70 protein-coding genes and 1 tRNA gene (1 of these 71 cut by a window edge) are annotated in these 53,569 nt (G+C 62.1%); 57 read left to right on the top strand and 14 right to left on the bottom strand.

The window, feature by feature from the left end; genetic code table 11:
- The 3 genes in view from rplT to infC are tightly spaced (at most 57 nt apart) and all read right to left on the bottom strand, a layout consistent with a single transcriptional unit that may run on beyond the window.
- Positions 1-64, bottom strand: partial view of a 50S ribosomal protein L20 gene (gene rplT, locus INF37_RS09745; protein ID WP_087259349.1) — the start only. It extends 293 nt beyond the left edge of the window; the window shows 64 of its 357 coding nt (coding positions 1-64); its start codon is at positions 62-64; the stop codon falls past the left edge of the window.
- A 37-nt stretch (positions 65-101) separates the two neighbouring features.
- Positions 102-305 carry a 50S ribosomal protein L35 gene (gene rpmI / locus INF37_RS09740; protein ID WP_101692753.1) on the bottom strand — a complete coding sequence of 68 codons (204 nt, stop codon included), beginning with the start codon at positions 303-305 and terminating at the stop codon, positions 102-104.
- A 57-nt stretch (positions 306-362) separates the two neighbouring features.
- A complete protein-coding gene (infC, locus tag INF37_RS09735; protein WP_207724933.1) occupies positions 363-923 on the bottom strand; it encodes a translation initiation factor IF-3 in 561 nt (186 codons plus the stop codon).
- Positions 924-1,209: 286 nt separating this feature from the next.
- Here infC and INF37_RS09730 point away from each other — a divergent pair, with 286 nt between their 5' ends.
- Both INF37_RS09730 and INF37_RS09725 read left to right on the top strand, forming a co-directional pair.
- On the top strand, positions 1,210-3,156 hold the full coding sequence (locus tag INF37_RS09730) for a bifunctional metallophosphatase/5'-nucleotidase (protein ID WP_193538027.1): 1,947 nt from the start codon (positions 1,210-1,212) through the stop codon (positions 3,154-3,156).
- Between the two features lie 45 nt (positions 3,157-3,201).
- Positions 3,202-3,933: a class I SAM-dependent methyltransferase gene (locus tag INF37_RS09725; protein ID WP_101692755.1), complete on the top strand. Its 732-nt coding sequence runs from the start codon at positions 3,202-3,204 to the stop codon at positions 3,931-3,933.
- 111 nt (positions 3,934-4,044) lie between these two features.
- On the opposite strand, the gene sigG is transcribed toward INF37_RS09725, so the two are convergent.
- Positions 4,045-4,815, bottom strand: coding sequence for an RNA polymerase sporulation sigma factor SigG (gene sigG / locus INF37_RS09720; RefSeq protein WP_193538025.1), 771 nt, complete (start codon positions 4,813-4,815; stop codon positions 4,045-4,047).
- A gap of 219 nt (positions 4,816-5,034) precedes the next feature.
- On the opposite strand from sigG, the gene INF37_RS09715 reads away from it, so the two are divergent.
- The 8 genes from INF37_RS09715 (at position 5,035) to cls (ending at position 14,820) form a co-directional block, all read left to right on the top strand.
- Positions 5,035-5,108 (top strand) — tRNA-Gly (locus INF37_RS09715).
- 322 nt (positions 5,109-5,430) lie between these two features.
- Complete coding sequence (murB, locus tag INF37_RS09710; RefSeq protein WP_193538023.1) at positions 5,431-6,345, top strand: UDP-N-acetylmuramate dehydrogenase; 915 nt, start codon at positions 5,431-5,433, stop codon at positions 6,343-6,345.
- Between the two features lie 31 nt (positions 6,346-6,376).
- Positions 6,377-7,237, top strand: a complete 861-nt coding sequence (gene rapZ / locus INF37_RS09705) for an RNase adapter RapZ (protein ID WP_101692758.1) — start codon at positions 6,377-6,379, stop codon at positions 7,235-7,237.
- A gap of 48 nt (positions 7,238-7,285) precedes the next feature.
- Entirely contained in the window at positions 7,286-8,299 is a 1,014-nt protein-coding gene (locus INF37_RS09700) for a gluconeogenesis factor YvcK family protein (protein WP_193538021.1), read from the top strand.
- A 13-nt stretch (positions 8,300-8,312) separates the two neighbouring features.
- Positions 8,313-9,209: a DNA-binding protein WhiA gene (gene whiA, locus INF37_RS09695; protein WP_101692760.1), complete on the top strand. Its 897-nt coding sequence runs from the start codon at positions 8,313-8,315 to the stop codon at positions 9,207-9,209.
- Positions 9,210-9,226: 17 nt separating this feature from the next.
- Entirely contained in the window at positions 9,227-9,508 is a 282-nt protein-coding gene (locus INF37_RS09690) for a hypothetical protein (protein ID WP_193538019.1), read from the top strand.
- Positions 9,509-9,751: 243 nt separating this feature from the next.
- Positions 9,752-13,288, top strand: a complete 3,537-nt coding sequence (locus tag INF37_RS09685) for a DNA polymerase III subunit alpha (RefSeq protein ID WP_193538017.1) — start codon at positions 9,752-9,754, stop codon at positions 13,286-13,288.
- A complete protein-coding gene (cls, locus tag INF37_RS09680; RefSeq protein ID WP_193538137.1) occupies positions 13,288-14,820 on the top strand; it encodes a cardiolipin synthase in 1,533 nt (510 codons plus the stop codon). Before INF37_RS09685 ends, cls begins: the two co-directional genes overlap by 1 nt.
- A 271-nt stretch (positions 14,821-15,091) precedes the next feature.
- On the opposite strand, the gene INF37_RS09675 is transcribed toward cls, so the two are convergent.
- Both INF37_RS09675 and INF37_RS09670 read right to left on the bottom strand, forming a co-directional pair.
- Positions 15,092-15,484 carry a DUF5655 domain-containing protein gene (locus INF37_RS09675; protein WP_193538015.1) on the bottom strand — a complete coding sequence of 131 codons (393 nt, stop codon included), beginning with the start codon at positions 15,482-15,484 and terminating at the stop codon, positions 15,092-15,094.
- A gap of 25 nt (positions 15,485-15,509) precedes the next feature.
- Positions 15,510-16,265: an EFR1 family ferrodoxin gene (locus tag INF37_RS09670; RefSeq protein ID WP_193538013.1), complete on the bottom strand. Its 756-nt coding sequence runs from the start codon at positions 16,263-16,265 to the stop codon at positions 15,510-15,512.
- Between the two features lie 146 nt (positions 16,266-16,411).
- Between INF37_RS09670 and INF37_RS09665 the strand changes: the two genes are divergently transcribed.
- Positions 16,412-16,888 carry a CYTH domain-containing protein gene (locus INF37_RS09665; RefSeq protein WP_193538011.1) on the top strand — a complete coding sequence of 159 codons (477 nt, stop codon included), beginning with the start codon at positions 16,412-16,414 and terminating at the stop codon, positions 16,886-16,888.
- Between the two features lie 705 nt (positions 16,889-17,593).
- On the opposite strand, the gene INF37_RS09660 is transcribed toward INF37_RS09665, so the two are convergent.
- From INF37_RS09660 to INF37_RS09640, 5 genes are all read right to left on the bottom strand, one after another.
- A complete protein-coding gene (locus INF37_RS09660; RefSeq protein ID WP_193538009.1) occupies positions 17,594-19,078 on the bottom strand; it encodes a recombinase family protein in 1,485 nt (494 codons plus the stop codon).
- Between the two features lie 100 nt (positions 19,079-19,178).
- Positions 19,179-19,706, bottom strand: coding sequence for a hypothetical protein (locus INF37_RS09655; protein WP_193538007.1), 528 nt, complete (start codon positions 19,704-19,706; stop codon positions 19,179-19,181).
- Positions 19,707-19,709: 3 nt separating this feature from the next.
- On the bottom strand, positions 19,710-20,909 hold the full coding sequence (locus tag INF37_RS09650) for an exonuclease domain-containing protein (protein WP_193538005.1): 1,200 nt from the start codon (positions 20,907-20,909) through the stop codon (positions 19,710-19,712).
- Positions 20,910-20,947: 38 nt separating this feature from the next.
- Positions 20,948-21,379 carry an ImmA/IrrE family metallo-endopeptidase gene (locus tag INF37_RS09645; RefSeq protein ID WP_193538003.1) on the bottom strand — a complete coding sequence of 144 codons (432 nt, stop codon included), beginning with the start codon at positions 21,377-21,379 and terminating at the stop codon, positions 20,948-20,950.
- On the bottom strand, positions 21,372-21,749 hold the full coding sequence (locus tag INF37_RS09640) for a helix-turn-helix domain-containing protein (RefSeq protein WP_193538001.1): 378 nt from the start codon (positions 21,747-21,749) through the stop codon (positions 21,372-21,374). The genes INF37_RS09645 and INF37_RS09640 overlap by 8 nt, the downstream gene beginning before the upstream one ends.
- Here INF37_RS09640 and INF37_RS15935 point away from each other — a divergent pair.
- Positions 21,748-22,119 (top strand): helix-turn-helix domain-containing protein, encoded by a 372-nt coding sequence (locus tag INF37_RS15935; protein ID WP_328821071.1) that lies wholly within the window; start codon positions 21,748-21,750, stop codon positions 22,117-22,119. The genes INF37_RS09640 and INF37_RS15935 overlap by 2 nt on opposite strands.
- 101 nt (positions 22,120-22,220) lie before the next feature.
- Here INF37_RS15935 and INF37_RS09630 read toward each other — a convergent pair whose 3' ends face one another.
- Positions 22,221-22,619, bottom strand: coding sequence for a hypothetical protein (locus INF37_RS09630; protein ID WP_193537999.1), 399 nt, complete (start codon positions 22,617-22,619; stop codon positions 22,221-22,223).
- 108 nt (positions 22,620-22,727) lie between these two features.
- On the opposite strand from INF37_RS09630, the gene INF37_RS09625 reads away from it, so the two are divergent.
- On the top strand, positions 22,728-22,928 hold the full coding sequence (locus INF37_RS09625; RefSeq protein ID WP_193537997.1) for a hypothetical protein: 201 nt from the start codon (positions 22,728-22,730) through the stop codon (positions 22,926-22,928).
- Here the strand turns inward: INF37_RS09625 and INF37_RS09620 are convergent.
- Positions 22,925-23,101 (bottom strand): hypothetical protein, encoded by a 177-nt coding sequence (locus INF37_RS09620; protein WP_193537995.1) that lies wholly within the window; start codon positions 23,099-23,101, stop codon positions 22,925-22,927. The genes INF37_RS09625 and INF37_RS09620 overlap by 4 nt on opposite strands.
- A gap of 102 nt (positions 23,102-23,203) precedes the next feature.
- Between INF37_RS09620 and INF37_RS09615 the strand changes: the two genes are divergently transcribed.
- The 32 genes from INF37_RS09615 (at position 23,204) to INF37_RS15875 (ending at position 43,328) form a co-directional block, all read left to right on the top strand.
- Positions 23,204-23,422: a helix-turn-helix domain-containing protein gene (locus INF37_RS09615; RefSeq protein WP_193537993.1), complete on the top strand. Its 219-nt coding sequence runs from the start codon at positions 23,204-23,206 to the stop codon at positions 23,420-23,422.
- A gap of 14 nt (positions 23,423-23,436) precedes the next feature.
- Positions 23,437-23,637: a hypothetical protein gene (locus tag INF37_RS09610; RefSeq protein WP_193537991.1), complete on the top strand. Its 201-nt coding sequence runs from the start codon at positions 23,437-23,439 to the stop codon at positions 23,635-23,637.
- Between the two features lie 32 nt (positions 23,638-23,669).
- Entirely contained in the window at positions 23,670-24,137 is a 468-nt protein-coding gene (locus INF37_RS09605) for a helix-turn-helix domain-containing protein (protein WP_193537989.1), read from the top strand.
- 268 nt (positions 24,138-24,405) lie between these two features.
- Entirely contained in the window at positions 24,406-24,720 is a 315-nt protein-coding gene (locus tag INF37_RS09600; RefSeq protein WP_101692824.1) for a hypothetical protein, read from the top strand.
- A gap of 39 nt (positions 24,721-24,759) precedes the next feature.
- A complete protein-coding gene (locus INF37_RS09595; RefSeq protein WP_193537987.1) occupies positions 24,760-25,581 on the top strand; it encodes a helix-turn-helix domain-containing protein in 822 nt (273 codons plus the stop codon).
- Positions 25,571-26,908 (top strand): replicative DNA helicase, encoded by a 1,338-nt coding sequence (locus INF37_RS09590; RefSeq protein WP_193537985.1) that lies wholly within the window; start codon positions 25,571-25,573, stop codon positions 26,906-26,908. Before INF37_RS09595 ends, INF37_RS09590 begins: the two co-directional genes overlap by 11 nt.
- On the top strand, positions 26,890-27,051 hold the full coding sequence (locus tag INF37_RS09585) for a hypothetical protein (protein WP_193536049.1): 162 nt from the start codon (positions 26,890-26,892) through the stop codon (positions 27,049-27,051). Before INF37_RS09590 ends, INF37_RS09585 begins: the two co-directional genes overlap by 19 nt.
- On the top strand, positions 27,038-27,238 hold the full coding sequence (locus INF37_RS09580) for a hypothetical protein (protein ID WP_193537983.1): 201 nt from the start codon (positions 27,038-27,040) through the stop codon (positions 27,236-27,238). Before INF37_RS09585 ends, INF37_RS09580 begins: the two co-directional genes overlap by 14 nt.
- Before the next feature lie 17 nt (positions 27,239-27,255).
- Positions 27,256-28,038 carry a ParA family protein gene (locus tag INF37_RS09575; RefSeq protein WP_193537981.1) on the top strand — a complete coding sequence of 261 codons (783 nt, stop codon included), beginning with the start codon at positions 27,256-27,258 and terminating at the stop codon, positions 28,036-28,038.
- Complete coding sequence (locus tag INF37_RS09570; protein WP_193537979.1) at positions 28,022-29,500, top strand: ParB/RepB/Spo0J family partition protein; 1,479 nt, start codon at positions 28,022-28,024, stop codon at positions 29,498-29,500. The genes INF37_RS09575 and INF37_RS09570 overlap by 17 nt, the downstream gene beginning before the upstream one ends.
- Before the next feature lie 2 nt (positions 29,501-29,502).
- Positions 29,503-29,760: a hypothetical protein gene (locus INF37_RS09565; protein WP_193537977.1), complete on the top strand. Its 258-nt coding sequence runs from the start codon at positions 29,503-29,505 to the stop codon at positions 29,758-29,760.
- A 137-nt stretch (positions 29,761-29,897) separates the two neighbouring features.
- Entirely contained in the window at positions 29,898-30,167 is a 270-nt protein-coding gene (locus INF37_RS09560; RefSeq protein WP_193537975.1) for a hypothetical protein, read from the top strand.
- On the top strand, positions 30,160-30,324 hold the full coding sequence (locus INF37_RS09555) for a hypothetical protein (protein ID WP_193537973.1): 165 nt from the start codon (positions 30,160-30,162) through the stop codon (positions 30,322-30,324). Before INF37_RS09560 ends, INF37_RS09555 begins: the two co-directional genes overlap by 8 nt.
- Before the next feature lie 18 nt (positions 30,325-30,342).
- Positions 30,343-31,011, top strand: coding sequence for a DUF551 domain-containing protein (locus INF37_RS09550; RefSeq protein WP_193537971.1), 669 nt, complete (start codon positions 30,343-30,345; stop codon positions 31,009-31,011).
- A gap of 296 nt (positions 31,012-31,307) precedes the next feature.
- Positions 31,308-32,066, top strand: coding sequence for a rolling circle replication-associated protein (locus INF37_RS09545; protein WP_193537969.1), 759 nt, complete (start codon positions 31,308-31,310; stop codon positions 32,064-32,066).
- A 64-nt stretch (positions 32,067-32,130) separates the two neighbouring features.
- The gene (locus INF37_RS09540; RefSeq protein WP_193537967.1) at positions 32,131-32,343 is read left to right on the top strand and encodes a cysteine-rich KTR domain-containing protein; all 213 of its coding nucleotides are present in this window, start codon (positions 32,131-32,133) and stop codon (positions 32,341-32,343) included.
- Between the two features lie 58 nt (positions 32,344-32,401).
- Positions 32,402-32,773, top strand: coding sequence for an HNH endonuclease signature motif containing protein (locus INF37_RS09535; RefSeq protein ID WP_193537965.1), 372 nt, complete (start codon positions 32,402-32,404; stop codon positions 32,771-32,773).
- 228 nt (positions 32,774-33,001) lie between these two features.
- A complete protein-coding gene (locus INF37_RS09530; protein WP_101692839.1) occupies positions 33,002-33,517 on the top strand; it encodes a P27 family phage terminase small subunit in 516 nt (171 codons plus the stop codon).
- Positions 33,507-35,318, top strand: coding sequence for a terminase large subunit (locus tag INF37_RS09525; protein WP_193537963.1), 1,812 nt, complete (start codon positions 33,507-33,509; stop codon positions 35,316-35,318). Before INF37_RS09530 ends, INF37_RS09525 begins: the two co-directional genes overlap by 11 nt.
- A gap of 1 nt (position 35,319) precedes the next feature.
- A complete protein-coding gene (locus tag INF37_RS09520) occupies positions 35,320-35,547 on the top strand; it encodes a hypothetical protein (protein ID WP_193537961.1) in 228 nt (75 codons plus the stop codon).
- Positions 35,544-36,767 carry a phage portal protein gene (locus tag INF37_RS09515; RefSeq protein ID WP_193537959.1) on the top strand — a complete coding sequence of 408 codons (1,224 nt, stop codon included), beginning with the start codon at positions 35,544-35,546 and terminating at the stop codon, positions 36,765-36,767. Before INF37_RS09520 ends, INF37_RS09515 begins: the two co-directional genes overlap by 4 nt.
- On the top strand, positions 36,760-37,464 hold the full coding sequence (locus INF37_RS09510) for a Clp protease ClpP (RefSeq protein WP_193537957.1): 705 nt from the start codon (positions 36,760-36,762) through the stop codon (positions 37,462-37,464). The genes INF37_RS09515 and INF37_RS09510 overlap by 8 nt, the downstream gene beginning before the upstream one ends.
- A gap of 18 nt (positions 37,465-37,482) precedes the next feature.
- On the top strand, positions 37,483-38,775 hold the full coding sequence (locus tag INF37_RS09505) for a phage major capsid protein (protein ID WP_193537955.1): 1,293 nt from the start codon (positions 37,483-37,485) through the stop codon (positions 38,773-38,775).
- Positions 38,776-38,787: 12 nt separating this feature from the next.
- Positions 38,788-39,201, top strand: coding sequence for a hypothetical protein (locus INF37_RS09500; RefSeq protein ID WP_193537953.1), 414 nt, complete (start codon positions 38,788-38,790; stop codon positions 39,199-39,201).
- On the top strand, positions 39,198-39,530 hold the full coding sequence (locus tag INF37_RS09495) for a head-tail connector protein (protein WP_235964288.1): 333 nt from the start codon (positions 39,198-39,200) through the stop codon (positions 39,528-39,530). Before INF37_RS09500 ends, INF37_RS09495 begins: the two co-directional genes overlap by 4 nt.
- Before the next feature lie 3 nt (positions 39,531-39,533).
- Entirely contained in the window at positions 39,534-40,100 is a 567-nt protein-coding gene (locus INF37_RS09490) for a head-tail adaptor protein (RefSeq protein WP_193537951.1), read from the top strand.
- Positions 40,100-40,678 carry a hypothetical protein gene (locus INF37_RS09485; RefSeq protein ID WP_193537950.1) on the top strand — a complete coding sequence of 193 codons (579 nt, stop codon included), beginning with the start codon at positions 40,100-40,102 and terminating at the stop codon, positions 40,676-40,678. Before INF37_RS09490 ends, INF37_RS09485 begins: the two co-directional genes overlap by 1 nt.
- Positions 40,679-40,689: 11 nt before the next feature.
- Complete coding sequence (locus INF37_RS09480) at positions 40,690-41,193, top strand: phage tail terminator family protein (protein WP_328821065.1); 504 nt, start codon at positions 40,690-40,692, stop codon at positions 41,191-41,193.
- Between the two features lie 18 nt (positions 41,194-41,211).
- Complete coding sequence (locus INF37_RS09475; protein ID WP_193537948.1) at positions 41,212-42,309, top strand: phage tail sheath C-terminal domain-containing protein; 1,098 nt, start codon at positions 41,212-41,214, stop codon at positions 42,307-42,309.
- 12 nt (positions 42,310-42,321) lie between these two features.
- Entirely contained in the window at positions 42,322-42,762 is a 441-nt protein-coding gene (locus INF37_RS09470) for a phage tail tube protein (RefSeq protein WP_193537946.1), read from the top strand.
- A gap of 12 nt (positions 42,763-42,774) precedes the next feature.
- Positions 42,775-43,167 (top strand): phage tail assembly chaperone, encoded by a 393-nt coding sequence (locus tag INF37_RS09465; protein ID WP_193537944.1) that lies wholly within the window; start codon positions 42,775-42,777, stop codon positions 43,165-43,167.
- A 29-nt stretch (positions 43,168-43,196) separates the two neighbouring features.
- Positions 43,197-43,328, top strand: a complete 132-nt coding sequence (locus INF37_RS15875) for a hypothetical protein (protein ID WP_268960708.1) — start codon at positions 43,197-43,199, stop codon at positions 43,326-43,328.
- 32 nt (positions 43,329-43,360) lie between these two features.
- Here the strand turns inward: INF37_RS15875 and INF37_RS09460 are convergent, their stop codons facing one another.
- Positions 43,361-43,762: a hypothetical protein gene (locus INF37_RS09460; RefSeq protein WP_193537942.1), complete on the bottom strand. Its 402-nt coding sequence runs from the start codon at positions 43,760-43,762 to the stop codon at positions 43,361-43,363.
- A gap of 67 nt (positions 43,763-43,829) precedes the next feature.
- On the opposite strand from INF37_RS09460, the gene INF37_RS09455 reads away from it, so the two are divergent.
- Genes INF37_RS09455 through INF37_RS09400 form a run of 12 tightly spaced genes read left to right on the top strand, consistent with a single transcriptional unit; the run spans position 43,830 to position 53,520 of the window.
- Positions 43,830-45,965: a tape measure protein gene (locus INF37_RS09455; protein WP_193537940.1), complete on the top strand. Its 2,136-nt coding sequence runs from the start codon at positions 43,830-43,832 to the stop codon at positions 45,963-45,965.
- Positions 45,962-46,702: a LysM peptidoglycan-binding domain-containing protein gene (locus INF37_RS09450; protein WP_193537938.1), complete on the top strand. Its 741-nt coding sequence runs from the start codon at positions 45,962-45,964 to the stop codon at positions 46,700-46,702. Before INF37_RS09455 ends, INF37_RS09450 begins: the two co-directional genes overlap by 4 nt.
- Before the next feature lie 34 nt (positions 46,703-46,736).
- Positions 46,737-47,717 carry an XkdQ/YqbQ family protein gene (locus INF37_RS09445; RefSeq protein WP_193537936.1) on the top strand — a complete coding sequence of 327 codons (981 nt, stop codon included), beginning with the start codon at positions 46,737-46,739 and terminating at the stop codon, positions 47,715-47,717.
- Positions 47,714-48,016 (top strand): hypothetical protein, encoded by a 303-nt coding sequence (locus INF37_RS09440; RefSeq protein WP_193537934.1) that lies wholly within the window; start codon positions 47,714-47,716, stop codon positions 48,014-48,016. The genes INF37_RS09445 and INF37_RS09440 overlap by 4 nt, the downstream gene beginning before the upstream one ends.
- The gene (locus INF37_RS09435) at positions 48,013-48,429 is read left to right on the top strand and encodes a DUF2634 domain-containing protein (RefSeq protein WP_193537932.1); all 417 of its coding nucleotides are present in this window, start codon (positions 48,013-48,015) and stop codon (positions 48,427-48,429) included. Before INF37_RS09440 ends, INF37_RS09435 begins: the two co-directional genes overlap by 4 nt.
- Positions 48,422-49,519 carry a baseplate J/gp47 family protein gene (locus INF37_RS09430; RefSeq protein ID WP_193537930.1) on the top strand — a complete coding sequence of 366 codons (1,098 nt, stop codon included), beginning with the start codon at positions 48,422-48,424 and terminating at the stop codon, positions 49,517-49,519. The genes INF37_RS09435 and INF37_RS09430 overlap by 8 nt, the downstream gene beginning before the upstream one ends.
- Entirely contained in the window at positions 49,519-50,064 is a 546-nt protein-coding gene (locus tag INF37_RS09425; RefSeq protein ID WP_193537928.1) for a putative phage tail protein, read from the top strand. Before INF37_RS09430 ends, INF37_RS09425 begins: the two co-directional genes overlap by 1 nt.
- The gene (locus INF37_RS09420; protein WP_193537926.1) at positions 50,061-51,092 is read left to right on the top strand and encodes a hypothetical protein; all 1,032 of its coding nucleotides are present in this window, start codon (positions 50,061-50,063) and stop codon (positions 51,090-51,092) included. Before INF37_RS09425 ends, INF37_RS09420 begins: the two co-directional genes overlap by 4 nt.
- A gap of 8 nt (positions 51,093-51,100) precedes the next feature.
- The gene (locus tag INF37_RS09415) at positions 51,101-51,445 is read left to right on the top strand and encodes a hypothetical protein (protein WP_193537924.1); all 345 of its coding nucleotides are present in this window, start codon (positions 51,101-51,103) and stop codon (positions 51,443-51,445) included.
- Positions 51,442-51,579 carry an XkdX family protein gene (locus tag INF37_RS09410; protein ID WP_193537922.1) on the top strand — a complete coding sequence of 46 codons (138 nt, stop codon included), beginning with the start codon at positions 51,442-51,444 and terminating at the stop codon, positions 51,577-51,579. Before INF37_RS09415 ends, INF37_RS09410 begins: the two co-directional genes overlap by 4 nt.
- Positions 51,576-53,051, top strand: a complete 1,476-nt coding sequence (locus tag INF37_RS09405) for an N-acetylmuramoyl-L-alanine amidase (RefSeq protein WP_193537920.1) — start codon at positions 51,576-51,578, stop codon at positions 53,049-53,051. Before INF37_RS09410 ends, INF37_RS09405 begins: the two co-directional genes overlap by 4 nt.
- A 1-nt stretch (position 53,052) precedes the next feature.
- Positions 53,053-53,520: a phage holin family protein gene (locus tag INF37_RS09400; RefSeq protein WP_193537918.1), complete on the top strand. Its 468-nt coding sequence runs from the start codon at positions 53,053-53,055 to the stop codon at positions 53,518-53,520.
- Positions 53,521-53,569: the final 49 nt, after the last annotated feature.

Below are 53,569 nucleotides of genomic sequence, written 5' to 3'. Positions count from 1 at the left end.
TCGCCAGCTTCAGGGTCTTATTTCTTCTCTTGCGCGTCATCATCGCGCCTTTAACTCTAGCCATTGTAGATTAGCCTCCTATATCAATGAGTAAAAAGTTCTTATTTATAAGGGATCAGACGCTTGATGGCGGGCTCGTTGGTCTTGTCCGCGTAAGCGCCGGCACGGAGGCCTCTCTTCAGCTTGGTGGTCTTGCCGTGACCGTTGAGCAGGTGACGCTTGTTGGCGTGGGCGCGCTTGACCTTGCCGGTCTTGGTGAGGTTGAATCTCTTCTTCGCGCCGCTGTGGGTTTTCAGCTTAGGCATGGTAGTGATCTCCTTTACTTTAACAATATCCAGGATACAGGTAAGAAGGAAGCCCTCTTACTTCTTGGTCTCCTTCGCGGTCTTGGGGGAGAGGAAGATGGACATGTGCCGTCCGTCCAGCTTGGGCTCCTTATCCAACGTGGCGACCTCGCCGCACTCCTCCGCGAATTTCACCAGCAGATTCTTGCCGATGTCCGTATGCGCCATCTCACGGCCGCGGAAGCGGACGGTGACCTTGACGCGGTTGCCCTCGCCCAGGAACTTCTGAGCGTTGCGCAGCTTGACGTTGAAGTCGTTCACGTCAATGCTGGGAGACATGCGGACTTCCTTGATCTCCACGACGCGCTGATTCTTCTTGGCTTCCTTCTCCCGCTTGGTCTGCTCGAACTTGAACTTACCGTAGTCCATGAGCTTGCAGACGGGGGGGACGGCGGTGGGGGAAATCTTCACCAGGTCCAGATCGGCCTCCATGGCCTTCTCCAGCGCCTCCCGGGCAGACATGATACCAAGCTGCTCGCCGGTGGCAGAGACCAGACGGACTTCCTTGTCGCGGATTTCTTCGTTGATTTGATGACCCTTGTTGCTGATACGACAGCACCTCCCATTCTCAATAAGCAAAACAAAAAAGCGGCTACCAGCCCGGTACCCGCAATCGCACGAAAAACACCGCCGGAATTCCGGCGTGTTCTGCAACGCTATCAACCTCTTCGCTCTGTGCTGGAGGTGAGGACGGGGACCGTTCTGCTTTATTGTGCCTGATCAGTATAGCAGGATTCAAGGCGCTTGTCAACGGGAAAATGCGAAAAGAGACTTCCCAAAGAGTGCGGGCCGGGGCCCTTCCCTTTTTGTGCAGATTATGGCATAATGAGACCAGGAAAGACAGAAAAAAGGGAGGATACTGGAAATGAGAGGAGTCCGGTGCATTCCGGTCCTGGTGCTGCTGGGCGCGGTGCTGGCAGGGAGCGCTGCCCCCGCCCAGGCCCAGGGGGAGCGCGATACCCTGCGCATCCTGTTTACCCACGACACCCACGACCACTGGTACCCCACCCAGGCGGAGGGGGGAGCATATGGGGGATACACCCGTCTGGCCACCCTGCTCCGGCAGGAGCGGGAGGCCTTTCCCAGCGGGGAGGGCCAGGCCCTGGTGACCCTGGACGCGGGGGACTTTTCCATGGGGTCCCTGCTCCAGACCATCTACTCCACCGACGCCCCCGAGCTGCGGGCCCTGGGGGAAATGCGGTATGACGCCACCACCTTTGGAAACCACGAGTTCGACTACCGCGCCGGAGGGCTTGCGGCCATGCTGAACGCGGCGGTGGAGAGCGGGGAGACCCTCCCCGCCATCGTGGAGGCCAACTACCGCCCCCCGGAGAGCGACACGGAGAGCTGGGCGGCCTGGGAGAACTACGGCGTCACCGACTATACCGTCATCGAGCGGGGCCGCTCCGCCGACGGGGACCCCCTGCGCATCGCGGTGTTCGGCGTGATGGGGGAGGAGGCCGACTCCAACGCGCCCATGTCCGGCATGGAGTTTGAGCCGGCGGCCCAGGCCGCCCAGCGGGTGGTGCAGGAGATCCAGGCCAGGGAGGAGGCCGACTTCATCGTCTGCCTCTCCCACAGCGGCACGGACAACGGCAAGGGGGAGGACTACGAGCTGGCCCGGAAGGTGGACGGGATCGACGTGATCCTCTCGGGCCACACCCACACCACCCTGGAGGAGCCCATCCGGGTGGGGGACACCCTCATCGTCTCCTGCGGGGCGGACACGGCCAACCTGGGCCGGCTGACGGTGGAGCGGAACGAGAACGGCGGGCTGGAGCTGGTGGACTACACCCTCCTCCCGGTGGACGAGACCGTGCCCGAGGACCCGGAGATGGCGGCCATGGCCGAGGTCTTTCAGCGAAAGGTGGAGGAGGGATATCTGCGGGACTACGGCCTGGGATACGACCAGGTGCTGGCCCAAAATCCCTGGTCCTTTCCCGCCATCCAGACCTTTGGAGAGGCGCAGCAGGAGGAGCCCCTGGGCAACCTGATCGCCGACTCCTATCTCTATGCGGTGAAGAAGGCCGAGGGGGCGGACTATGTACCGGTGGACTTCGCCGTGGTGGCCGAGGGCGTGATCCGCAGCTCCTTCACGCCGGGGCCCATCACCACGGCGGACGCCTTCCAGGTGTCCTCCCTGGGGATCGGGGCGGATGGGACGCCGGGCTATCCCCTCATCTCGGCCTACCTGTACGGGCATGAGCTGAAGGACGCCTTCGAGGTGGACGCCTCGGTCACGCCCCTGATGCCCGAGGCCCAGCTCTACGGTGCGGGGATGGGCTGGAGCCTCAACCCCCACCGGCTGATCTTCAACAAGGTCACCGACTGCTGGCAGGTGCTGGAGGACGGGACCCGGGTGCCCATCGAGGATGACCGGCTCTACCGGGTGGTGACGGGGCTCTACTGCGGGCAGATGCTGGGGACGGTCAACGGCCAGTCCTTCGGCATCCTGGGCATCACGCCCCGGGACGAGAACGGCGCGCCGGTGGAGGACCTGGAGGCGCGCATCATCCACAACGCCGGCGGCGCGGAGGTGAAGGAGTGGTACGCTCTGGCCTCCTACCTCCGGTCCATGGGGACGGTGGACGAGCGCTATGCCGCTCCCGAGGGGCGCAAGCAGGTGATCCCCTCCTGGAACCCGGTGGACCTGCTCCGCTCCCCCAACCAGGTGGGCCTGACCGTGTACGGCGTGGTGCTGGGCCTGGTGATCCTGGTGCTGCTGGTGGTCTCCAGCGGGGGCCGGAGAAAACGCCGGGCCTACGGGAAGGGACGGGGCCGGGGGAACGGATACCGGCCCTACCGGGGGTAAGCGCGCCGGATGGACAGCATATACAGCATAGAATAAGGTGAAACCATGAAAGAAAACCACTACGACAACGAGACATTTTTTGAAGCATACAGCCGCTTTCCCCGCTCCGTGGAGGGGCTGCGGGCGGCCGGCGAGTGGCACGAGCTGAAAAAGCTCCTGCCCGATTTCACGGACAAGCGGGTGCTGGACCTGGGCTGCGGGTTCGGGTGGCACTGCCGCTATGCCGCAGAGCAGGGGGCCCGGTCGGTGCTGGGGACCGACCTCTCGGAGAAAATGCTGGAGCGGGCCAGGGAAATGACCCAGGACCCCCGCATCACCTACCGCCGGGCGGCCATGGAGGACCTGGAGGGGGAGGCGGGCTCCTTTGATGTGGCCCTCAGCTCGCTGGCCCTGCACTACGTGGACGACCTGCGGCCGGTCTTTCAGAAGGTCCACGACCTGCTGGTACCGGGCGGGGTGTTCGTGTTCTCCTGCGAGCACCCGATCTTTACCGCAGAGGGAAGCCAGGACTGGTACTGCGATGGGAACGGCCGGCCGCTCCACTGGCCGGTGGACCGGTACTTTACCGAGGGGAAGCGCACCGCCCATTTCCTGGGCTGTGAGGTGGTGAAATACCACCACACCCTGACCGACTGGCTCAACACGCTGCTGGAGACCGGCTTTGCGCTGGAGCGGGTGGTGGAGCCCCGGCCCGATCCCGCCCTGATGGACGTGCCGGGCATGGCGGACGAGCTGCGCCGCCCCATGATGCTGCTGGTGCGGGGAAGAAGAATATAATAGAAAGAGAATGGGGGCGCTCCGGTGATCATACCGGAGCGCCCTTAGTGTCAGCGAGCGCATGCGGCGGCCTGAGCCTCCGCTCCAAAATGCGCGGATTTGGAGAAGCGCTTACATATTTTTGCGCAGCTGCTTGATGGCGTTTTTCTCCAGGCGGGAGACCTGGGCCTGGGAGATGCCCACCTCGGTGGAGACCTCCATCTGGGTCCGCCCCTCGAAAAAGCGCAGGTTGAGGATGTGCCGCTCCCGGTCGGAGAGCTGGGCCATGGCCTCCTTGAGGGCGATGTGCTCCAGCCAGTTCTCGTCGGTGTTTTTGGAGTCCCGCACCTGGTCCATGACGCAGATGGCGTCCCCGCCGTCGGAGTAGACCGGCTCGTAGAGGGAGACCGGGTCCACGATGGCGTCCAGGGCGAAGATGATCTCCTCCCGGCGCACGTCCAGGGCCTTGGCGATCTCCTCGATGGAGGGCTCCCGCTGGTGCTGGGAGAGGAAGGTCTCCTTGACCTGCAGGACCTTGTAGGCGGTGTCCCGCATGGAGCGGGAGACCCGCACGGCGCTGTTGTCCCGGAGATAGCGGCGGATCTCCCCCACGATCATGGGCACGCCGTAGGTGGAGAAGCGCACGTCCAGGTCGGTATTGAAGTTGTCGATGGCCTTGATGAGGCCGATGCACCCCACCTGAAAGAGATCGTCCACGTTTTCGCCGCGGCCGGAAAATTTCTGAATGACCGAGAGGACCAGCCGGAGATTGCCGGAGATCAGGGCCTCCCGGGCTTCCGCGTCTCCGGCCTTGGCCTGTTTCAGCAGCGCCATGGTCTCCTCGTTTTTGAGGACCTTGAGCTTGGACGTATTGACGCCGCAGATTTCCACTTTTCCTATCATTGCGCGGTCCCTCCTGTGCAGAAATGGTCTGTTCCTCAGTATTTCCGGGCAGAGAAGGAACATACCGGAAGGCCGGGGGGATATTTTTTATTGTGGGACCCGATTCGATGGATTTTGCGCGGGAAAGGGGAGCGGGCCAAAAAGCCGGGACCATCTGGGAAAAAATCACTTGCCAAACCGGATGGGGCGTGCTATAATATCCGAGTCAGTAACCAAGATGCAGGTGTAGTTCAATGGTAGAATGTCAGCTTCCCAAGCTGAACACGCGGGTTCGATTCCCGTCACCTGCTCCATGTCGGGGCAAGCGTGCAAGTGCTTGCTCCGACTTTTTTTCCATATCGAACGGCCCTGGCGCCGCGGTATGATGCTTTCAGGGCCGCCCGGCGGACCGCTTGCAGCGGGTCCTGCCGCCTGCCGGCCCTCCTTCCAGGACCCAACACCGCGGGGAGCCTTCTGACAGGGGCTTCCCGCGGTCTTTCTCTGTGATGGGGGGATTTGGGGCGGGCCTATTCTAATCTATGGAAAAAGCTGTTATAATAAGAGTTATAGACTGGCCGGGCCAACGGGGAAATCCCGGGCGGCGGCGGTCAGAGGATCGATCGTTTGGAGGTTTCCATGGACGTTTATTCCGCATTGATTCAGGCACTCAGAGAGAGGTTTCCCGGCATGGAGCTGCGGGAGCGGGAGCCGATGGAGCGGCACACCTCGTTTCGCATCGGGGGGCCCGCCCGGCTGATGGCGCTGCCCCGCAGTGAGGAGGAGGCCGCGGGCGTGGTCCAGGCGGCCCGCGCCCATGGGATCGAGCCCTTTTTCATGGGCAACGGCTCCAACCTTCTGGTGTCGGACACCGGGTATGAGGGCCTGATCCTCAAGACCTTTGACGGGATGGACCATCTCTCGGTGGAGGGGGAGGTCATCCGGGCCGGAAGCGGGGTGCTGCTCTCCCGGCTGGCCAACTTTGCCCTGGAGCACGGCCTCACCGGGCTGGAGTTTGCCCACGGCATCCCCGGCACCGTGGGAGGCGCCCTGATGATGAACGCGGGGGCCTACGGCGGCGAGATGTGCCAGGTCGCCCAGGAGACCCGGGTCCTCACGCCGGAGGGGACCATCTGCGCCGTGGTGGGGGAGGAGCAGGGCTTCTCCTACCGGCACAGCGCCTTTTCCGACGGCACGCGCCTGATCTTGGGCGGCGTCTTCCGCCTGGAGCGGGGGGAACGGGGCGACATCCGCGCCAAGATGGAGGACCTGGCCGCCCGCCGCCGGGAGAAGCAGCCCCTGGAGTACCCCAGCGCGGGGAGCACCTTCAAGCGGCCCGAGGGGCACTTTGCCGCCGCCCTCATCGAGCGCTGCGGCCTGAAGGGCAAGCGCGTGGGGGGCGCCCAGGTGTCGGAGAAGCACGCGGGCTTTGTCATCAACCGGGGCGGGGCCACCTGCGCCGACGTGATGGATCTGACCGCCCACATCCGGGAGACCGTCTTCCGGGAGACCGGCGTGACGCTGGAGATGGAGGTTCGTACCCTGGGGATCTGAGCGGTCCCCGCGGGAGAGAGGAGCAAGAGGGATGGAATTTGTGATCATTTCCGGCCTGTCCGGAGCGGGAAAGAGCAAGACGGCGTCCTTTATCGAGGACATGGGATTTTACGTGGTGGACAACATGCCCGCCCCGCTCATCCCCAAGTTTGCCGAGCTGTGCATGGCGGGACAGGGCAAGTATCAGCGGGTGGCCCTGGTGACCGACATCCGGGGCGGACACACCTTTGACGACCTCTTTGAGGCCCTGAGCGCCCTGAAGGAGATGGGGTGCGTGTACAAGATCCTCTTCGTGGAGGCCGCCCCCGAGGCCATCATCAAGCGCTACAAGGAGACCCGGCGCATCCACCCCCTCTCCCGGGACGGGCGGTCCCTGGCCCAGGCCGTCCAGGAGGAGCGGGACGCCCTCCAGCCGGTGCGGCAGCGGGCCGAGTACATCATCGACACCACCGCCCTCTCCACCGCCAAGCTGCGGGGGGAGGTGCTGCGCCTCTTCGGAGACGGGCAGGTCCCCCACGCCATGAGCATCAACGTCATCTCCTTCGGCTTCAAGTACGGCATCCCGATCGAGGCCGACCTGGTCTTTGACGTGCGCTTCCTGCCCAACCCCTATTACATCGCGGAGCTGCGCACCCAGACCGGACTGGACGAGCCGGTGCGCTCCTTCGTGTTCCACTACCAACAGACCCGGGACTTCATGACCCATCTGGAGAACCTGATGAACTTCCTCCTGCCCCAGTACGTGGCCGAGGGAAAGACCGTGCTGGTCATCGCCGTGGGCTGCACCGGCGGACAGCACCGCTCGGTGGCCGTCACCCGGGCCCTGGCCGAGTTCATTCGCCAGAAGGGCTATGACGCCAGCGAGAACCACCGGGACATGACCCGGGCATAAGGCTTGCCGTGGGGCAGGCCCCACCCATTCAGCGCGGAGGAATCGTACATGACAGAACGGAATTGCTGTGAAGTGGGCCGCGGCCCCAAGATCGTGGCCATCGGCGGGGGGACGGGACTGTCCACCATGCTGCGCGGCCTGAAGCTACATACCCGCAATCTCACGGCCATCGTCACCGTGGCCGACGACGGCGGCGGATCGGGAGTGCTGCGGGAGGACCTGGGTATGCCGCCTCCGGGGGACATCCGCCACTGCATGGAGGCCCTGGCCAACGCCGAGCCGGTGATGGAGCAGCTGCTCAGCTACCGCTTTCCCAGCGGCTCGGGGCGGCTGACCGGGCAGTCCTTCGGCAACCTCATCCTGGCCGCCCTCAACGGGATCTACCCCTCCTTCGACGAGGCGGTGGCCCGCATGAGCGAGGTACTGGCCATCTCGGGGCGCATCCTCCCGGTGACCAACGCAAACGTGCAGCTGGAGGCCACCTTCGAAAACGGCACCTCCGTGGTGGGGGAGTCCAAGATCTTCCAGTTCAAGAAGGAGCAGGACTGCCGCATCCGCAGCGTCCGGCTCCTGCCCGAGCGTCCGGCCGCCCTGCCCGCGGCGGTGGAGGCCATTGAGGAGGCCGAGCTCATCCTGCTGGGGCCGGGGAGCCTCTACACCAGCGTGATCCCCAACCTGCTGGTGGACGGGATCGCCGAGGCGGTGTGCCGCTCCAAGGCCCTCAAGCTCTACATCTGCAACATCATGACCCAGGACGGCGAGACCGAGGGGATGACGGCCTCCGACCACGTGGCCGCCCTCCTGGACCACTCCGGCCCGGGGCTGGTGGACCTGTGCCTGTGCAACTCCGCCCCGGTGCGGCCCGGCCTTCTGGAGCGCTACCGGGAGGAGGACGCCATCCCCATCACCGTGGACAAGGAGGCCATCGAGGCCCTGGGGGTGGAGCTGGTCACCCGTCCGGTCTCCTCCGAGACCTCCAACTACGCCCGCCACTCGGTGACCCGTCTGGCCCAGGCGGTGATGGAGATCTACGAAGAGCGGGCCCACACCCGGATCTTTTAAGGGGGGAGCGGCCATGTCCTTCGCATCGGAGACCAAGGGGGAGCTGTGCCGGAATGAGCTCTCCCGCCGCTGCTGCGCCCAGGCGGAAGCCTACGGGGTGCTGCTCTTCTGCAATCAGTTTTCGGCCGCCGGGGCCCGGATCGTCACCGAATCCGAGGAGTTTGCCCGGCGGCTTCCGGCCCTCTTCAAGAAGGCCTTCAAGCTCCGCTTTGACCGCCAGACCGAGCCGGAGCACCGGGGAAAGTACATCTTCGCCATTCAGGATGCGGACAAGCTCTCCGCCATCTGCGAGGTATTCGGCTACGACCCCGGGGAGACCCTGGCCCACCACATCAATTTCGCCGTGTTGGAGGAGGAGCACTGCCGCACCGCCTTCTTCCGGGGGGCCTTTCTGGCGGGGGGATCGGTGACCGACCCCACCAAGCGCTACCACCTGGAGCTGGCCACCTCCCACTACAACGTGAGCCGGGAGATGAGCGCCCTGCTGCGGGAGGCGGGCTTCTTCCCCAAGGAGACCACCCGCAAGTCCCACTACATCACCTATTTCAAACAGAGCGAGACCATCGAGGACTTCCTCACCGGCATCGGCGCGCCCCTCTCGGCCATGGCCGTGATGAACGCCAAGGCGGAGAAGGCAGTGGTGGGGGGCGTCAACCGCCGGGTGAACTGCGACGCGGCCAACCTGGACAAGGCGGTGGAGGCCGCCCAGGAGCAGATCGAGGCCATCCACCGGCTGGAGGAGCGGGGGATGCTGGACGAGCTCCCCCCCAAGCTGCGCGCCACGGCGGAGGTCCGCCTTGCCCATCCGGAGCTCACCCTCTCCCAGCTGGCCGAGGCCCTGGACCCGCCGGTGACCAAGTCCTGCCTCAACCACCGGCTGCGCAAGCTGATGGAGCTGGGGAAAGCATAACGGAAGGAGGAACACCCATGCAGAGAACACCATCCGGCCGCCAGATGGCGGTGCTGGCAGGAGGGATCGTCCTGCTGCTGCTGGGCGCGGTGAGCCAGACCGCCCTGCCGGCCCAGGCCGTCGCCCTGGTCTGCTATGTGGCGGGCGTGCTGTGCCTGGCCTTCGGCATCCAGGGCGGCGTGCGGCGGAAGACCTGCCCCCTGTGCCGGGCCACCCTGCGCACCCCCACCGACCAGCTGCCCGGACAGACGGAGCAGTACCGCTGCCCCAACTGCGGCAGCATCGTGAAGCCGAAATAAGAAAGGGGCCTCCGGACCGCCCGCCTGCCTCGACAACCGCCCGTTTCCCGCGGGGCGTCGGGGACGCCGCCCCCTACAAGAGACCGTAGGGGCGGGCCTCCGGACCGCCCGTTTGCCTCGACAACCGTCCGTTTTCCGCGGGGCGTCGGGGACGCCGCCCCCGACAACAGACCGTAGGGGCGGGCCTCCGGACCGCCCATTTGCCCCCAAACGCATACAGATCAGATCAAAAGGAGGAGACCCATGTCCTTTGTCCATTTACATGTCCATACGGAGTATAGCCTTCTGGATGGCGCGTGCCGCATCGGAGGGCTGGTGCAGCGGGTGAAGGACCTGGGGCAGAGCGCGGTGGCCATCACGGACCACGGCGTGATGTACGGCGTGATCGACTTCTACAAGGCCTGCAAGGCGGCGGGGATCAAGCCCATCATCGGGTGCGAGGTCTACGTGGCCCCCCGCACCCGCTTTGACAAGGTCCACGAGCTGGACTCGGCCGCCCGCCACCTGGTGCTCCTGTGCCAAAACGAGGTGGGCTACCGGAATCTGAGCTATCTGGTCTCCCAGGCCTTTCTGGAGGGCTTTTATATCAAGCCCAGAGTGGACATGGACCTGCTGCGGGCGCACTCCGAGGGGCTCATCGCCCTCTCGGCCTGCCTGGCGGGGGCGGTGCCCCGGCTCCTCCTGGGGAGCAACTACGAGGGGGCCAAGGCCCACGCCCTGGAGATGCAGGAGATCTTTGGGGAGGGGAACTACTACCTGGAGATCCAGGACCACGGCATCCCCGCCCAGCGGGAGGCCGCCCAGGGCATCTTCCGCCTCCACCGGGAGACCGGCATCCCCCTGGTGCTCACCAACGACGCCCACTACCTGACCCGGGAGGACTCGGCCATGCAGGACACCCTCATGGCCATCCAGATGGGCAAGACGGTGGACGACCCCTCCCGGATGCGCTTTGAGACCCGGGAATTCTATATCAAGTCGGAGGAGGAGATGGCCGCCCTCTTCCCCGAGTACCCCGAGGCCGTGGCCAATACAGCCCGCATCGCCGAGCGGTGTGAGGTGGAGTTCGAGTTTGGCAAGTACCACCTGCCCGAGTTCAAGCTCCCCGAGGGGTACACCGACGGGGACGCCTATTTCCAAAAACTCTGTGACGAGGGCTTTGCCCGGCGCTACCCCGACGCGCCCCCCGCCTACCGGGAGCGGCTGGAGTACGAGATGGGGGTCATCCGCCAGATGGGCTTTGTGGAGTACTTCCTCATCGTCTCCGACTTCATCCACTACGCCAAGAGCCACCAGATCCCCGTGGGACCGGGCCGCGGCTCGGCGGCCGGGTCCATGGTGGCCTACTGCCTGCGCATCACCGAGATCGATCCCATGCGCTACGACCTGTACTTCGAGCGCTTCCTCAACCCGGAGCGGGTCACCATGCCCGACATCGACGTGGACTTCTGCATCCGCCGGCGGCAGGAGGTCATCGAGTACGTCCAGCGCAAGTACGGTCCCGACCACGTGGCCCAGATCGTCACCTTCGGCACCATGGCCGCCAAGGGGGCCATCCGGGACGTGGGCCGGGCTCTCAACATCCCCTACGCCGAGGTGGACGCGGTGGCCAAGCAGGTGCCCAGCGGCCCGGGGGCCCTCCACATCACCCTGGACGAGTCCATCCGGCTCTCCAAGCCCCTGCGGGAGGCCTATGAGGGGGACGGGACCATCCGCCGCCTCATTGACACGGCCAAGGCCATCGAGGGCATGCCCCGCCACGCCTCCACCCACGCCGCGGGCGTGGTCATCACCCGCCGCCCGGTCCACGAGTACGTGCCCCTGGCGAAAAACGACGAATCGGTGGTCACCCAGTACACCATGACCACCCTGGAGGAGCTGGGCCTGCTCAAGATGGACTTTCTGGGCCTGCGCAACCTGACGGTGCTGGACGACGCGGTGAAGCTGGTCCAGGCCCGGGAGCCGGACTTTTCCCTGGAAAACCTGCCCGACCACGACCCGGCCGTCTTCCAGATGCTCTCCGAGGGCAAGACCTCGGGCGTCTTCCAGATGGAGTCGGCCGGCATGACCGGCGTGTGCGTGAGCCTCAAGCCCCAGAACATCGAGGACATCACCGCCATCATCGCCCTCTACCGCCCCGGCCCCATGGAATCCATCCCCCGGTTCATCGCCTGCAAGCAGAACCCGGAGAAGATCACCTACAAGCACCCCTCCCTCCGGCCCATCCTGGAGGTGACCTACGGGTGCATCGTCTACCAGGAGCAGGTCATCCGCATCTTCCAGGACATGGCGGGCTACTCCCTGGGACAGGCCGACATGGTGCGCCGGGCCATCTCCAAGAAGAAGAAGGACCAGATCGAGCGGGAGCGCAAGGCCTTCATCTACGGCGACCCCGACCGGGGGATCGACGGTTGCATCGCCCGGGGCATCCCGGAGCAGGTGGGCCAGGACGTGTACGACGAGATCTACGATTTCGCCAACTACGCCTTCAACAAGGCCCACGCGGTGAGCTACGCGGTGGTGGCCTACCAGACCGCCTGGTTCAAGCGCCACCGCACCCGGGAGTATATGGCCGCCCTCCTCACCTCGGTGCTGGACTCCAGCGAGAAGGTGGCCGAGTATATCGCCGAGTGCAAGGACTGCTCGATCTCCCTCCTGCCCCCCGACATCAACGAGTCGGGTGCCTCCTTCACCGTGTCCGGGGAGAACCTGCGCTTCGGCCTGGCCGCCGTGAAGGGGGTGGGCTGGGGCTTCGTGCGGGACGTGCTGGCCGAGCGGGAGAAGGGGCCCTTCCGGGACTTCCCCGACTTCTGCCTGCGGCTCTTTGACCACGACCTCAACAAGCGGGTGCTGGAGAACCTGATCCGCTGCGGGGCCTTCGACTCCATGGGGGTGCGCCGCTCCCAGCTGCTGGACGCCTACGAGCAGCTGGTGGACACCATCGCCCAGAACAAGCGGAAAAACCTGGCCGGACAGTTCGACCTCTTCGGCGGCGGGGGGGACGCCATGGAGACCGCCCCCCAGCTGGTATTGCGGGACATCCCGGAGTTCAGCCGGCAGGAGCGCATGACCATGGAGAAGGAGACCACCGGCCTCTACCTGACCGGTCACCCCATGGACGAGTACCGGGCGGCCGCCCGGGCCTGCCGGGCCGTGCCCATCGGCTCCATCACCGCCGACTTTGTCCGGGAGGGCGGGCCGGAGCGCTACGCCGACGGGCAGAAGGTGACCATCGCCGGCGTGGTGACGGCCTCCAAGACCCGGACCACCCGGAGCAACAGCCTCATGGCCTACGCCACCCTGGAGGACGACACCGGCGCGCTGGAGGTGCTCATCTTCTCCCGGGTGCTGGGGGAGTGCAGCGCCTGCCTGCAGGAGAACACCCCGGTGGTGGCCGAGGGGCGCATCTCGGTGCGGGATGAAAAGCCCCCTCAGCTCATGTGCGACAGCCTGCGCCCCCTCCAGGGCGCGCCCGAGAGCGGCCCCTCCGCCCCGGCCGAGCCGGAGGCGGGGAAGGTGCGCAAGCTCTACCTCCGCCTGCCCGCCCGGGAGGACCCCCGCTGGCGGCACATCCTGCGGGTTCTCCTCATGTTCCCGGGGAGCGAGCCTTTGCGGGCCAAGTTCGCCGCGGAGGGACAGTGGACCCCGGCCTACCCCTGCCAGATCCACCCCCTGCTCCTGGAGGAGCTGCGGGGCCTGCTGGGGGAGGAGAACGTGGTGGTCCAGTCGGGCAAGCCTGAGGTGCTGACGCCCCTGCCGGGCGGGGAGGCGTTCCTATGATGAAGAAACTGGCTTCCATCCTCTTCCACCGGCTGACCATGACGGCGCTGCTGCTGCTGGTGCAGCTGGCCCTGCTGCTGGCCATGATGGGGCGCTTTTCCGCGTACTTTGTCTATTTCTACTGGCTCTGCATCGCCCTCTCGGTGGCGGCGGTGCTGTGGATCGTGGGGAACAAGAGCGACCCGGGCTATAAGATCGCCTGGCTCATCCCCATTCTGCTCTTCCCGGTCTTCGGGGGACTGATCTACCTCCTCCTGGGCGGCAACCGGCTCTCCCCCCGGCAGCAGAGAAAGATGCAGGGCATGGACCGGCAGATGGCCTCCGCCCTGGAGCGGGACTGCAAGGCCGAGGAGCTCTCCGGCTTTGGGGCCGACGCGGTGAACCAGGCCCGCTATCTGGAGCAGTACGCCCACGCCCCGGCCTACAATCACACCGAGGCCACCTACTTCCCCCTGGGGGACGACGCCTTCCCCCGGATGCTGGAGGAGCTGCGCCGCGCCAAGCGGTATATCTTCGTGGAGTACTTCATCATCGAGCAGGGGGTCTTCTGGGACTCCATTCTGGAGGTGCTGGAGGAGAAGGTGCGGGAGGGCCTGGACGTGCGGGTCATCTACGACGACATCGGCAGCCTCTTCACCCTGCCCAAGGACTACGCCGCCCAGCTGGAGGCCAAGGGCATCCGGTGCTGCGTGTTCAACCGCTTCATCCCCGTCCTCTCCCTGCGCCTGAACAACCGGGACCACCGGAAGCTGTGCATCATCGACGGCCACACGGGCTTTACCGGCGGGATCAACCTGGCCGACGAGTATATCAACCGGGCGGTCAAGTACGGCCACTGGAAGGACACCGCCATCCTCCTGCGGGGGGAGGCGGTGTGGAGCATGACGGTGATGTTCCTCACCATGTGGGACTACATGCGGGGGGAGGAGTGCATGGAGGATTTCCGCCCGGCCTCCCTGCCGCCCGAGTGCGCCCACTGCGGGGACTACTTCGTCCAGCCCTACACCGACAGCCCCCTGGACGGGGAGCCGGTGGGGGAGACCGTCTACCTCAACCTCATCAACAAGGCCAAGAAGTATATCTACCTGACCACCCCCTACCTCATCGTCAGCAACAGCGTCAACACCGCCCTGTGCAACGCGGCCAAGGCGGGGGTGGACGTGCGCATCATCACCCCCCACATTCCCGACAAGAAGGTCATCTTCGAGGTGACCCGGGCCCACTACGAGTCCCTGCTGGAGGCGGGGGTGCAGATCTTTGAGTACACCCCCGGCTTCATGCACGGGAAGAACTTCGTGGTGGACGACCAGTTCGGCACGGTGGGGACGGTCAACATGGACTACCGCAGCATGTTCCTCCACTTCGAGGACGGCGTGTGGCTGTGCGGCGCGCCCTGCCTGCGGGACATCAAGGAGGACTTCCTCCGCACCCAGGCGCAGAGCGAGCGGATCACCCTCCAGCGCTGCCGGGCCCACTCGGGCGTGCGGCGGCTCTTCCGCGCGGTGCTGCGGATTTTGGCGCCGTTGATGTAAACGTGTTCTCAAATTGCGCTGCAAGGGCCTCGCAGAGTTCCGCCGTCCGCAGACGGCGGAAGAGAATCAAATTGTGTTTTCCGGCGGCGTGTACGTCGGAAAACACTCTGCTCAGACCGCAAGTGTGCGAGCGAAAGCGAGTGCGCGCGGCGGCCTGCGTCCCCTCGAAAAAATGCCTGCATTTTTGAGAAGCGTGTCGAAATTTTTCGACACGCGGAAGCCCCGCCCTTTCTCCTGTTTTGGGAGAGAGGGCGGGGCCATTTTATTTTATCTATTTGGTTTGGGCGAACTGATAGGCCTCCTCGATCCAGGCGAAGAGGGTGTCGTCCAGCTGCTGGGGCGAGGAGACCACCACATGGTGGGTCCAGCGGTTGGGATAGGGCTCCACCGCCACGGCCACGCGGGGGGAGTCCAGCCGGTGGGAGAGCCCGAAGGTCACCAGGATGCAGGTCTTGGGCCAGTCCTTCTTCCGCCGGACCGGCAGGGAGGCGGCGGCGAAGAGATGCCGGTTGTAGAAGCTGATCTGGCTCTTCTGCACCTTGACCGAGCAGGCGGGGAACTGGGCGCACAGGCGGCGGAAGAAGGCCTCGTACAGGGCCCGCTCTTCGGCGTGGCCGTCAAAATAGGCCAGCACGTCGCTCTCATAGTAGGGGGAACATTCCATCGCGTACTCCTTTCCAGAGCGGGGCTCAGGGCTGGTAGGGGGGACACTGGTAGCGGGCCTTGCCCCGGGTGGCCTTGCCGTACTCGATGGCCGCCGCGGGGCAGCCGCAGAGACAGGCCATGCAGTGGGTGCAGTCCTTCCCCCAGACGGGGCGGCCGCCCTCCAGGTGGATGTTCCCCAGGGGGCAGTCCTGGGCGCATTTGCCGCAGGAGATGCAGGCGGAGGAGACCGTGAAGGGCTTGGCTTTTACGAAAAAGCGGTAGAAGAGCCGGTTGACCGGGCCGGACTTGAGGCGGTCGGGCAGGCCCACGGCGGGGGGCGGGAAGTCCTCCCCGGCCTGGATGCGCGCGGCCGCCTGCTCCAGCGTGGGCCGGACGGCGGCGAGGAGGCGCTTGCTCTCCCCCTCCTCCGGCGCGGGGAAGAGGACCAGGTAGTTGTCCGGCATGACCACCGGCAGGGTGCCCCGGCAGGCGAGTCCCAGCTCCCCGCACAGGGAGCGGTTGGCCCGGTGGGCGTCCCCGATCTCCGCGCCGCAGGTCATGACGAAATAGGCCTCCCGGCAGCCGGAGAAGGAGCTGCTGCGGAGGAAGTCCCGAAAGACCCGGGGCAGCTGCCAGCTGTACGTGGGGGCCACGAAGACCCAGGGGGACTCGGAGTGCAGGCGGGCCGGGCTCCCCTGGCGCAGGTAGTAGGCCGCGTCCACATACGCGTCCCCCAGCCGGTGGGCGAGCATCTGGGCGCAGTAGCGGCTGTTGCCGGTTCCGGAAAAAGAAAGAATCATGGAATCCCTCGCTTTCACATTTGGAACTCTATCATACCACGGGGGACCGTTTTTTCAAAGGGCGTGCCGTTGCGTTTGAGGGGAAAATGGGGTATCCTGATACTACCAAGGCCCCCGCCGGGCGGGGGAGACAGGAGGAAGCGGATATGGAGATCGAACGCCGCTGGCTGGCCCGTGGCTGGCCGGAGAGAGAGCCCGACGAGGTCTGGCACATGGAGCAGGGGTATGTGACCACCCGCCCCGCCGTCCGGGTGCGCAGCGAGCGCCGGGCGGACGGAGAGGAGCGCTTTCTGCTCTGCCTGAAGCGGGGGAGCGGCCTGAGCCGGATGGAGGTGGAGTTCCCCGTGGAGGAGGCGCAGTTCCGGGCGGTGGCCGCCTTCATCGACAAGCCCTTTATCCAAAAAGAGCAGCGGCGCTACTCCCTGCCGGAGGGGTATACCCTGGAGTGGAACCAGGTGGACGCGGGCACCCCCGAGGGCTACTTCTACGCCGAGGTGGAGTTCCCCACCGAGGAGGCGGCCCTGGCCTGGGACCCCGGGGAATGGCAGCCCTGGCTGCTCCGGGAGGTCACCCAGGAGGGGCAGGAGAGCATGGCGGCCTACTGGGCCCGTACCAGAGGGTAAAAACAAAGGGGTGGCCGGGGTATCCCGGGCCGCCCCCCCTTTACCCTGAAAAAGGGAATAAATGGGATAAACAAGGATAGAACCTTGATTTTTACGGGTAATTTACAAAATGTTCTTGATTTCTTCACGGAATCGTAAGAAACAGGGGTTGTAAATTTACATAAAATAGAGTATACTGAGTACAGATCAAACGAGGGAGGTGATACTATGTTGTATGAGAAGAATCGTGGGACCGATATTGACGATATGATTTTTGGCGGCGATGAGAAGGTCATTCGCAGCGATCGCTAAAAAACCGGATTCCGTCAGGGTTTGTTCCACACCAGACTTTGGTGTGGTTTTTGTTTTTATGTACCAAATCAACCGTTTCGAAAGATGGTGAAGGACATGGACACAGAACCGGGCCAGTATTGGAAGTAAGCGGCAGGGAGAGGGCATGAGGCCCCAACCTCTGCCGCTTTTTCATGTCCCGGGGGCCGGGGCGGGGCGCACCATTCTCCCGCCCCCTCATAGAATGGCATGGAAGCAATTCCGAACACGCATTAGGAGGTATTGCAATGCCTGAGAAAGTAACCCCCGGCCCTGTGCAGGAAAACACCTGCATCCGGGAAGCCGTCTGCATTGACACCCGAAAGATCTTTGATTCGTGCAAAGAGGAAGATATAGCGTCTTAAATACTCTGAGCAGACCGCCCCGGGAGTAGATCTAGTAAGGGCTCAGCGTAAAGAGAAGCTGGAAGGCGCTCTGTCTGGACTTCTTCTCTTTTTGATAGGTGATGGTGCTGATGACGCTCTTCAGCATGGCGTTGCGGCCGGCCGGATCGGCGGCGGCGTAGGCGTCCAGGACAGCACGGATCTTGGTGGCCAGAGCGGCCGGGTCGGCCAGCTGGGCGTCCCGGATGGCGTGCTCGGTCTCCCGCTGACGGCGCTCCAGGCCGGCGATCTTCTCCTTTACGGCGGACATCCGCTCCCGGAAGGTGGGCAGGTCGTACTCCTCCAGCTCCAGCAGCTCATAGAGGCGGCTCTTCTGCCGCTGTGCCGCCGCCAGCTCCTTTTTCAGCGCCTCCAGGGCACTGTCCAGGACCGAGGTATCCCGGGCCGCGCCGCTCTGCTGTTCCAGCTCCAGCTTCACCAGGGCCTCCTCCAGATAGGAGAGCACCCGCTGCTCCACCAGCTCGAACTTCGCGCTGGAGCAGCAGCCCTTTTTCATACAGAGCAGGTAGGCCTGCCCCTTCATGACCATCCGCTGCATGTTCTGCCCACAGTTGGCGCACTTCACCAGCCCGGCCAGCGAGCTGCGGACTGTGCCGTCGTTCTTGGAGGGAACATAGCGCCCGTCCATGATGGCCTGCACCTGGTCGTACAGCTCCTGACTCACGATGGCGGGGTGGAGGCCGTCCACGATGGTCCACTTCTCCCGGGGATTATAGATGGTAACGTGCTTGGGGTTGCCCTTGGCCCCCTTGCGGATGTGGGACTTCTGGTTCCAGACCACCTTCCCCACAAAGGTGGGATTGCGGAGGATGTGGGCCACGCTGTTGCGGGTGAACTCCTCCGAGCGGTGTGGCTTGGCCCCCAGGGAGTTGACGTGCCGGGCGATGGAGACGCAGCCATAGCCCTGGGTATAGAGCTGGTACATCATGCGGACAAAGCGGGCCTCCGGCTCGTAGATCTCCAGGGTGGGCCGCCGGTCCACCAGCACCTTCCGGTAGCCGTAGGGGGCGTTGGCCACGTAGCAGCCGTCGTGGATACTCTGCTTCAAGCCCCGGCGCAGGCGCTTGTTGATGATCTTGTACTCCCGGCGGGACATGAAGGTCTTGAACTCCGCCATCTCGTCGTCCAGATCGTCGGAGAGATCGTAGGTCTTTTCGGGCGTGACGATGAGGGTGCCCGAGTCCCGGAAGGCGTCCAGGATGATGCCCTGGTCCTTCATCCGGCCGCGGGAGAGCCGGTCCAGATCCATGACCAGCACCGCGTCGTAGCGGCCCTCCTCCACGTCCTCCAGCAGGCGCAGCATCTCCGGCCGGGCATAGAGGCTCTCGCCGCTGACCACCTCCTCATAGGTGGCGATGATGTGGATGCCGTGGGAGGCGGCGAACTCGGCCAGGGCCTTCCGGTGCTTGGAGAGCACCTCTGCCGTGTCCATGCCCTCCTCCATACGGGATTTTCGCAGATACTCCGCCGCGTCCATGTTGGTCACCTCCTGGAGGATTTTAATACAAACGTTCGATTCGTGGCGTTTGAAGAGACCGGGGCCGTGGCCCCGGCTCTTTTTTTGAGATAAGCAGCAATTACACATTTCGATTTTCGCCGAAGAACACACGTCCACTGCTTAAAATCTTACGATATCCGCATTGCATAGCGAAAGCCTTATCGGGGTGAACGCACGTTCTGGCATTGCTGCACTCTAAATATCTGGAACAGCAATCCCATTCTTTCGGATAACGGTCCACCGTAGCACCTGAAATCTGGCAGAGAAACGACGTGTAGAAATCGAGCGGATGTTGATCGTCAATCATAAGACGGATGTACTTCGGCTCGGAGCTTACCTGCTTTCGGATGACACCCTCCGGGATCAGGTCAGAGAATAGAGTGGGAATAGAGATGCTGTGCTGCTTCCCTCGCAGTCGAAGGCGAAACACTGTGAAGTTGCAAAACAACACGGCAGTATATGATTTTGTGGCGCTCTGGATAAGCATGTCTGACGGGCCTCCGTGGTCCTCAACAGCAGTACGCATGGCCGGCATAGTGCGCTCCAGCCAAGATGACTCCCGTGTTTCTGTCTCGGGAGTATCGGTCAGAGAAATCTGTCCTTCCAAAATTTAAACCTCCACAGCGTGAACTAAGTCGATGAACTCGCGTTCGCGGATAATCTTTATGTGTGTCGCACCGAGTTGATTCAGCTCACGAACCTTTTTTTCTTTGGAACTGACCCCGTTCTTTCCGACTATCGCTAGATCTTGGGTGCCAACAACCAGATAGTCTGTTTTTCTGGATACAGCGCCTGTGATGATGGCCCCTACGTCAGCGGCCATTTGTGCAGCATCTTGGCGTGATATGGAGAGTTGACCAGTAAAGACTATACGTTTCTGATACAACGGATGCGATTTATCTAACGAGTCGCAGGTGCAAATAACATCTTTTGGTGAAAACTTAGGATAACGATGATACTCGTTGGAAGCCACTCTGGATTGGGTGCTCCCATGAAAACATTTCGGGGTGATTGTCTTTTTCGAGGATGCTATACATTTGCAAAATAAGGCATGTGTTTGGCGCACGTCTGACAGGGCGCGATGATCTTGACTGTCATCAATAGACAGGAAACGAATCAATGTAGATAGCTTGTGATTTGGAGCAGATGGGAAAGCGTGACGGGCAAGCTCCAGCGTGTCAATATATTCGAGCTTTGACTCCAAACCTATGGCATGATAAGCTGCGTCCAGAAAACTGAGGTCAAACCTTGCATTGTGAGCGACAATTGGAAGGCCATCAATGAACTGGTATAGCTTTTCAATTGCATTCTGGACAGTGGGGGCGCCGGATACATCGTCATCGGTAATTCCGGTCAATCTGGTAATTTTAGCTGGAATAGGACATTGGGGATTCACAAAAGTATTCATAACCCCAAACTCTTGCCCATCGATATATTTTATGGCACCAATTTCAATGATACAGTCACATTCGGGCGATAGGCCAGTTGTCTCAAAATCCAGTACGACATAGGAAGGCACCTGGCTCAACCGTGTAGTTGGTGCTGGGGACTCATCGGGTTCTATATCTTCTTGGTCCAAATTATCGGGGCAACCATTCGGAAAATCAAACTCCCATTGCCGACTGTATATTCGTTCCAAATTAACGTCCAGCTCCTGATTCAAAATATCTGTTATTTTTTCGACTTGCTTGACATTGGCCGCTTCTGGGCTATCTTCTGCATCAGAAGAAGAGGCAGAAGATATTGAGATATTTTGACTCAGGGGATTTGATTGTTTCTGGCAGAACAGCCGCTTGAACAGGTCCAACATGGCGTGCCCCCTTCCGGTGTCCGACTTGGACACATTTTTTATTGGTACTGATCCACGGCCATGTTGCCGTACTTATACCAGCAGATTGCTTTGCGGATCAATTCTTCTGTGACATCAAAATATTCGGCCAGCTGCCAGGGTTCTTGATACCCCTTTTGAACGGCCTTCTTCAGCTCATCCTCCGGGATGAGCTTTTTACATGCCCAGCGGTTGGCACGGTTCTCATGCTTCTGCCGGACATCCAGAGCGGCGTACTCGTTGTAAAAGCTGCCGGTCTCGCAGTGCCCCAGCTCGTGGGCCAGCTTGGTCTTTTCTTCGGCCAGTGTCCCAAGGTGCCAGGGATCCATGGCAATGTAGCAGTCCCCATCGGAATCCATGAAGGACAGCGACTCCGCATGGTCCATGGTAAACCAATAGACGCCAATAGCACGCTGCTTGGCATAATCATAAAGACCAATGAGATCAGTCATTCCGCTGCTTCTCCTGTTTTTTCTGCTGCGCCACAAACGCGGCAAAATTTTTGACGTCGGCCCACATGGCTTTCTTGTCCTCTTCGGTGAGATCCTGGTCTCCGCCCCAGAAGGCCGCCATGATTTGTCTCTCGTCAAGCTGCTTGTCCGCTGTTGGTGGAGGGGCAGATTCCTCGCTTTCGTTCCCGAGAAGGTAATCAATTGATACACCAAATATTTCAGCCAGCTTAATTAAAGTTGCATTATCAGGCTCATTTGAGCCATTTTCCCACATGGTAACTGTCGTGCGTCCCACTCCAACAAGTTTTCCGAGTTTTTCCTGTGACATCTTGGGGACCTGAGCAGTACGGAGGTCTTTGATTCTGTTCATGGCGTCACCTCATGTCAATTATATGTCATACAGAATGACATTGGAAGGGAGCTTTCTAAAATATATGTCATTAGTATTGACATTTGTGAAATGTGGTGCTATATTTATGTCACGATACATGACATATGAAAGAGAGGTGACAAATATGATGACGCTGTTGAGGCTGAAAGCCATTCGAGAAGAGCGTGGAATATCTCAGAAAGCACTGGCTCAAATCTTGGGAGTAGGGAGGTCCACAGTGGCAATGTGGGAGCGTGGCTCCATTCTTCCAAACGCATCAAAGCTTCCGGAACTGGCAGACACGCTCTGTTGCTCCATCGATGCCCTCTACGGGCGCACCCCGCCGGAAGGAAGGAGGGAGAACCGTTAGTTCATTTGACTGTTTTGTCACAGGGCTCCTAACAGTGTGTCTATTGGCCGAAACTCTCATCATACCAATAGACCTCTTGATTGCTCTTGTACAGCGCCGTTTTAAAAGCAGCCGCGTTTTCGGGCCTGATCCAGATGAACCCTCATTTTATGCCCTAGATTATTCATTCTCTCATCCACTGAAAGAGCCCGCACCGGATTTGAAGATGCCCAGTCAAGCACAAATACGTAAAGCTCCTGAGCATCAACAGAGATCTCTTTCGAGGCAAACAGCTGGAGACGGTACAGGGCGGCGGCAAGCGCGTCTCGCTCTGAGGTGCCGCGGCGAAAAACAAACTCGGAGACACATCGAAGGTAATCTGAATAAGCCTGTGTCATCTCGGAGAAAAAAGCGCCGGTCAGAGCAGACTTGCGGCTTTGGTGAACAGAGTAAACCGAAACGCAGACCGATAAAAGCGCAATTACCAAAGAAATTATCGTAAAGATTTTGTCCAGCTCCATGTGAATGTCCCACCTCCTTTCTCCGCCTAAATATTACCACGAAGGTGGATGGGGAGACAAGGGCGCACCCCGCCGGGGCAGGACGCAAGTTGAGAGGAGGCGAGAAAATTGAAGCAGTACTGGAAATTGGATGAGGAGTACGGCGTCCCGTCGTCAATGGAGGAATGCGACGAGCTCTTCTTACCCGCACAGAAGGCCAGAGCAGAACAAATCATGCAGGCTTTAACTGGGCTGCATGTCTGCACGGCCCTGGCCCTTCTCAAAAAGTGCGAGCAGGCTGTACTACAGTCTACGGTGGATGGAGATTAAAGACTCCAAGCGGAGCTGGAGACATGTTTTGATAAACGATCACCAAGCTCTTTCTTGATTGCGTTCTGAGCTTCCTCGAAAAGCTCAAGTGCACGCAGCGGAGAATCTCCAATGGCGAGGTTTTTCTCAACATACAGCAGCGCCAATTTTTCGACAGTTGCTTTGTCCATCATAATCACCTCCTTTCTCCGCCTAAATATTACCACGAAGGCGGATGGGGAGACAAGGGCGGACCCTGCCTGGGCAGGATGCAAGCTGAAAGGAGGAATATGAGTATGTGGCTGAATAAAACACAGGCCATTAAGCGTCTGGGCGTCAGCCAGGGCGACTTTGTCCGGCTGGTGCGAGACGGCAAGATCGAGGCCGTAGAGTATTACGGCCACCGCCGCTACTCGGTGGAGTCCATTGAGCGGTGCATTGAAGAACACCGCTACAAACCGAACCGGGAGATCTACCCGGGCATCAAGTATGTGCCAGGTATGAAAATCGTTTGACGAGGAGGACCGTTATGAGAACACCGGAGCAGGCCCAGCTCCTGCGCTGGGTGGAAAAACACTATGATACCGACGAAATCGAGCGCGCCGAGCTCATCACCCACAACGCCATGCGGCTGATCCTGCGGAGCGGGGAGGACTACATACTGATCTGCCGTCAGTCCGGCCGAATCGAGCGGCTTTCCGCGGAAGAGCTGTGGCCGGCGGCTGTCTGATTCCATCGTACACCAAAGAAGGAGTGAACACCATGCCGGGAGATAACCGGAATATCTACAAAACCAGCCGTCATGCGGCCGGCCTCACCCAGGAAGCAGCTGCCGAGCGGCTGGGCATCAGCGTGGAGTCCGTCCGGGCTTATGAGACAGGCCAGAGGATCCCGCCCAACGGTGTGATCTGGGACATGGTCCTGCTGTATAACGACCAGCGCCTGGCCTGCCAGCATCTCAGTGAAACGAATGCGCTCTATGGCCGTATCGTACCCCCGCTGGAGGAACGTAGCCTGATCGAGGCCGCTGTGCGGATATACAACCGCGTGGGCCGCTTCACCCAGCAGCACTCGCTGGAGCGCCTGATGGAGATTGCCGAAGACAACGTCATCGACGACGAAGAGCGGCCTGAGTTCATGGCGATCGTGGCAGAGTTGCGGGATATCGTGCAGAGCGTCCTGGAAATACCGGGGGGCTGCATTCCTGTGGAGGTGAGCGGCGGTGCATGACGGGATCGCGTTCTTTGGCCTGCTGGCTGTGGCCCTGGCCGCCGACAGCGTGGGCCCAGCCGGGAGCCTGGCTGCGGTGAGTATCCTCACAGCCTGCCGGCTTTTGACCGGGATAAAAAAATCCGCCCCCAGGTGGACCAGACCTGAGGACGGAACAGGGAAATATTGCAATCACACTATATCACACCGTGCGCCGGAGCGCAAGTGCGTTCTCCGGCGGCATAGGACATTCTGTCCCTCGCATACAGAGAGATGAGGAGGTGTTTTCATGGATTTGAAGCTGGATATCGAGCCTCTGGAGGAGCTGGTGGTCACCACCAAGATCATCCCCGAGACCTTTGGGAAGAACCACGTGGACACCGTCATGACCCGACGGAAGGGCCTGCACTGGCTCACGGACATGGGAGGCCGGCGGGTGCTGGTGGACGAGTCGGCCACCATGGACGCCGGGGAGAAGTACGGCACCACGCTGTGCTATACGCCCCACAGCGACGTGGAGGTCAGCGAGGAAGAGCGGGCGGCCAACCGGGCACGCATCAAGGCCGTGGCCACCCAGGTCATGATCGACATGGGCATCTGGTAACACGGGCCGATTTTTACATCAGACAAGGGGGTGGCGTGTGTGGCGGGATCTCAGATGAACTTCCGCTTCGAGCGCAAGGGCGGCTTTACAGTGCTGACCAACGGGGTGCTGCGGGACCCGCGGCTCTCCCTCAAGACCAAGGGGCTGTTCGCGGTGATCTCCTCCCTGCCGGAGGACTGGCGGTACAGCGTGTCCGGCCTGGCCTCCTACTGCGGGGTGGGGCGGGACGCGATCCGCTCCGCCCTGAAGGAACTGGAGGATGCCGGATACCTGACCCGGGAGCAGCTCCACGGGGAGCGGGGCAAGTTCGGCGGCAATGCCTATGTCCTGCGGGAGGAGAGCGTGCTGCCGTTGCCGGGTTTTCCGTCAACGGGTAACCCGTCGACGGGTGAGCCGTCGACGGGAAATCCGACACTACAAAATAAAGATATACAAAAGAAAGATAAACAAAAGAAAGAGAAAACAAATACCCCCATAGTCCCCCAGCGGGGGGACGGCGCGCCGGGGAAACGAAAAGGGCGGGCCTACAAACCGGAGCCGGACTGGAAACCGGAGCGATTCGCTAAGTTCTGGGAGTTCTACCCGAGAGGGGAGAACAAACAGGCGGCCATCCGGGCCTGGGACAAGCTCCGGGCAGAGGACAGCCTGATCGACACCATGGCCGCCGCGCTGGTCCGCCAGAAGAAACGGGCGGATTGGCAGCAGGGGGTGGGCATCCCCTACGCCTCCACCTGGCTCAACGGCCGCCGGTGGGAGGACGAGGAGCGCGGGCCGGACACCGCCCAGCCGGAGGCTCCGCCGCCCCGCAAGTACCACATGGCCGTGATCGACGGGGAGGAGGTGGTGGTCTATGATGACTAACGGCGTGGAGGCCGAGCAGGCCGTGATCGGCTCCATCCTGCTGGATGGCCGGTGCCTGCCGGTGGTGGAGGAGCTGCTCCGGGCGGAGGACTTCGCCCTGGAGTCGGACCGGCAGATCTACCGGGCGGCGGTCAAACTGGCCCGGGAGGACAAGCCGGTGGATCTGGTGACCATCCTGGAGGAGGTCCGCAGCCAGCACGCGGACGTGAGCAGCGAGTACCTGATGCAGCTCCTGGAGATCACGCCCACCGCCGCCAACGTGGAGGTCTATGCCCGGCAGGTGCGGGAGCAGTCGGTGCGCCGGGCCATCCGGAGCCTGGGGGAGGAGCTCCAGCAGCGGGTGGACGAGCACGATGAGACGGCCGCCCTTCTGGCCGACGCCGGGCGGCGCATCGAGGACCTCCAGACCGAGGGGGTGACCGGGGACCTGCTGGCCCCCAACGACGCCCTCCTGGCCTTCTTTGCCCACCGGCAGCGGGTGGAGGAGGGCACGGCCAGCGGCTTCGTACCCACCGGCTTCCGGGACATCGATATCCTGCTGGGGGGCGGGATGCTCTCCAGCGGCATGTACATTCTGGCGGCCCGTCCCGGCATGGGCAAGACCACCGTGGCCCTCAACATCGCCGACCGGGTGGCCGAGCGGACCGGCCCGGTCCTCTTTGTCTCCCTGGAGATGGACGAGGAGCAGCTCATGGCCAAGCGCCTGAGCCGCCTCTCCGGCATCCCGGGCCACCGTCTCCTGATGGACAAGCTCACCGAGCCGGAGGGACGGAGACTGGCCGAGGCCAGCTCCAAGCTCAGCCGCCTGCCGGTGCATATCAGCCAGCGACCCGGGGTGATGGTGGACGACATTGCCCTCTTGGCCCGGAAGGTCAAGGGGGTCAAGCTCCTGGTGGTGGACTACATCGGCAAGATCACTCCCGGACAAGGGGCCCAGCGCAAGAACCGCATCGAGTACATGACCGAGATCTCCGGCGCCCTCAAGACCCTGGCCCGGACCCTGCGCATCCCGGTGCTGGTGCTCTGCCAGCTCAACCGCCAGACCGAGGGGCAGAGCGACAAGGTCCCCCAGCTCGCCCACCTGCGTGACACGGGGGCCATCGAGCAGGACGCGGACGGGGTGATCTTCCTCTACCGGGAGGACTACTACGCCGAGAAGAAGCCCAGCGGCTTCGATCCCTCTCCCCTGGAGGTCATCGTGGCCAAGAACCGCCACGGCAGCACCGGGAAGTGCGAGATGGCGGCCTGTCTGGCCCTGAGCAAGATCAACCCGGTGAGCAACGACCCGAGACGGGCATGGAGGGCGGAATGTGCAGCAGGGAATTGACGCTTCTGGAGGCGGAGATCCTCCGCCACGAGGCCATGGCGTTGGCCGATCCGGACCGCCGGGGCGAACACGAGGAGGTGGCGGCCGCCCTGCGCCAGGCGCTGGCCGCCCTGAGAGAGGAGAGAGATCATGCACCTCGGTGAGAAATACCGCTTCACCCCCCACGCCTTCACGGGCGAGGTGGGGAAGACCAAGGGCCCAATGCCCTGCATCCCCCGGATGGTGACCGGGCGGATCGTGTACATCAACGAGGCCCACCGGTACTTCACGGTGGAGGCCAGCGTGGACTGGGCCACCATCCGGGAGAGCTTCAAGTTCGACGAATACTGATGAAAGGACGATGCAGCGTGAAAGCATTTGCCATTGTGAACCTGAAAGGCGGCGTGGGCAAGACGGTGACCGCCGTCAATCTGGCGGCCATCCTGGCCACCGAGTACCAGCGGCGGGTGCTCCTGGTGGACTGTGACCCCCAGGCCAACGCCACCCAGTCCCTCCTCCCGCCGGGGGAGTACAACACCCTGGCCGGGCTTCTGACCATCCCGGACGCCTACTACGATGATCTCCTGTACCGGAGCAGCATCCGGGGGCTGGACGTGCTCCCGGCGGACGACGAGCTGCGCAACCTGGACGTGGACCTGCTGGAGGGGGAGCGCCCCCGGCTGACCGCCCTCCGGGATCTGCGGGACGCCATCGCCGAGGACGACGCCTACGACGTTTTGATCCTGGACTGTCCGCCCGCCCTCTCGCCGGCCTGCGCGGCGGCCATCGCCGCCAGCACCGACGTCATCATCCCCATCAAGGTGGACGCATACTCCGTGCGGGGCATGCACGAGCTCACCGCCCAGATCGACCGGCTGCGGCGGATCTACCCGGACGTCCATATCGCGGGGTGTCTGCCCACGGTGTGGTACAAGAGCGACACGGTGGAGCAGGGGGAGGCCCTCCTGCGCCAGCACGCGCCCTGCAAGGTGTTCCGGACCCACATCCGGCGCTCGCCGAAAGTGGACGAGTCCACCTGGACCGGGGAGCCGGTGGTGAGCTGGTCTCCCCGGAGCGGGGCGGCCCAGGACTACCGGGCCTTCGCAGAGGAGCTGCTGGGGAAGGAGGGAGACCATGGCGCGGAAGTTTGACATGAGCGCCGCCTTTGCTGCCGCCGTGGGTGATGTGTCCAAGTCGGACACCGGCCGGGAGGAGATCGAGTACCTGGACCTTGCCCTCCTGCGGGAGGACCCGGGCAATTTTTACAGCCTGGACCACATCGACGAGCTGGCCGCCAACATCCAGCTCTGCGGGCTCCAGCAGCCCATCCGGGTGCGCGCGGCGGAGGACGGCGGGTATACCATCGTCTCCGGCCACCGGCGGCGGGCGGCTCTCTCCATCCTGGCGCAGGAGGAGCCGGACCGGTGGAACGCCGTCCCCTGTATCGTGGAGCGGGACGAGGCCTCCCCGGAACTGCGGGAGCTGCGGCTCATCCTGGCAAACTCCTCCACCCGGGTGCTCAGCCCCGCCGAGGTGGCCAAGCAGGCCCAGCAGGTGGAGACGCTGCTCTACCAGCTCAAGGAACAGGGGTATACCTTCCCGGGGCGGATGCGGGACCAGGTGGCGGCGGCCTGCAAGGTCTCCGCGCCCAAGCTGGCCCGGCTGAAGGTCATCCGAGAGAAGCTGGTCCCGGAGTGGCTCTCCCTTTTTGACCGGGATGCCCTCCCGGAGCAGACGGCCTATGCCATGGCGCGGATGCCGCAGAATCTTCAGGAACGGCTTTTCCGAGTCTGCGGAAGCAACCCTCCAACAGGTGGTTCCGCAGAACGTCTGTTGGAGGCCGCGTCCTCTGGAGCGGAGTGGGGGCCCAGATTCTCCTGCCCGGATGGGAGCCCATGCCGCCGGGGAGATACCTTCCTCCGCCACGATGCAGAAAACCCCTTTGAGATGTGTTTTGGGGAGACGTGCTGCCTGATGTGCAGCCGGTCTAAGAGCAGCTGCTATGCCTGTGACCGCATGTGCGCCAAGGCTAAGGCCCTGCGGAAAGAGGGGCGGGACGACGCCGCCCGCGCCGAGGGGGAACGGAGAGAAAAGCAGCAACGGGAGTACCGGTCTGCTATCCAGCACAGCGCGGCGCGGCTCCTCAAAGCGGCCGAAGCGGCGGGGCTGGATGATTCGGTAGAGATCAATCCCCGGACATACTACGCGGCGGTCTCGGTGGCCGACCTCCGGGCTTATGCTGCCGGAGAGTTCGGAGAAAAGTACTTTTACAGCAACGACCTGGCTCCGGGCAATCTGGATCACCCGGAGCAGATCGCCAAGACGCTCCGCTGTTCCGCGGACTATGTGCTGGGGCTCACCGAAGAGCTCCACCCATCCGGAGTCGGGGAAGACCCCTGGCACTGGTGGCCGGAGGAGCCGAAGGAGGACGGACTGTACTGGTGTGTAAAGGGCCCCCTTCACCGGGGCGGGGCGCTCTACTGGTGGTCCGCGGCCAACCGGCGCTGGGAGGACCCGGCAGCGGGAGGATTTGCCCTGAACGTGGACGTGAAGCTGTGGATGGCCTGCCCGGCCCTGCCGGAGTCCATGGCCTGGGAGAGGGGGGAGGCATAGCCGTGGAGAAGGAGAAGATCGACCGCCTGGCGCTGATCGGGCAGCTCAGGCCGTTTGCAGAAAAGCAGAGCAGCCATATCTCCATCCGTCCGACCCTGGTGCGCTCTGCCGTCCAGGCGCTGGAGGAGGCGGAGCGGGAGGTGCGCTGTCTCCGCTGGGCCATCCGCCGCCTCACACAGAAGCGGGAACCCAGGCCGGAAAGGGAAAGCCCGCCGGCGTGGGCGGTGCAGATGCTACGCCGGTTTGAGCGCTTGGAATAAGAACGGCTCCGGCCTTCTGCCGGGCGGGGTGCGCGCTCCGCCCGGACCTCTCTTTGACCTCCGGGCGCCGTCCTTCCGGCGGCGTCCGGCAGAGGGCCGGAGCAATGTGTCCAAGTTGGACACGGAGGGAGGTTTATATGAGATATCAGTATCTGGAAAGCGGCGAGTATGAGACGGACGTGGTTGCGGCATTTTGTTCGTTTTGCGGGGAAGGGGACGACTCCTGCGAAGAGTGCTCACCGACTGGCTGCCCGGTCGCCCGATTTGGGATAAGGGCGTATGCGGAAGCGAACACAGCGGAGGCCGCGATGCGCATGGGGCTGCGCCTCATCCCGGACAGTGAGGAAGAGGTTGCGCAGATCCGGGAGTTGTCCGCAAGACTGGAGGCAGAGCTGGAGTATGAGTAAAAAGAATATGCGCCGCATCCGCCTGCTGGTCACGGCCCAGACGGCCTATCACCTGGAGGAGCTGGCCAAGATCTGCGGCTACAAGGAACAGGGCCGCGTGGTGGACAAGCTGGTCCGGGAGAAGATGGTGAGCTTCCGTATGGAGCGGGAGCGCTGAAGAAGGGAGGAGAATGACATGACGCTGGACACGATGGAAGGCTTGCTCCAGGCACTCAGGCGGCTGCGCGTGGAGACTGGCAGCCTGGCCTGCCTGGGGTGTGGGCATGAGCATGACTGCGGCGTTCATGGGTGTGCGATCATCCGAAAAGCCATGGAGCGACTGTCGGGGATGACCAGTGCGGACCATTCTGCCAGCACCGACAAAATGGTGCCATTGACGCTGGAGCAGCTGCGGGAGATGGACGGACAGCCGGTGTGGATCGTAGAACAACCGGACTGGGGACATTGGGAACTATCGGAAGATGCGGACGACTACTTTTCGGATAGAGACCCTGGTTTGTATGGACTTACATATCCAGATCCGGAAGGAAAAGGCGGGATCCATAAGTTGGGGTGGATTGCCTACGCCTACCCTCCATCCCACATCGACCTGGAGGCGTGGATAAATGTAGAAGATCGGTTACCAGAGGACGAAAAGCCCGTTTTGGCATATTACGGGTTTTACCGTGAAGAGGATGACCTTGGCGCTCGGTTTATCGGGACGCTGACATACTTTTCTCATGATCCAGATCCGCACTGGCAGCATGAAAGCACAGGCCTTTTTGTAACACACTGGAGGCCTCTGCCGGAGCCTCCGGCAGAGCTGGAGAAGAGAGCGAGGGGAATCGAGAAAGATGGGACTTAATCTTTGCGATAGATGCGTTGCAGATTGCAGGCACCACCGAGAACCGAATGAAATTGTGGTCAAATGTGGGGCATTTAAGGCGCCTGAGACCAATGCCGACCATATCCGCTCTATGAGCGACGAGGAGCTGGCAGAGTTCATCAACTGCTGCACCTCGGGAGATGGAGCACCGGACTTTTGCAGGAGACTGCCAGAGTGTGATGACGATTTGGAGTCCGACACGCTCATACCATTTGAGCGATGCAATCAGTGTTTGCTGTACTGGCTCAGACATCCTGTGATCCAAGGAGTCACCTATGAGTAAACGGATCAAGACCATCACTGCCGGGCGGCTGGTGTCCGCTGTGTGCTACACGGTGGCCGGCCCCCGGGACGGGGAGCAGGAGCGCTCCTGCAAGCGGGAGATGAGCAGCGCCGGACAGGACAGCATCAACCTCCGGAGATCCTGGCAAAAGCTTGAGATGACACTGGCCGCCAATTTTGGAGGGCAGGATCTCCACGTGGTCTATACATACGACGACGCCCACATTCCCATCCACAAGGACGCAGCCCTGAAGCAGTACCGGAAGATGCTCAAACTGCTCCGGGGTGCGCGGAAGATGGCAGGGCAAAAGACCCGGTACATCTATGTGACCGAGCAGCTCTCCTCCGAGGGCGGGCGCCTCCACCACCACATGGTCCTCAACGGAACTGGCCGGGATGTGGAGGTGCTCCGCTCCCTCTGGCCTTATGGGCAGGTAGAGGTGGAACGGCTGGATGTGTGGGAGGGCTACGAAGCCCTGGCCCGCTACCTCACCAAGGAGCCCCGGGAGGTGGGCAAGTGCCGGGTGGGGGAGCGGACCTGGACGCCGTCCATTGGACTGCTCAAACCAAAGACCGAGACCGAGACGGTCAAGGACAACGTCACCATCACGCTGCCGCCAGGGGCGTTCGTCCTGTCCCGGAAGGCGGATAACAATGGGTGGGGCGAATATCTGTATTTGAAGTACCTGCTGCCGGAAAAGAAAGGAGACAAGAAGGGAAGACGGCCACCGGCCAAACGGAAACCTGCATAGCTCGCGCGTCTTGTTTCTGTCTGGAAACAGGGTGTAACTTCTGGGAAGGAGATGGAAAACAGCTGTGGAAACATTGAAACATAGCACCGAATGTGGTAAACTAATCGTAAGGGACGGATGGGTAACCTGCCCGATCTGTCACCGGAATAAACGGCTGCTGCGTGTCGAAGAAGATACCGAGGCAACCGGACTCCCGGTTTACTGCCGGGATTGCAAAACAGAGATCATCGTGAATATTGCAAGAGGCCAGAGCGTTGAACGCCGGAGCCCGACATGACACCCAGGAATGGGTCGTGTTGGGCTCCGGCTTTTTGTATGTCTGGAGGTGATAGCCCATGGCAATGAAGCCGCTCCGGCCCTGCCGATATCCCGGGTGTCCGGCGCTCACCCGCGAGGGTTACTGCGCAAAGCACAAGCCTAAGCGGGCTGAGCGCCGGGCATCTGCGGAATACCACGGGTGGTACAGTCTGGACATCTGGACGCAGGATCTGCGCCCGACCCAGCTCCTGAGGGAGCCTTGGTGCCAAGAATGCGCCCGCCGCGGCATCCGGACCAGGGCCACCGTGGTGGACCACGTCACGCCGCACCAGGGTAACTGGCTGCGGTTCGTTGATCGGGGCAATTTGCAGTCACTCTGCAAGCATTGCCACGATCGAAAAACAGCGCTGGAACAGGCGGAAAAGCGCAGAGAACGGGCGCAGTTTTGAGCCATTCTCCGGACAGGAAGCTACGTCCGCGCTCCGGCGTGTGCGCAGGTGCGTGAGCGTCTACACGCCTGCGTGCGCCCAGGGGAAAGCCAGAGGCTTTCCGACCCACCCCCGCCCTGAAAAAGATTTTGGGCGAGGGTGCGCAAGACCGCACGGCCCCTCGAATGTGAGAAAATTTCCCCCATCAGGGTTTCGGCCGAAAGCGGGAAACAGCGGGAGGTGAAAAACATGCCGACGCCACCGAAGGCGCTGGAGAATATGAGCAAAAATCTGACCGACGAGGAGCGCCAGCTTCGGGAGCGCGCTGAGGATGGGGTGATCCCGGACCGGGGGCGGGAGTCCAACATGGAACGTCCCGCCATCATGGCCAAGAACACCGCTGCCGGCCGCTACTGGAAGAAGGTCCTGGAGCGGATGCAGGGCCTGGTGATCCTGGACGACCTGGACAGCGATGCTCTGGGCGTCTACTGCGTGATGATGGCGCGGTATGAGAGCCAGTGCAAGGTGCTGTCTCAGGTGACCAAGCAGCTGAAGGATGCCAAGGGCGACCCGGAGAAGGTGGCCGACGTGGTGTCCAAGTTGGACACTGTGAGCGGCAAGATGCAGTCACTGGAACGGAACATCCTCCAGTATGCGGAGAAGCTGGGGCTTACGCCTTCCGGCCGGGTGCGGCTGGCCCAGAAGCGGGCACAGGCCGCAGCCGAAGCCAGGACGGACCAGGACAGTGACCTCTATGGCGACTAGATGGCAGTCCGGCCTGCACCACCCTGTCAGCGTCTATGCCAAGCAGGTGACGCAGGGGCGGCTTCGGGATCAGTGCTGCAAATATGAGATACTGGCCTGCCAGCGGCATCTGGATGATTTGAAGCGCCAGGGAACGGATGACTTCCCGTATGTTTTTGACACCACCCGGGCGGACCGGATCATCCGGTGGTTTGGCCAGTGCATCCAGGTGCGCGGCGTGGACGCGGGAAAGCCCATCCAACTGGAGCCCTGGCAGGTGTTCGACCTGGGCTGCACCTACGGCTGGGTCCACAAGGACACCGGCGCACGGCGCTTTTCCCATACCTACAACAAGCGGGCCCGGGGCAACTACAAGAGCTCGGAGAAGTCCTGCCAGGGACTCCACCACATGTGCGGGGACGCAATCTATCCGCCTTACCACCCGGAGCTGGCCCGATTTGAGCAGGAGCCGGAGGTGGAGTGCGCGGCGGTGGACCGGGGGCAGGCCATGCGCGTGCTGGGCGACGCAAAGAAGATCGCCCAGGCCAGCCCCAACATTGCCAAGCGGCTGATCGTCCCGCGCTCCAACCCGATCGTACACAGGACCCGGGGCGGGTATATGCGGGCCCTGTCCAAGGATACCAAGAACAAGGACTCGGGCGCGCCCACCTATTTTATCGTGGATGAGTACCACGCCCACCCCAACTCGGAGATCTATGACCTGGGCACCAACTCCTTCGGCAAGCGGGAGCAGTCCCTGCTGGATGTCATCACCACCGCAGGAGATGATGCCGGGAGCAAGCCCTGCTACGAGGAGGAGCTGTACGCCAAGCGCGTGCTGGAAGATCCCACGGTCATTGACGAGAGCTATTTCATCATGATCCGGGAGCTGGACGAGGGGGACAACCCACACGACGAGAAGCTGTGGGCCAAGCCGAACCCGTGCCTGCGGTATCCGAGCCGGTACAGTGAGATCCTGCTCAAGCAGATCCGGGACGAGCATAACGCGGCCTATGCCTCCAACGACCCCAACAAGATCCGAAAGTTCCTGACCCGCCGGATGTGCCTGTGGCAGTCCGGCAGCGTGAACCGCTATCTGGACGAGAACTGCATGGCGAAAGTCAGGACGGCTATGGTCCCCCGGGAGGAGTTTGCCGCGCTTACCGACGGGCTGCGCTGCAACTGCGGCTTTGACTTGGGCAAGCGCATCGACCTGAGCGGCGCGGCGGCGGTGTTTGACCTGCCGGACGGGCGCATCGCGTTCAGGCTGCACGGCTTTATGCCGGAGAACGGCGCCGACCGCCATGAAAAGACCGACCGGGTGCCCTATAAGGCCTGGGCACAGGGCGGCTACTGCACCCTCACCCCCGGCGACGTCACCGACAACAGCTATGTCTACAACTGGATCTGCGCAGGCGAGCGGGAGCATGACTGGCAGGTGGACGAGGTGGACTATGACGGCCACAACGCCACGGACCTGGCCATCCGCATGAACGAGGACCGGAACCGGGAGGACTTCTGCGTGGAGGTGGCCCAGACCTGCGCCGGGCAGAACCTGGCGGTGAAGACCTTCCGGGAGCTGCTGCTCCAGGGGCGGGTGGTCATAGAGGAGAGCCCTCTGGCCCTCTGGTGCCTCCAGAACGCCATCGAGATCCAGAACAACTACGGGGATATCAAGCTCTCCAAGCGACATAAGGACGACACCGAGCGCATCGACCCCGTGGCGGCGGCCATGAATGCACTGGCCCGGGTGCTGGTGAAGCGAACGCCGGTGAGAAGTGACATCAACGAGCACATTCAATCCGATGATTGGGGTTTGTAGAATGGAACATAAGAGAAAATTTTTTGATATGCTGCGGAAGACTGCCCGGTCGTTTGCCGGGAATTTCGCGCTCTATCTGGATGACCTGCTTCTGATCGGCGCCGGTGCGTGCCTGGTATCGGCGGCCTACGAGCAGTACGGCCGGGCGGCTGGATTAGCGGCGGCTGGTGTATGCCTGGCGGCATATGCCCTGATTGTAGCCCGGTCGAGAGGAGGACGGCACAAGTGATTTTGAGCAAAGCCGTGCAGGCACCGAGAGCTTCCATGGAGGAACAGTCCCTTGGGTGGGAAGAGGTGCAGGCGTGGTTCAAACGGGTCTTTACCGCCGGAGAGGCGATCGAGGGGAGTCAGGGCAACGCGGAGCACCTGTCTCCCGTAGCAGCGGCCCACCGCATCCTGACCAACTCCTTTGGCCTGATCCCATTCGGTGCGTACCGGAAGGATGGGGATGCCAGAGTCCCATACAATGACGAGCGGCTCCGCACGATGCTGAAGGTTCGGCCAAACGACTGTATGTCTCCGTTCATGCTGCGTAAGGTGCTGATGTCAAACGCCTTTTGGCACGGATTCGGAGCGGTGTGGAACCGGCGCGACAGCTCCGGCCGTGTAGTCCAACGGTTGCCGCTGCCGACAGAGTGCTGTTCCATTCTCAAAGACCGCGAAGGGGGACAGTATTGGTATCAGTACAATGTGGACGGCATGGTAAAAAAGTTTTCCAACTATGAGCTGTCCTTCCTGTTCTTTGAGACCTATGACGGCATTCACGGACGCGGATTTCTGCATCTGGCCCGGGAGGCCATTGCAGTGGACGCCATGGCCCAGAGGTATGGCAAGAAATTCTACCAGAACGGAGCGCGGCTTTCCGGCATTGTGGAGATCGACTCGGACGCCGATCGGAAGACCAGGGACAAGGTCAAGGCAGAGTTCCAGTCCTATGCGACGGACGACGCCTTTGCAGTGGCAGTTCTGGACCGCGATATGAAGTACACACCCCTGGGCCTCAATCAGAGGGATAGCCAGTTTATCGAGAGTCGGGAATTCTCTGTGGAGGAGGTGGCTCGGTTCTCGGGAGTGCCCAAGCATATGCTCCAGACCGGCAAGGAGAGCTACAACAGCAACGCCCAGCAGCGGCTCAACTATGTGACCGATGTGCTCCTGCCCTATGTGGTGCAGTGCGAGAATGAGGACTCCTGGAAACTCCCCACGCCCGATCAGAAACGGGACGGGGTCTATATCCACGGAACGGTGGAGGCGCTGCTCCGGGCAGATCCCAATACGCGGGCCGATTTTTATGTGAAGCTGATTGAGCACTCGGTGATGAATCCGGACGAGTGCCGGGCAAGGGAGGAGCTCAACCCCGTTCCGGGAGGACTGGGGAAGCAGTTCCTTGTGACAAAAAATCTGGGCTCTCTGGAGTCCGTACTGAGAGGAGAGGACACAAATGCCTGATATCGCACTGCGCGGTGAGCTATGGGACAACGACTCTGCCGACGTGCTCCGCTGGTGGGGCTTCCGGGACATTACCGCGCCCATGGATATCCAGGCGGCACTGGATGCTGCCAACGGGGAGGATGTGACACTGCTGATCAATTCTCCCGGCGGAGATATGGCGGTAGGCACGGAGATCCGTTCCATGCTCCGCCGCTACCATGGGAACACCACAGCCCTCTTCCAGGGCTATGGGGCAAGCGCTGCCACGTTGGCGGCAACCGGCTGCAAGACCATCCAGAGTGAGCCAGGGGCGCTGCTGTGCTACCACAATCCAAGCGGCGCAGCCGAGGGGGACTATCATGATATGCGCCGGTCGGCGGAGGCCCTGCGTAATGCCAGGGACTGCGTGCTGGAGGTCTATTCCGCCAGAAGCAGCGCCAGGAGCCGGGAAGAGCTGATCGCCCTGATGGACAAAAACATCTGGATCAGCCCGAGCCAGGCCCTGGACTACGGCCTGATCGATGAGATCGTGGGCCTGCCCGGTGGAGAAGAAGACCCTGCCGCCTTTGTGGCGGCATCCGGGGGCCGTATTCGGCTGACGGCCGCCATGCGGCAACGGTACCAGGACCATATGGAAGCTGTGCGGAGGGAGACCGAGGCCAGAGAAAGAGCAAAATGCGCCATGGCTAAGCTGCGGGCGCTTGCAAATTTTTGATTGAGAGGAGCAAATACGATGGATTTCATGGAGAAGATCGCGGACCTGCGTGCGCAGAAGAGCCAGCTTCTGGCCAAAGCTCAGACTGCGGCTGATGAGGGCAACTATGATGAGGTGGACCAGATCACCAACCAGATGGAGGGTATCAACAACCAGATCAGCAGTTTGGAGAAACTGGCCAGACAGAGCCAGGAAAATGCCGATCCCGTGTACGACGGTATCCTGCATGATAAGAATAAGACCCCCAAGGAGGGGAGAGGCGGCGAGGAGAAGCCCTTCGCCTCCATTGGTGAGCAGCTGGCCGCCATCTACAACTTCCGCAAGAACCACATTGAAGACAAACGGCTTCAGCAGGTGAACAACGCAGTGCTGGGGACCAACGAGGGGATCGGCGCGGACGGCGGATTTGCGATTCAGACGGATTTTGCTGGATCAATTCTGGAGAGCGCGGTGCAGATGAGCCCCCTGCTCAACCGTTTGGACCGCTATACCTGTTCCAGCGCGGCCAACTCCATGCGGTGGATCAGCGCGGATGAGACCGATGTGAGTCAGTCCGTGTTCGGCGGTGTACAGATGTACTGGGCAGCTGAGGGCGCCGCTGTGGCCGCCAGCAAGCCTCAGTTCCGGGAGATCAAGATGGACCTGGAAAAGATGATGGGCTTCCTGTACTGCACCGATGAAATGTTGCAGGACGCCGCTTTTATGAGCGGCTTTGCCTCCACCGGCTTTGCCCTGGCCGGTGACCGCCTGTTGACGGACGCTGTGATTGCAGGCAATGGATCCGGCAAACCCCTGGGCTTTATCAATTCCAAGGCCCTCATCACGGTAGATAAGGAGCCGTCTCAGACCGCCGGAACTTTCGTGGGCAATAACGCGGTGAAGATGCAGGCGCGGTCTATGCCTCGCGGCCGCGAGCGGCTGGTGTGGCTGATGCATCCCGATGCGGAGGAGCAGCTGCCCCTGCTGGTCATCAAGGGCGGGGATGAGTCCAAATTCCTGTGGACGCCTGAGGGTGGTCTGGGTAATTTCGACACCCAGCGGGTGCTCCACAAGCCGGTCCTCTTTGAGGACAGCTGCTCTGCTCTGGGCACCAAGGGCGATATCATGCTGGTGGATCCCTTCCAGTACATCCTGCTGACCAAGGGCGCCGTCAAGCAGGACTGGTCCATCCATGTGGAGTTCCTGACTGACCAGAACTGCTTCCGCGTGGTGTTCCGCTGCAACGGCGCACCCAAGGTAAACAGCCCCCTGAAGATCAAGAACAGCACCAAACTCCGCAGCCCCTTTGTGGCGCTGGCCGACCGAAAGTAAGGAGGAGCTACTGTGAAGCGTATTTTTGAAGAGCTGGCCTTTGTCAATGTGTTTGCGCCCCAGTCCGTGGAAAAAACCACGGACAAAACCACCGCCTTTGTTGACACCTCCGGCGCTGGGGAGGTCGCATTTTTGGTCTCCACCGCAGCCTTGGGTGCGGGCAAGAAGGTAACGGTGACGGTAATGGGCTCTGATCAGTCCACCGGCGCAAGCGCCAAAGCCATTGGCGATGCGGTGGAGTTTTCCGACAGCGTGGGAACGGATCCTCAGACGATTGTGGTGAGCTACCAGGTGGATCCCGCCAATCCCCGCTACATCGGCCTGAAATTCCAGCACGACGGGGACGCTGCAGTCCTGTGCGGCGTGGCTGTGGCCGGCCGCAGCCTGTATCTGCCCGCCGCCAATGGCTGGACCGTAGCAAAATGATGTCGATCGGCGATGAACGGATGAAATCTCTCCTGGCCTATTGCAGGGTGGAGGAGCCGACCGAGGAGGAGCTCCTCACCCTGGAGGGGCTCTATGAGGCCGCGGTTGGCTATCTGGAGAACGCCGGGGTCTCGGAGCCGCCGGAGGGCACGAGCCGGCGGGCCCAGTACGACCTGGCAGTCAATTTTATGGTGCTGCGGGATTTCGACCTGCGGGACGCCACCATCACGGGGACGATTGTGGAGGACAACCCGGCTTTCCGTCGGCTCATCGTCCAGCTGAAGCTGACGGAGCCGGTGTCCGAATTGGACGCATCGGGGGAGGGATGACCCATGGCGGCACACATCGACGCCGGGCGGCTGGACAAGCCGGCCCAGGTGCTGGAGCTGAGGGAGACATCCACCGGGGTGTGGAAGTGGGTGGCCATCCGCAGGGCCTGGGCCAACATCACCCTGAGCGGCAAGACAAATCTCTTCTCCAAGGTGGGCGTGGGGGCCCGGGACGCACAGATCATCGTGCGGCGGCAGGCTCTCACGCCACACCAGGCCCTCCGCTGGGGGGAGAGGCACCTCTTACTCACGGCGGTCACTGAGCGGGGGCGCAACCATCTGGACGTGTCCGCTGCGCTGGTGAACGTGGAGACAGTCAAACAGCTGGACGAGGAGGGGAATGGGGCGATGATCTTCCCTGGAGTCCGTACTGAGAAGTATGTGAAACACGAACAAGAGTGGCCCATGTCGGTGAATGACGCCGTGCAGGTCCTGGTCGTGTCCAAGCCCATCCGGCTGAGACCGGGGTGCCTGGTGGAGATCGGAGGGGAACTCTGGGAGGTCATGACGCCCCACGAGCTGGACCAGTACAAGAACGAGTACGAGATCGGGAAGCGGGTGGACCTGTAATGGGCAGTATCGCTCGTATGCAGCGGGAAAAGCTCGACGAGTTTACCCGGTATTGGGAAGATCTGTTCGAGGAGTTCCCGGAGGCAAGAAGGCGGGCCTCTGAGGCCATGGGCGAGGCCACGAAAAAGCATCTGGACCGGCAGATCGGCCGGTCCGGGTTCCGCGGAGGGGCGGACTACACAGTCCGGAGCTGGCAGGAAGTGCGCATCGGAAGCAAGGGCGGATATGCTGCAGTGAGTCCCATAAAGGGGACTGTGCTCCGCCGCCCCGGCGGAGACAGAAAGGTAAAGACCTGGCGCGGGCGGGAGGTAACCTCCAGCATGGTCACCCGCTGGCAGGAGCGCGGCTACGGTACCCGGAAGGCCGCGCCCGGCTCCGAGCGGTCCTGGAGCCGAGTAAAAAGCGGGAAAGTCCATGTGCGGGACAAGAAAGACTATGTGAAGGGCAAGCAGTTCTACTCCTACACCAAGCTGAAGGCCTTTGACAACGCGCTGAAGGCTGCGGAACAGCTCCTGGACCGCATTGCATGGAGCGATGCGTATATGGCTCATCTCAAGCGGGAATTTGACGTGGAATAGGAGGAACCACCGTGAATACAGACCAGATCATGGCCCGGGTAAAGGAGATCATCTCGGCCGCCTTTCCGGGTGAGCCCATTTTTGTGGACCGGCTTCCCAAGGACTTCCAGCGCCCGTCCTTTGCCCTGGAACTGCAAAAGGAGGCCTTTGCCGACCTGAATATCGCACTGGTCCAAAAGACGGTGACGGTGCTGGTGACAGGGTTTGTGGCGGTAAACGCCTACTATGACAGCAGCCGGGAGGAACTCAACCGGCGGCAGGACCGTCTCATGGAGCTCTTTGCCGGGCCGTCCATCCGGGTGGACGACCGGCATCCCACGGTCACCGCGAACAAGGGAACGGGAGCGCCCGATTTCTGCGAGGTGCAGGTGACCTTTTCCTGGAGCGACACCCGGCCGGGCTACCACGATCCGGACGATATGACCGACCCGGTGAGCGCATCTGTCCCCAAGATCGAGAATTATGAAGGAAACATCAATTCGTCCGCCCGGAATGCGTCCGGGCGGACCATCTGATAACGAGAGGTGAATGATATGGCAACCACAAACGGACTGCCCACCCTGAAGATCGCCTTTGAGAAGGCGGCCGCACAGGTGGCCAACCGGAGCAAGAAGGGCTATGTGGCCGTCTTTGTGCGGGACGCAAACGCCCAAGGCGTCCATCTGCTCAGCAGCGACGCCCTCATCCCCAGCAACCTGGGGGAGGACAACAAAAAGCATGTCAAGCTGGCCTTTGAGGGCTCCGACCGGGGCGCGCCCAGCCTGGTGATCCTGGTGGTCATCGCCACCGGCACCGATGACACCACCGCCCTGGAGGGTGGACTCAAGGCCATCGAGCAGTATTCCATCGACTATCTGGCCGGTCCCCCCGATGTGACGGATGATGAGCTCACTAAATTGGTCGAGTGGACAAAAGCTCAGAGGGCGGTCTACCGCACCGTGAAGCTGGTGCGCCCCTGGAAAACGGCTGGAAGCGACAACATGGGCATCATCGAGCTGGACGAGAGCGGGATGAAGGATGCGGCGGGCGCGGTAACAGCATCTGCGTACTGCGCCCGGATGGCCGGTATCCTGGCCGGCATCCCCATGAGTATGAGCGCCACCTACGCCGCCCTCCCCGAGCTCACCGCCGTCACCGAGCGCACCACGGCCGAGCAGACCGAGGCCATCAACAACGGTAAGCTCATCCTGATCCATGACGGTCTCCAGGCCAAGATTGCCCGGGCGGTGAACTCCCTGACCACCATCCCGGCAAACGGCAACCAGGACTGGAGCAAGATCAAGATCGTGGAGGGCATGGACCTCATCTCCTACTACCTGCGCACCACCATCGAGAGCCAGTATCTGGGCCGCTACCCTAACACGTATGACAACAAGCAGCTGCTGGTCACCGCCATCACGGACTACTTTGCGTACCTGGAGGGGGCGGGGGTGCTCGCCGCGGGCGAGAGCTACTGCGCCGTGGACTATGACCGCCAGCTGCGCTGGCTCCAGAGCCAGGGCGTGGAGACCGCCGGCATGACCGAGCAGCAGATCCTGGAGTACCAGACCGGCTCCTGGGTCTTTCTCAAGTGCGGCGGTAGGCTGGTGGATGCTATGGAAGACTTCGAGGTCCTATTCGAGGCGAAGTAAGGAGGAAGAGAGATGGCAAGATCCAATTTCAGCGCAAAGCGCATCCCCAACGGCACCTACGGCTCCTACTGGCTGGACGGGGAGCGTGTGGCCGAGTGCTACGGCTGCCAGGCCAAGGTGCAGATCAACTCGGAGACCATCAATCTCTGCGGGGAGTTTATGGAGAACCAGAAGGCCACCAGCGGCAAGGGGAGCGGCTCCCTGATGCTCTACAAGGTGGACAGCGGACTCATCCAGAAGCTCCAGGGGATGCAGAACGGCGTGATCCCCGAGGGGACCATCGTCTCCAAGCTGGCCGACCCGGACAGCGCCGGGGCTGAGCGTATCGCCTACTACGGCGTGCAGTTCTCGGACCTCACCCTGGCCGACTGGCAGGCGGCCACCGTGGGCAAGATCACCGCGCCCTTTACCTTTACCCGGTTCGAGCTGCTGGACGCCATTCCCGTGGAGTAAGGAGGAACGGATATGGAAGAGAAGAAAACGGACCTGCTCTCCCTGCTGTTGCGGCCAGAGCTGCCCAACGTGCAGGAGCAGCTGCCCACGGCCCGGTACCGGATCAAGCGCCTGAGCGAGGCCACCGGCAAGGATGTGGTGTTTACCCTGCGGGCGCTGCCCTATGGCAAGGTCCAGCGCATCCGGGAGACCGTGGTGGGCGATGTCAGCCCCAGCATCCTGCTGGCCGGTTGTGTGGAGCCCGACCTGAAGGCCGATGCGCTCAAGGAGAAGTACGGCGGCGCGACGCCGGAGGAGACCGTGAAGGCCATGCTGTTGCCCGGGGAAATCGAGGACCTGTCCCGGGCGGTGGAGCGGCTGTGCGGTTATCGCCGGGCCACCATCGAAGAAGTAAAAAACGCCTAGCGGAGGGTACGGACCCAGAGCTGGATCTCGTGTTTTACTTGTTCCGCGTCCATCACTGGACGCCGGAGCAGTACTACGCCATGGGCCAGGGCGGCCGGGATCTGGCCTGGGGCTTTGCCCTCCGGGAAATCGAGCTGGCAGAGGAAGCGCGGAATGAATAAAAAAGCCGCCCCCCAGATGGGGGCGGCGGAGATTACGATTCCGAGGAGAAGGAGGACCACAGGGCCAAGAGGAACATGAGAAGCGTAGCCGCGCCAAGCAGCTTGACGGTCGGATCATCCCAGACCATGGCAAAGGAGAGTGTGACGATCAGCATAAAGATCGTGACGAACCAGATAACTCCACGAAGGTTCCGACTGGTCTCCCGGAAGCGGGAGACAGGGGAGGAAGTCTGCTCAATCTGCGTGTCGAGCTCGTGCAGCTGTTCTTTCTTTTCGGCAAGCTGCTCCTCCATACGGGTGAAAAGAGCACGCTCAGGTGCATCTTTTGGCATGGACAGGAACGGGGCCGCGTCAGGCCCGTGGGTTAAAAAGGTCAGATGAACGATCTCCTGCCGCAGGGATTCCTGTCGGTGGATTAATTCCTCACGTGTCATAAAACGGCCTCCTTTCTTATCTGTATCATAACAAAAATCGAAAAAAAGTCAATGGGAGGTGACAGCAATGGCAGAGGAAGTCGGCATCGTCATGAAACTTTACGATGAGGTCAGCCCTTCGTTGAAATCCATTACGGGCAATTCCAAGGCGTTTGATAAAACCATGGACGAGCTGGAGGAGAGCCTGAAGGCCTATGACAAGGCCCAGACGACACTGACCGAGCGGATGTCCAATCTGAAAAAGGCAATGGCGGAAAACAATGTCCAGGTCAAAGAGGCGCAGAAATCCTATCGCAAGCTGAAGGACGAGGCCAGCAAGGGGGCACTGGACGCCGCCATCGAGGAGCAGGTGCGGCTCAAGCGGGAAATGAATGAGACCCGGGCGGCCATTGACTCCAATGCTGCGGCTTATCGGGCCCTCTACCAGGAGGCCGGAAGAGCGGTCGCGGCGGAGAGCCGGTTCAGCAACCGGTCGGAAGGGCCGGGATTGCTCACCGCCCTGGGCAAGGCCGGCATCCTGAACATGGCGGGAGACGCCGCCGGGGAGTGGGCCAATGCCCTGGCAGGGTCGGCTCTGGGCAGTCAGGGAGCAAACCTGTTCTCCGGGGCCCTGAGCGGCGCGGTATCGGGCGCGGCCATGGGATCTCTGGCTGGTGCTCCTGGAATGGCGGTTGGTGCAGCCATCGGTGGGATCGCCGGCCTGGCCGGAGGCGCGGCCCAGAACTTCCAGAACGAGGACGAGGCCTTCAAGAGCTACTACAACGGCCTGTATGAGGAGCAGAAGGAGGCCGCGTCCCAGCGGCTGGAAAGCGGCATAGGAACCGCGTCCCAGTGGGAGCTGGACGCCATCGCCTTCAACCAGCTGCTGGGTTCCGGCGTGGGGGACCGGTACCTCTCTGACCTGCGGGAGATGGCGGCCAGCACGCCCATGGAGTACGCCGACCTCACCGGCATGAGCCGGGCGCTGGCCACTGGATTTGGGGACGCGCCGGAGCGGATGCTGGACCTGATGACGGCCATCGGAGACGCGGGCAGCGCCGTGGGCGTCACGGCCTCCGATATGACCGAGATGGCCCGGGCCATGAGCCGGATGCAGAGCTCCGGCAAGGCTACCCTGGAGTTCCTGAACATCTTCCAGGACCGGGGCGTGGACGTGATCGGGATGCTGGGCGAGGCCATGGGCAAGACCCAGGGCGAGATCTACGACATGATCTCCAAGGGGGAGATCAACGGGCAGAACGCCGCAACCATCATCCAGCAGGGGATGGAGAGCGCGTATGGCGGGGCCATGGACCTGATGAGCGAGACCTTTTCCGGCCTGACCTCCACCCTCCAGGACGCCATCACCGAGATCAATGTGGCGACCGGCGAGGGGTATAACCCCGTCCGGTCACAGGGCATGGAGGAGGAGATCGCGGCCTATGGCGGCGCACTAGGGGATGCCCTGAAAAAGCTCAACGAGATCGAGGGCGAGAACGCGGCGCGCGACCAAAATATGGCCGAGCGGTATACCCGCGAGGCCCTCTCTGCGGTGCTGCTGGGGGAAAAGACGAGCTACATCTTTGATCCGGAACAGCAGGCAGCTCTGGAGGAGATGCGGAATGAGTTCATCGATGCCTCACTTGCCTATGAGAACGGCAGCCGGGAGGCGGGCGACAAGATGGCAGATCTCCGCGAAGAGGCTATCACGCTGGCCACCGCAGCCTATGACAGCAGCGACCGCGTTCTGGCACTGGAGGAGGCGGAACGGGACCAGATCGCAGCCATACGGGACAACACGCAAGCGTTGAACGGATGGAGGAGCAAATACCAGACTGAGCTGGAGAAGGAAAAGGGGGGCGCATCATCCAGGCTGAATGTCACGGAAGTAGATATTCCGGAGGGCATTGAGGGAATATCTCCAGAAAAAGCAGAGGAAATCTACCGCAGGACGGGCGGACAGGTGGACGTCCGGAGAAAAGATAATACCACTGGAAGCGGCGCCGCCTACGGCCTCTCCCGGGTGCCCCGGGACGGGCTCTACTACCTCCACCAGGACGAGCGGGTCCAGACGGCCCAGGAGGCCCGGTCGGAGAAGGCCCGGACACCCCTCCAGATCACCATTACCGGGAACACCTTCGGCGCAGGTGTGACGGCGGAGGAGATCGCCCAGCGTCTGGCAGACGCCATCGAGCTCAAGCTGGCGGCGGGGGTGTTGTCATGAGGCGCATTCTCTCTTTCCTGGACGAGGCGGCGGGACGGGAGCTCATCCTCCCGGTGACGCCGCCCTCCTACACCTGGGACCGGGGCAACCGGGTGGAGACCATTCAGCTGGACCAGATCGGGGAGGTCAACCTCCCCGGCGCCACCATGATGGGGAGCTGCACCCTGGAGGTAATACTCCCGGCCCGGCTCTATTCCTTCTGCAATCCCGGCACGATACCAAATCCGTACATCTACCTGGAGCAGCTGGAGCGGTGGAGCGACGCGGGCACGCCGGTGCGCTTCCTGGTATCCGGGACCCCTACCAACGCCCTGGTGCTCCTCGAGACCACCCCCTACGGGGAGCGGGACGGCACCAATGACCTCTACGTGACCCTCAACCTCAGGCAGTACCGCAAGCCCCAGGTGCCGGTGCTCTCCGCCTCCGGAGGAGGCGAGACCAGCCGCAGCAGCTCCACGGGTGCGGCCCAGCAGCGGACCTATACCGTGGCCAAGGGGGACACCCTGTGGGGGATCGCTAAGAAGTTCTACGGGGACGGGAGCCAGTACACCAGGATCGCGGCGGCCAACAGCACCACCGTGAAAAACCCCAACCTGATCTACCCGGGGCAGGTGCTCACCATCCCGGCGTCCGGGGACCTGCCGTCCCCCATGCCGGCCAGTACCAGCGTGGCCACGGCCAACGCCACCAAGAGCACCTACGCCGCCGCCACCGGGACCTGGAAGCTGAGTCTGTGATGTGTCCGACTTGGACACAAGGGAGGGACCAAGTGTGAAGTACGAGCTGCTGCTCACATCCCCGGGTGGGAACTCTACCCGGGACATCGCCCAGCTGGTCCAGACCATGAGCTGGAGCGGCAGCGTGGACCAGGTGGCCCGGGAGCTATCCGTCACCCTGGCCGTCCCCCGGGACGGCAGCGTGACGCCGCCTCCTCTGGAGGAGGGGGCCGTCCTGACTCTGCGGTGGGAGGGGGCGGCCCGGTACACGGGGCCGCTCCTCTCGGCTACCACCGGGAGCCAGGATTCCCTGGTGGACCTTTCCTCCCTGGACCGGGGGCGGTTTCTGGTGGGCAATGAGGGGTGGTATAAGTTTACCTCTGTGACCCCCGAGTCGGCGGCGGCCACTCTGGCCCGGGACTATGGCATCCCCACGGCGGGGATCGCCAAGACCGGGGTGAGCGTGGGGCGGAAGTTCCCCGGGGTGGCACTGGACAAGATCCTCAAGACCCTGTACGCCCTGGCAGGGGAGCGCACCGGCAAGCGGTACCTCATCCGCTTCACCGGGGACGGGCGGCTGGAGATCGTGAAGCGGCCCACGTCGGCCTCCCTCACCATCGCCTCCACCATGAGCGTGACCAACACCTGGGATATCACAAATTTGCAGAACAGCGTGGTCATCCGCACCGAGAGCGGCGCGCTGGTCCGGCGGGTGGACGACGCCCCCTCCGTGGCACTCAACGGCCGCCTGGAGCACGTTATCACCCAGCGGGACGGAGAGGACGCCGGGGCGGAGGGCAAGGCCTGGCTGGAGGACCACGGGCTCACCCAGAAGCTCACGGTGGAGACCCTGGGAGACCCCCGGCTCATCACCGGGGAGGCCGTCATCCTGCGGGACACCGGGAGCGGGGTGAGCGGCCTCTTCTGGATCGACGCCGACACCCACACCTGGAAGAATGGGCAGTATTTCTGCAAGCTGACCCTGAACTTCCGCAATCTGCTGGACGAGACCAGCGCGGGGAGTGAGATCAAGTGAAAACCTTTGAGGAAAACGCGGCCCGCATTGCCAAGTCCATGGGCCGGGCCGCCGGACGGTCGGCCCCGTCCTCCCCCTTCTTCCTGGGGGAGGTGCGGGAGGCGGGAAACGGGAAGCTCCGCGTCAACTGCGGCGGCATGGACCTGACCGCCGGTGACCTGTACGTCTCGGCCGGGCTGGACTACAAGTGGACCCAGGACAACGGCCTGCCGGAGCTCCTGCGGCGGGGGGACCGGGTGGTCCTCCTGAGCGGGGACGGGCAGGCCTACTATCTCATCGCAAGGGTGGTGCGGGTATGAGTCTCTTTCCCATGTACTCCATCCCTCAGGGGAGCGCAGCCGGGGAGCTGCCCCTCTATACCGACGTGGCCATGGACTACACCGCCGGGACGCCCCGGTGGGAGAGCGGCAATCCCGTGATCGTCTCCGGCCTGGAGGCGGTCAAGAGCTGGGCCTGGCGGGCTGCGGCCACCGCCCGGTACCAGTACAAGTGCTTCTCCTGGGACTACGGCTGCGAGCTGGAGAGCCTGGTGGGACAGCCCTACCAGGCCGACACCAAGCGCAGCGAGGCTGCCCGGTATGTGCGGGATGCCCTGCTGGTCTCGCCCTACATCACGGACTGCCAGGTGGAGGATGTGGCATTTGAGGGAGATACTCTCCACCTAAACGTCACATTTACCACGGTCTACGGAAAGGAGGGGTTTTATGTTTGAGGACCGCACCCAGGAGAACATCAAGAAGGAAATTTTGGCCGGCATCCAGCCGGACACGGGGCTCTCGACCCTGGAGGGGAGCTATGCCGACGCCACGGTGGGCCCGGTGGCCGGGGAGATCAGCGAGCTCTACAAGGCCCTGCCCGCCGTGGTCTCCATGCTCTTCATTGACGAGACCTCCGGCGGGTATATCGACCTGGTGGGGGAGACCTACTTCGGCATCACCCGCCGCCCGGGCACCAAGGCACGATGCTCCGTTACCCTGACCGGAGACCCCGGTACCCTGGTCCCGGCTCAGACCAGCTTCTTGACCGCCACCGGGCTGGAATTTGTCCTGGTGGATGCGGTGTCCATCCCGGAGGGCAGGACTGCCCAGGGGACGCTGGAGGCCGCTCACGAGGGCGCCGCCTACAACATCGGGGCGGGGGCTATCGTGAGCATGTACATCAACCTCCCGGGATTGGCGTCCTACACCAATGAGGAGGCATCCGGCGGCACCGACACGGAGAGCGACGCGGCTCTCGCCCAGCGCATCCGGGAGCGGCGGCAAAAGCCCATCAACGGGGCCAATGGCTGGCAGTACCGGGCGTGGGCCCTGGAGGTGGCCGGCGTGGGCGACGCCAAGGTGGTGGAGCTCGCCGACGGACCGGGCACCGTGGGGGTGACCGTGGTGGACAGCAATTATGCACCGGCCTCGCCCGAGATCGTGGAGGCGGTGCAGGAGGCTCTGGACGCCAAGCGCCCGGTGGGGGCCACTGTCACGGCGGCGGCTCCCAGGGAGCAGGAGATCTCCGTGAGCGCGGTTGTGGTCATCTCCTCCGCCACCACGGCGGAGACCGTAAAGGCCGAGCTGGAGGTGCGCCTGAAGGAGTACCTGTCCTCCCTGGTGGCCGGGAAATACGGGACCATCTACTACGGCCCCGAGGAGGACCTGGCCTACACGGTGATCTATAACCGCATTCTGGCCCTCCTCCTCACCATCGACGGGGTGGAGAACGCCACCAGCCTGACAGTGAACGGTGGGACGGCCGATGTGACGGTGCAGCCGGACGAGGTCCCCACGCCCGGGACGGTGGAGGTGACCATCTGATGGATCGCTATGACCTGATGCTCCAGCTGCCGGCGTTTTACAAGAGCATTCCCTTTGCCGAGCTCCAGCGGGTGCTGGGGGAGGCGGCCCGCCGGGCGGCCGCCGACGTGGACTTTACCATGCTTCAGCTCTGGCCCCAGACCGCCAGCGGCTGGGGGCTTGAGCTGTGGGAGACGGCCTATGGCATCCCGGTGGAGGTGGACAAGGATACGGAGTTTCGCCGGACCAGGATCGTCTCCAAGCTCCGGGGACAGGGAACGCCCACGGCTGAGCTCATCCGGGCTGTGGCTGCCTCCTTTGTCAATGGTGAGGTGGAGGTGGTGGAGCACAGCGGGGAGTACTACTTCGCGGTGAAGTTTGTCTCGGTGCTGGGCGTTCCGCCCAACATCGAGGACCTGACGGCCGCCATCAACGAGATCAAGCCGGCTCACCTGCGGTTTGTGTATGAGTATCTGTACCGGACATGGGAGCAGGCCGGGGCCAAAACCTGGGGCCAGGTGGCTGCATTCAGCTGGAAGGACCTGAGAGAGGGGGATATCGGATGACCAATACGACCAACTATGGGTTGAAAAAGCCCGGTCCGAACGACTATGTGAATATCGATGATCTCAACTACAACGCCGACGCCATCGATGCGGCCATGCAGGAGAACAAGACGAAGCGGGCCGACCTGAAATTGTCCAACCTGGACACGCCACAGGAGGCACTGTCTAATTTGGGCTCTGGAGTTCGCCCCACACTCCTCCGCAACGGCTTCTTTATCGGCGGAGGAAGCCAGAAGGGAAGCGGAATTTTCCCCATAAATCATCGGGGGAAGCTCAGTTATGCGGACGGCTACACCATTGACGGCTGGAAGCTGAACAGCGGTACACTGACTGTAAAAGACGACTGCATCGAGTTTGAGGCGCCGCCTGAAAACTTTGCAACATTTGAGTGCGCCGTGGAAGCGCCTTCCAATTACAGTGGTAAGACCCTCACTCTGTCCGCGCTGGCCGAGCGGATCAGCGGGACAGAGTATTGCTATATCACGAACATCTTTGACGAGTACAAAAAAGATGTTGCCATCCCGGACGCGAAGGGGTTTTGCTCACTGACGGACACCGCTGGGACGCTGACCTCCTCCCTGAAATTTGTTTTTGTATGCGGCAAGGGGTGCAAGATTCGGATGTACGCCGCAAAGATGGAGGAAGGTGACTTCCACACTCTCGGATGGATGGATGAGTCTGGCTTGCCGCATTTGTTTGTTGGACCTGAATTTGGGGTAGTGCTTTCGGAGTGTCAGCGGTGTCTTATCCCGGTGAAGAAAAATTCCTGCTTTGGGTTCGCTTCATCTGATACTCTTGTGTATCTCTACATGCCTATTCCAGTCTCTATGAGATCCGTCCCGGTTTTTATTGGGACGATTGGCGAAAGCCTATTCCCTAATGATGGAAACAAAGTGACTGAAATTTCCGTATTCGGCAGTAGTGCTATATCAAATATGATTACTCTCCGTGTTACTGGAACTGGTTTTACACCCGGTAAAGTGTATGTTGCAAATGATGCGGAAGGCTTTTTGTCGGCGGAACTGTGAGGTGACATATGGACATTATCAACTCGAAAGTATATGTAAAGGCCGACGAGCATGGCCGTATCATCCGCTGCGATGGAGGCTATACGACACCGGAGGACCTATCCGGATGGACACAGATTGACGAGGGCACAGGGGACAAGTACAACTTGTGCCAGAGCCATTACTTTGACGGAGGGCTTTATACAGCAGATGGCATCCCCCGCTATAAGTTGGTGGACGGGAAGCCGGTGGAACGTACGGCGGAGGAGATCGAGGCCGACCGGTGGGCGCTGACCCCGCCCGCGCCCACCGCTCTCGAGCAGCTCCGGGCGGATGTGGATTTTCTGGCCATTATGCAGGGGGTGGAGTTATGAATGTAGAGGAGCTGGCCCGGAAGTACTATCCTACGCTCTGGGACAAGCAGCGTATCGAGGCTCTGGTGGCAGCGGGCCGCCTGAGCCGGGAAGCGGCTGACGCAATTATGGCTGGAAGGAGTGCGGAGGAATGAGCAAACGGATTGCATATATCCCGCTGAATAGCATTGATAAGCTGGAGATCCGAGTCACAAACTGTAAAAAAACGCTCTCCCAGGTCAAGAAGGAAACAGGGGCCGCCTATATCCTGAACGGCGGCATGTGGAACGCCGACGGGTCTCCGTGCCCCATGCTGAAAGTAGGCGGCGCGCTGCTCACCAAGACATGGGGCGCTTACGGCTACGGATGGAACGGCGGCCCCGATATCAAGCTGGAGAGCAGCCCGGCACTCTTTGAGAACTTCATATCCGTAACCTGCCTGATCGGTCCGTGGGGCCCTGTGGACAAGCCCAGCTATCAGCAAAAAGGTCAGGGAGGCACCCGGGGGCGCTCTGCCATTGGTCTCAAAGATGGGGCGCTCTGCCTCTATTGCTCCTCGGACAGATCCAGCGACGCCCGGACGCCCGAGGGTCTGCGGGATGATCTGGCCGCCCTTGGCTGGGAGAGCGCCGTGATGCTGGACGGTGGCGGATCTTCCATGTGCGACTTTGACGGAGCGATTATGCGGGGAGACGGACGCAAAGTCCATAACTGGATTTGCGTCTACACGGCAAAGGGAGGCACGGAGCCGCCGGAAGGAGAGGATACCATGAGCAAACAGTACACGGTCACGCCGGCCATCGGCGTGAACATCCGCAGCGGCCCGGGTACGGGCTACGGAAAGACGGGGGCCTATCCCTGCGGCACGGTGGTCACCATTCTGGAGGAGCGGGACGACTGGGGGAGAACAGACAAGGGCTGGGTTTCCTTGGACTACCTGGAGCCGGTAAAGGCCCCTCAGCGGACCACTGACAACGGCATTGCCATCCAGACCGAATATATCCCGCAGGGTCGGAAGAACCGTCCTGGCGGCCTCAATCTGTGCAGCTATCTCACCATCCACGAGACCGGGAACACCGCCCGGGGAGCCGACGCGGCGGCTCACGCTTCCTATCTGAAGGGGGACGCTGCCACCAATGCTCTGGTGAGCTGGCACTACACGGTGGATGACCACGCCATCGTCCAGCACCTGCCGGATACCGAGACGGCCTATCACGCCGGGGACGGAGCCAAGGGCCCCGGCAACACCAAGAGCATCGGCGTGGAGATCTGCGTGGATGCAGGCGGGAACTTTGAGAAGGCAAAGCAGAACGCTGCCGCCCTGGTGCGCCTCCTGATGACAGAGAACAGCATCCCCCTGGAGCGGGTAGTGCAGCACCACTATTGGAACGGCAAGGACTGCCCCCGGACGATCCGGAACACGCCCGGCGGCTGGGAGGAGTTCCTGAAGCTTTGCGAAGGGGAGGACCCCAATGTGTCCGACTTGGACACCGATGTGGAGGTGCTGGCCCAGGCCGGGATCATTACCAGCCCGGACTACTGGAAAGCCGGCAGCGGTTACTCGGACGCCAACGTGGTGTGCCTTATCCATGCCATGGCGGAGCATATTAGAAAGGGGAAAGACTGATATGGAGCATGTGAATACGCTCAAGGCCGCGCTGTCGGCCTTCTGCGCTGCCCTCACCGCACTGTGGGGCTGGTTTGGCTGGCTGGTCATTGCATGGATCTCCTGCATGGCCATCGACTATGCCACTGGGTCCTGCGCGGCGCTGCGAGCGGGGAAGTGGTCCAGCCAGGCCGCAAGAGATGGCATCTGGCACAAGCTGGGGGCGGTGGTGGCAGTCATCGTGGCTGGTATCTTGGACATGGTGATCAGCATGATCCTGGAGCATATGCCTGGCATAAGCCTTCCGTTTACATATGAGATCTTTTTCTGCCCGCTGGTGATCGTGTGGTATATCCTCACAGAAACGGGGAGTATCATCGAGAACGCCGGAGCGCTGGGGGCGGATATCCCACCCTGGCTTACGAAGGCCATTGAGTCCCTGCGCGAAAAGGTGGACGATGGGGCAGGAGCACAAGAGGATACAAAATAGGTCAAATCAAAAAGCATGGTTGTAGCAAGATCCCGCCGAATGATCGGCG

It is taken from the genome of Pseudoflavonifractor gallinarum, assembly GCF_014982855.1.
In the GTDB taxonomy this organism is placed as follows: domain Bacteria; phylum Bacillota; class Clostridia; order Oscillospirales; family Oscillospiraceae; genus Pseudoflavonifractor_A; species Pseudoflavonifractor_A gallinarum.
This window is presented reverse-complemented; position numbering and strand designations above follow the sequence as displayed.

Bases quoted from the DNA above. Each gene is read 5' to 3' on its own strand.
- rpmI (WP_101692753.1), bottom strand. From the start codon at position 305: ATGCCTAAGCTGAAAACCCACAGCGGCGCGAAGAAGAGATTCAACCTC.
- INF37_RS09730 (WP_193538027.1), top strand. From the start codon at position 1,210: ATGAGAGGAGTCCGGTGCATTCCGGTCCTGGTGCTGCTGGGCGCGGTG.
- INF37_RS09725 (WP_101692755.1), top strand. From the start codon at position 3,202: ATGAAAGAAAACCACTACGACAACGAGACATTTTTTGAAGCATACAGC.
- sigG (WP_193538025.1), bottom strand. From the start codon at position 4,815: ATGATAGGAAAAGTGGAAATCTGCGGCGTCAATACGTCCAAGCTCAAG.
- murB (WP_193538023.1), top strand. From the start codon at position 5,431: ATGGACGTTTATTCCGCATTGATTCAGGCACTCAGAGAGAGGTTTCCC.
- rapZ (WP_101692758.1), top strand. From the start codon at position 6,377: ATGGAATTTGTGATCATTTCCGGCCTGTCCGGAGCGGGAAAGAGCAAG.
- INF37_RS09700 (WP_193538021.1), top strand. From the start codon at position 7,286: ATGACAGAACGGAATTGCTGTGAAGTGGGCCGCGGCCCCAAGATCGTG.
- whiA (WP_101692760.1), top strand. From the start codon at position 8,313: ATGTCCTTCGCATCGGAGACCAAGGGGGAGCTGTGCCGGAATGAGCTC.
- INF37_RS09690 (WP_193538019.1), top strand. From the start codon at position 9,227: ATGCAGAGAACACCATCCGGCCGCCAGATGGCGGTGCTGGCAGGAGGG.
- INF37_RS09685 (WP_193538017.1), top strand. From the start codon at position 9,752: ATGTCCTTTGTCCATTTACATGTCCATACGGAGTATAGCCTTCTGGAT.
- cls (WP_193538137.1), top strand. From the start codon at position 13,288: ATGAAGAAACTGGCTTCCATCCTCTTCCACCGGCTGACCATGACGGCG.
- INF37_RS09675 (WP_193538015.1), bottom strand. From the start codon at position 15,484: ATGGAATGTTCCCCCTACTATGAGAGCGACGTGCTGGCCTATTTTGAC.
- INF37_RS09670 (WP_193538013.1), bottom strand. From the start codon at position 16,265: ATGATTCTTTCTTTTTCCGGAACCGGCAACAGCCGCTACTGCGCCCAG.
- INF37_RS09665 (WP_193538011.1), top strand. From the start codon at position 16,412: ATGGAGATCGAACGCCGCTGGCTGGCCCGTGGCTGGCCGGAGAGAGAG.
- INF37_RS09660 (WP_193538009.1), bottom strand. From the start codon at position 19,078: ATGGACGCGGCGGAGTATCTGCGAAAATCCCGTATGGAGGAGGGCATG.
- INF37_RS09650 (WP_193538005.1), bottom strand. From the start codon at position 20,909: ATGTTGGACCTGTTCAAGCGGCTGTTCTGCCAGAAACAATCAAATCCC.
- INF37_RS09645 (WP_193538003.1), bottom strand. From the start codon at position 21,379: ATGACTGATCTCATTGGTCTTTATGATTATGCCAAGCAGCGTGCTATT.
- INF37_RS15935 (WP_328821071.1), top strand. From the start codon at position 21,748: ATGGCGTCACCTCATGTCAATTATATGTCATACAGAATGACATTGGAA.
- INF37_RS09640 (WP_193538001.1), bottom strand. From the start codon at position 21,749: ATGAACAGAATCAAAGACCTCCGTACTGCTCAGGTCCCCAAGATGTCA.
- INF37_RS09630 (WP_193537999.1), bottom strand. From the start codon at position 22,619: ATGGAGCTGGACAAAATCTTTACGATAATTTCTTTGGTAATTGCGCTT.
- INF37_RS09620 (WP_193537995.1), bottom strand. From the start codon at position 23,101: ATGATGGACAAAGCAACTGTCGAAAAATTGGCGCTGCTGTATGTTGAG.
- INF37_RS09615 (WP_193537993.1), top strand. From the start codon at position 23,204: ATGTGGCTGAATAAAACACAGGCCATTAAGCGTCTGGGCGTCAGCCAG.
- INF37_RS09610 (WP_193537991.1), top strand. From the start codon at position 23,437: ATGAGAACACCGGAGCAGGCCCAGCTCCTGCGCTGGGTGGAAAAACAC.
- INF37_RS09605 (WP_193537989.1), top strand. From the start codon at position 23,670: ATGCCGGGAGATAACCGGAATATCTACAAAACCAGCCGTCATGCGGCC.
- INF37_RS09600 (WP_101692824.1), top strand. From the start codon at position 24,406: ATGGATTTGAAGCTGGATATCGAGCCTCTGGAGGAGCTGGTGGTCACC.
- INF37_RS09590 (WP_193537985.1), top strand. From the start codon at position 25,571: ATGATGACTAACGGCGTGGAGGCCGAGCAGGCCGTGATCGGCTCCATC.
- INF37_RS09585 (WP_193536049.1), top strand. From the start codon at position 26,890: ATGTGCAGCAGGGAATTGACGCTTCTGGAGGCGGAGATCCTCCGCCAC.
- INF37_RS09580 (WP_193537983.1), top strand. From the start codon at position 27,038: ATGCACCTCGGTGAGAAATACCGCTTCACCCCCCACGCCTTCACGGGC.
- INF37_RS09570 (WP_193537979.1), top strand. From the start codon at position 28,022: ATGGCGCGGAAGTTTGACATGAGCGCCGCCTTTGCTGCCGCCGTGGGT.
- INF37_RS09560 (WP_193537975.1), top strand. From the start codon at position 29,898: ATGAGATATCAGTATCTGGAAAGCGGCGAGTATGAGACGGACGTGGTT.
- INF37_RS09555 (WP_193537973.1), top strand. From the start codon at position 30,160: ATGAGTAAAAAGAATATGCGCCGCATCCGCCTGCTGGTCACGGCCCAG.
- INF37_RS09550 (WP_193537971.1), top strand. From the start codon at position 30,343: ATGACGCTGGACACGATGGAAGGCTTGCTCCAGGCACTCAGGCGGCTG.
- INF37_RS09545 (WP_193537969.1), top strand. From the start codon at position 31,308: ATGAGTAAACGGATCAAGACCATCACTGCCGGGCGGCTGGTGTCCGCT.
- INF37_RS09535 (WP_193537965.1), top strand. From the start codon at position 32,402: ATGGCAATGAAGCCGCTCCGGCCCTGCCGATATCCCGGGTGTCCGGCG.
- INF37_RS09530 (WP_101692839.1), top strand. From the start codon at position 33,002: ATGCCGACGCCACCGAAGGCGCTGGAGAATATGAGCAAAAATCTGACC.
- INF37_RS09525 (WP_193537963.1), top strand. From the start codon at position 33,507: ATGGCGACTAGATGGCAGTCCGGCCTGCACCACCCTGTCAGCGTCTAT.
- INF37_RS09520 (WP_193537961.1), top strand. From the start codon at position 35,320: ATGGAACATAAGAGAAAATTTTTTGATATGCTGCGGAAGACTGCCCGG.
- INF37_RS09510 (WP_193537957.1), top strand. From the start codon at position 36,760: ATGCCTGATATCGCACTGCGCGGTGAGCTATGGGACAACGACTCTGCC.
- INF37_RS09505 (WP_193537955.1), top strand. From the start codon at position 37,483: ATGGATTTCATGGAGAAGATCGCGGACCTGCGTGCGCAGAAGAGCCAG.
- INF37_RS09495 (WP_235964288.1), top strand. From the start codon at position 39,198: ATGATGTCGATCGGCGATGAACGGATGAAATCTCTCCTGGCCTATTGC.
- INF37_RS09490 (WP_193537951.1), top strand. From the start codon at position 39,534: ATGGCGGCACACATCGACGCCGGGCGGCTGGACAAGCCGGCCCAGGTG.
- INF37_RS09485 (WP_193537950.1), top strand. From the start codon at position 40,100: ATGGGCAGTATCGCTCGTATGCAGCGGGAAAAGCTCGACGAGTTTACC.
- INF37_RS09475 (WP_193537948.1), top strand. From the start codon at position 41,212: ATGGCAACCACAAACGGACTGCCCACCCTGAAGATCGCCTTTGAGAAG.
- INF37_RS09470 (WP_193537946.1), top strand. From the start codon at position 42,322: ATGGCAAGATCCAATTTCAGCGCAAAGCGCATCCCCAACGGCACCTAC.
- INF37_RS09465 (WP_193537944.1), top strand. From the start codon at position 42,775: ATGGAAGAGAAGAAAACGGACCTGCTCTCCCTGCTGTTGCGGCCAGAG.
- INF37_RS09460 (WP_193537942.1), bottom strand. From the start codon at position 43,762: ATGACACGTGAGGAATTAATCCACCGACAGGAATCCCTGCGGCAGGAG.
- INF37_RS09455 (WP_193537940.1), top strand. From the start codon at position 43,830: ATGGCAGAGGAAGTCGGCATCGTCATGAAACTTTACGATGAGGTCAGC.
- INF37_RS09450 (WP_193537938.1), top strand. From the start codon at position 45,962: ATGAGGCGCATTCTCTCTTTCCTGGACGAGGCGGCGGGACGGGAGCTC.
- INF37_RS09435 (WP_193537932.1), top strand. From the start codon at position 48,013: ATGAGTCTCTTTCCCATGTACTCCATCCCTCAGGGGAGCGCAGCCGGG.
- INF37_RS09430 (WP_193537930.1), top strand. From the start codon at position 48,422: ATGTTTGAGGACCGCACCCAGGAGAACATCAAGAAGGAAATTTTGGCC.
- INF37_RS09425 (WP_193537928.1), top strand. From the start codon at position 49,519: ATGGATCGCTATGACCTGATGCTCCAGCTGCCGGCGTTTTACAAGAGC.
- INF37_RS09420 (WP_193537926.1), top strand. From the start codon at position 50,061: ATGACCAATACGACCAACTATGGGTTGAAAAAGCCCGGTCCGAACGAC.
- INF37_RS09415 (WP_193537924.1), top strand. From the start codon at position 51,101: ATGGACATTATCAACTCGAAAGTATATGTAAAGGCCGACGAGCATGGC.
- INF37_RS09410 (WP_193537922.1), top strand. From the start codon at position 51,442: ATGAATGTAGAGGAGCTGGCCCGGAAGTACTATCCTACGCTCTGGGAC.
- INF37_RS09405 (WP_193537920.1), top strand. From the start codon at position 51,576: ATGAGCAAACGGATTGCATATATCCCGCTGAATAGCATTGATAAGCTG.
- INF37_RS09400 (WP_193537918.1), top strand. From the start codon at position 53,053: ATGGAGCATGTGAATACGCTCAAGGCCGCGCTGTCGGCCTTCTGCGCT.